The sequence below is a fragment of the Flavobacterium sp. UBA7680 genome (assembly GCF_002482975.1).
Taxonomy (GTDB): Bacteria; Bacteroidota; Bacteroidia; order Flavobacteriales; family Flavobacteriaceae; genus Flavobacterium.
Map to the genome: position 1 here is coordinate 173015 of NZ_DLHA01000028.1, position 57671 is coordinate 230685.

The following is a 57671-nucleotide window of genomic DNA, read 5'->3' on the forward strand; positions in this document are numbered from 1 at the left end:
TTGGATTTGTATTTTTATGTACAACCGGGGCCGAAGCTTTGTACTCAGATATGGGGCACTGCGGTAGAAAAAACATTAGAATCAGCTGGATTTTTGTAAAAACTACTTTAGTATTAAATTACTTTGGTCAGGCTGCTTACTTAATTCACCATGAAGGAAGTACATTACAGCAATTAGGAGGAGAAAACGGAAATCCGTTTTATTTAATTATGCCGCATTGGTTTTTACCATTCGGAATTGTGGTCGCAACTTTAGCTGCCGTAATTGCATCTCAGGCCCTTATCAGCGGATCGTTTACATTGATAAATGAAGCAATGCGTTTGAATTTCTGGCCAAAAGTAAAAATCAAATATCCTACCGAAGTTAAAGGACAATTATATATACCGTCAATTAACTGGTTATTGTTTTTTGGTTGTGTTGGAATTGTATTACACTTCGAAAAATCAGGAAATATGGAGCATGCATATGGTTTAGCGATCATTTTATGTATGATCATGACAACCATTTTACTGAACTATTATTTAATCATGAAACGTGTGAAACTATATTTTATGGTTCCGCTTATCACGATTTATTTATTGATCGAATTTAGTTTCCTGATTGCAAACATTACAAAATTTGCCGAGGGAGGTTATGTAACTTTAATCATTGCAACGCTTCTTATTTCGATAATGACGATTTGGTATTTAGCTAAGAAAATCAACAAAAGCTATACTAAAATCATCAAAATTGACGATTATAAAAAAGTATTAGTAGAATTAAGCCAAGACTTATCTATTCCTAAATACGCAACGCATCTGGTTTACATGACAAACGCGAACCGTGTTGACGAACTGGAGGAAAAAGTGATTTATTCAATTTTACAAAAACGTCCAAAAAGAGCCGATATTTACTGGTTTGTACACGTAAACATTTTGACTGAACCTTATAAAACGCAATATAAAGTTACCGAAATCGCGAAAGACGATATCTATAGAATCGATTTCAACTTAGGATTTAGAGAGCCGACGAAAATCAATTTAATGTTTAGAGAAGTTATTCGTGACATGGTAAAACGCGGAGAAGTGGATATTACAAGCCGTTACGAATCATTAAACAAAAACAATATTATTGGTGACTTTAAATTTGTATTGTCTGAGAAATTCTTATCCAATGACAATGACTTAAGATGGCACGAAAATATTATCATGAACTCTTATTTCTTTATTAAGAAACTGAGTTTATCTGAAGAAAGAGCTTTTGGTTTAGACAGCAGCTCCGTAAAAATAGAGAAATTCCCGATGGTGCTTCACGCTCCGGAAAATATCGGATTGACAAGAATAACGACAAAAGAATAATCTACTTGCAGAAATCTCTTCAGAAAAACACTCTTTTAAAACTTTATCAGAGTGTTTTTCTCTTTTAAAAGGAAAGCTAAATAACAATCATAATTAAAAATTTAACTTTCAATCAATTAATAGTACCTTTGCAACTCAAATAATTAAAATGAGATTACACAGAAATTTAGTTTATACTACCATCGATTCTTTGAACGCGATTTTCAATGAAGGCGAATATGCAGATAAAGTGGTAGCAAGAGCATTAAAAAAAGACAAACGTTGGGGAAGTTCTGACAGGAAATTTGTTGCTGAAACGATATATGAAATTGTTCGCTGGAAACGTTTATATGCAGAAATTGCAGAAGTAAAAGAACCTTTCGACAGAGACAATTTATGGAGAATGTTTGCGGTTTGGGCAGTTTTAAGAGGATATCCAATTCCAGATTGGAGACAATTAGAAGGAACTCCAGAAAGAAAAATAAAAGGTCGTTTTGACGAACTTTCAAAAGTTAGAGCATTAAAAGAATCTATCCCGGACTGGATGGACGAATTAGGTGTAAAAGAACTTGGCGAAAAAGTATGGGCAAAAGAAATTGCTGCTCAAAATCAGCCTGCTAAAGTTATTTTAAGAACTAACACACTTAAAGGAACTAAAGAAAACCTGAGAAATACGTTGATGGATTTAAATATTGAAACAGAATATTTAAAAGATCAGCCTGAGGCTTTAGTTTTAAAAGAAAGAGCAAATGTATTTTTAACAGATGCTTTTAAACAAGGACTTTTCGAGGTTCAGGATGCTAACTCACAATTAGTTGCCGGTTTCCTTGATGTTAAACCCGGAATGCGTGTTGTTGATACTTGTGCCGGAGCGGGAGGAAAAACATTGCACATTGCTTCTTTAATGGAAAATAAAGGACAATTAATTGCAATGGATTTGTACGAAAGTAAACTAAAACAATTGAAATTAAGAGCAAAAAGAAATGGTGCTTTTAATATTGAATACCGTATTATTGACACTACAAAAGTGATCAAAAAACTACATGAAAGAGCAGACCGTGTTTTAATTGATGCGCCATGCAGCGGTTTAGGTGTTTTAAAAAGAAATCCTGATGCTAAATGGAAATTACAGCCAGAATTTATCGATAACATTCGTAAAGTTCAGAGTGAAGTTTTAGAGAGCTATTCTAAAATTGTAAAACCAGGCGGGAAATTAGTTTACGCAACTTGTTCTGTTTTACCATCAGAAAATCAGGAACAAGTAGAGAAATTCTTAAAAACAGATATCGGAAAAGAATTTACGTTTATTCAGGATCGTAAAATACTGGCTTCAGAATCTGGTTTTGATGGGTTTTATATGGCATTATTAGAGCGTAAAACAAAATAAAAATTCAATATTTTAAATTCTAATATTTTAAATTCCAAATTCCAATTTTATAGTTGGGATTTGGAATTTTTATTTTTGAATATTTTTCTCCCATAATTTGTTTAGTCCCTACGGGACAACTTTATCGGTACTCACTTTTTTTCTACCGATATTAAATCTCTACGAGATATTCTTAAAAATCTATTTTTTAGCAAATTATTATTTCTTTAAACTCCATTAGGAGTTAAATATCGGTAACAAAAAATACCTACTCCCAATATCTCGTAGAGATTTAATATCGGTAAAAAACACAGAAGACGACATCAACATTTGTCCCGTAGGGACTTAACACTACGCATAAAAAAATCCAATCCTCCTTATTTGTCATTTCGACCGAAGGGAGAAATCGCACTAGTGGGTCGGCAAAGATTGGCGATTTCTGTGCGGAATTACTAGTGCGATTTCTCCCTTCGGTCGAAATGACAAGATTGCGAAAAATTGGGATTTGGGATTTAAAATATTGATTTTTTCTTATCTTAAACTCGACTTACGTAATAACTTCCCATTTTCGTTTTCCTTAAACTTCGGAACAAAAACAATTTCTTTAGGCTTTTCGAATTTCCCTAAAACATCAAAAAAGTCAGCAGAGAAATCATATTTCTCACCTTCAATTACTAAAATCAGTTTTTCACCTAAAACAGTATCGGGAACACCCGTTACAAAAAAGCGGTTACTAATTCTGCCAATTAACTTTGCTTCAATCTGCTCCGGAATCAGCTTTACTCCTCCACTATTAATGACATTATCGATTCTTCCTAAAAATACAAACTGATTTTCATTTACTAAATCAACTAAATCATTAGTAACAATTGGCTCATCAGAAATAGAAGAAACATAAATTACCAGACAGCCTCGATCGTCTTTTTCAATTTTTACATTTGGCAAAATTGTAAAAGCACTTTCTCCTACCCTTTTAGCCGCAATATGCGTTATCGTTTCGGTCATTCCGTACGTTTCGTAAATCTCTGTTTTAAAGGGTAAAAGTTTCTCTATAAGGTCGCTGTCTGTTTTTGCTCCGCCAATAATTAACTTTTTGATATTTGTTAATTTTCCAAGTGAATTCTGAACCTGTAAAGGAACCATCGCAGCAAAATCGTATTGTTTATTATTGTAGGCTAATGGTTCTGTACTCGGAACTACAACATCCAATTCTAAACCTAAAATCAAACTGCGAACCAACATCATTTTACCTGCAATAAATTGAGTTGGCAGACAAAGCAAAGCTTTATTCCCCGGTTCTAAACCAAAGAAATCTCCCGTCGCTAATGCAGACTGAATCATAGCTTGTTTTTCTAATCTAACTAATTTAGGAAGTCCAGTTGTTCCAGAAGTTGTCATTTCGATATAATCTTTGTGATCAAACCAATCAAGGAAAAATTCCCCAATAGCTCGCTCGTACAAATCACCTTCTTTAATAAAACTATATCCAATTCGGCACAAATCTGCAGCGTTTAAATGATAGCCATCAAGTTTAAAATAATTATGTACATTTTTATGTGTTAAGTTTGGCATGATCCTGTTAGTTTAAATTTAAAAATTCTGACACCTCATTATCTGATTCATCAATTTTACCCGTTAATTTCTCTTTCCAATTCGTCCATTTGTACTTTTTACTAAAAATAAAAAGCAAAATAGGGTAAACAATTACAACCGGTAAAATTACATCAGCACCGGCTGAAGGTTCTGACATATCTTTAAAAATAGAATGTGTTTGAAAAACCGACCAATCTGAAGTTACCAATAAAGCCCCAATAAGATTATTTGCCGCATGGAAGCCCAGAGCCAGTTCCATTCCGTCATCCATTAAAGTAATAATTCCGAGGAACAATCCTGTTCCTATATAATACACCATGATAATATATCCCATCTTAGTCACTTCGGGATTAAGAATATGCATGGAACCAAATATCAGTGAAGTCATAACTAACGGAAACCATCTGTTTTTGTCCAGATTAGCGAAACCCTGCATCAAATATCCTCTAAAAACATATTCTTCTGTACTGGTTTGAATGGGAATCAAAATTGTTCCTATAACTGCTAAAATCAAAAAAGGAACTAATTTAAAATTCCAGACAAATTTTTCCGGAGATTGAAAATAGAGTACAAAAAAACTGATTACCGAAAATAAAGCCCAAAGCACGAAAGAAAATAAAATTCTGTTCCAATCTACTTTTTTTCGTCCTGTTGTTACCGATAAAAGCGTTTGATGGTGCATATATTTTACCACAAAATATATTCCGGCAAAAGCAAAAACAAACGAAAGCATTACTAAAAATAAGGTAAGATTGGGCTGAAACATTTTTAAAGCCAAATCATTGTCAGTTGGGAAAACGGCATTTTCTTTAAAACTTTTATAAAGAACCGCAATAGAAAAAGGAATTTGACCTACAAATGAAGCTGTAATAATAAAAACAGATCCTAAAAGATATTTCCAAAAATGATTTTGAGGTTTAACTCCTTGCTCTAAAAACATATATTTAAAAATTTTAAAATGAGAATTCGATTTAAATAGGAAATCCTATTTTTGTTGTACTAAATAACGACTGTTTTTAGCAGATCTTATTCTAGCAGACTTTAAATATAAGAAAATGATACAAATTTACCATAATCCGCGCTGTGGAAAATCGAGAAGCTGTTTGGCATTTATTGAAGATACCAAACAAGAATATGAGATAATTCCTTATTTAACGGACACTCCGAGTTTTGAGGAGCTAAAAAAACTTCTTAAAGAATTAAATATTCAGCCAAATGAATTGGTTAGAACCAAAGAAAAAATCTGGATTGAAAATTACAAAGGAAAAGATTTGAACGATGACCAAACTATTCAGGCAATGGTAGATAATCCTATTTTAATAGAAAGACCTATTGTTGTAAAAGACGGTAAAGCAATTATTGGAAGAGATTTAGACAAAGTTGCCTCTTTTTTAGATTGATTATAAAATGATCAATTAACATTTTTTTGTGATCTTTCTCTTTAAACCAAAAGGTACATTTGCCGTCTAAGATGAAAAGAAACCAGAAAAAAATGAAACAAATCAATTTTGTTGTAATGCTCGTGATGCTTTTTACAGGCTTTTACAACTATGCACAACAAGGTCCACCAGCAAGAAATAAGGTTAAAGTTACCGGAAAAGTTTTCGAAAAAGTAAGCAAGCAGCCGCTTGAATATGCTACTATTTCGATCATGGCTCCAAATGACACAAAAGTTATTGCAGGCGGAATAACTAACCCGAAAGGTGAATTTGAAGTAGCTGTTGCTCCGGGAACTTATGATATAAAAGTAGAATTCATTTCGTTTAAATCGACTGAAATTAAACAAAAAAGCATTCAGGAAGACACCAATTTAGGTGTCGTAAATTTATCTGAAGATGCTGCACAATTAAATGAAGTTGTCGTTCGTGCCGAAAAATCATCTGTAGAAATTAAACTGGATAAAAAAGTTTACAATGTTGGTCAGGATATGATGGTAAAAGGTGGAACAGTAAGTGATGTTCTAGACAACGTACCATCTGTTTCTGTTGATACCGAAGGAAATGTAAGTTTAAGAGGAAGTGATAATATCCGAATTTTAATTGACGGAAGACCTTCAAACGCGATAAATGTTGCCGAAGCTTTGCGTCAGCTTCCGGCAGATGCCATTGACAAGGTTGAAGTTATTACCAATCCATCTGCTCGTTATGATGCCGAAGGTGGATCAGGAATTATCAATATCATTCTTAAAAAAGGAAAAAATCAAGGTTTAAACGGAACTTTTATTGCTTCGACAGGACTTCCTGAAACCTACGGTTTAAGCGGAAATTTAAATTATAAAACAGAGAAATTAAACTACTTCACAACTCTTGGCTACAACCGCAGAACAAGTGAAGGTGCAGGTTTAACTAATACATCCTATTTAAATGCTGACGGAACTCCAAAAGGATATCTTGACGAAGATCGTGATACTAAAAGAACTTCTGACGGATTTAACGGAAGAGCTGGTATAGAATGGACTGTTGCTCCAAATACGTTTTGGACAAATGCCATTAATTATCAAAAAAGTTCAGGTGACACAAGAGATTTCATCACGTATAGTAATTTTGGCGCAGCACATGATTTCACAGGTAATTCATACCGATTAAATGATGGTGTTACAGGAAGTGAAAGCGTAGAATATACGTCAAACTTAATTAAAAATTTCAACGATAAAGGGCACAAACTTACCGCTGATTTATCGATCTCAAGAAATTCAGACGATAGTAATAGTTTCATTACAGCATCACCAAATTTCAATAGTACATTGAACGATCAGGTTCAGAAACAAGTACAATTACAAGCAGATTATGTATTACCATTAGGTAAAGGAAGCCAGTTTGAAGCCGGATATAAAGGAAGTTTTGGTGATTTGAACAACGAATATGTAATAACCGACAATCAGGGTAACCCAGATCCAAAATTATCAAATACTTTAGAATACAAGGAAAACATAAATGCAATTTACACGCAATACGGTTTCAAAGTTAATAAGTTCTCTTATTTATTTGGATTACGTTGGGAAGACACTAATATTCAGGTAAATCTATTAGATAGTAACGATTTCAACACTAAAAAATACAACAACTTATTTCCAAGTGCTTTTATTAGTTACGAAATTTCAGATCAAAGTAACTTCACAGCAAGTTACAGTAAGCGTTTATCAAGACCTAGAGGACGTTTCATGAATCCTGCAACAAACTATTCTAGTAATGTTAATATTTTTCAAGGAAATCCGGACTTAGATCCATCTTTGACAGACAAATACGATATTGGATACATCAAACGTTGGAAAAAATTAACCTTTAATACCTCTGCATATTTCGAAAACACAAAAGACGTTTTCAGTTTCGTGAGAACTCCAACAGGTGACGTTGTAACTCCTGATGGTGATGTTGTAACTCCTACACCGGCTAATCCAGTTGATGGAATTCCTGTTATTTTAAGCCGTCCAATTAACTTAGGAAGAGAGCAAAAATTTGGTTTTGAGTTTACTCTTAATTATACACCTTTCAAAGTATGGAGAATTAACAGTAACTTCAACTTTTACAACGTAAAAACTACCGGAGAAAATACTTATATAGATACTAAAGGAAATACAGTTGTACAAGATCTGGATAATCAAGCTAATACATGGTTTGCCAGAATCAACTCAAAATTAACGTTACCATACAAAATAGACTGGCAGTTAAGTGCTGTTTACAATGGCGAACAAAAAACGGCTCAAGGTAAAAATTTAGGTCAATTTGGTATGAATACAGCGTTTAGTAAAGATGTTTTAAAAGACAAAGCAACAATTGCATTCAATATTAGCGATATTTTCAACTCACGTATCATGAAGTCCTACACCTATCTGGAAAATGATGTAACACATGAAAATCAAAAAGCTTACAGCGAAATGCAGTTCCGTAAACGTCAATTCAATTTATCATTTACGTATCGCTTTAACAAAGCAAAAAGTGATAGAGATAAAAACGCACAGCCTAAAAATGACGGCGGCGGAGAAGGTGGCGGAGATTTCCCGGGCTAACGTAAGTTAAATTCCAATATTAAAAAATCCCAAATTCCAATTTCACTGGATAAATTTCAATACTAAAAATCCCAAATTCCAATTGATTAACCCTCATTGGAATTTGGGATTTTTTATTGGAATTTATTTTTAGACATAAAAAAAAGGACTCGTTTTCACGAATCCTTTTATGAAATCAATTCAAATTAAATTGATTGTTCTTCTTGTCTTTTTTTAGCTCTCTTTTCTTTGAACATTTCCCAGCTAGCTCCCGTAACCCAATAAGATACGAAACCAACCAAGAAAAACATTAACCAAAACCCTATAGTTAGTATGGTTAAGAAAAGTAAAAAGCCTAAGTACTGTGAAAATTCAAACATGTTTTCCGGAATTTTTGAATGTTACCACAAATGTAGGCTATATATTTCTCCTCAGCAATAAAATCTAAATCAATTTTCGTGAAATAACATTTATCCGTATATTTATACTCATTTTAAATAAGCTTATTTTTTGATAAATTATTCAACTATCTAAATTAGAAGAACATGAGTATTTTCAGGAGCTATTTCCCGCTATCCGTTACAAACGAAGTTCACTGAACTCCGATTAAAATAAATGTTTAGTGAAGTAATCTTTTATGTTTTTAAAGAAAAAACATAAAAGATTACTTCACTCCTATCGGGGCTAGAATCCGTATTCAAAAGAAAATTTAAACACCAAAACATAAAATCCGTTTCAATCCGAGTCTTTACGAAGTAAATCAGCGTCATCCGCGTTCCTTTACCCAAGCAGAATACAACTAACATTTCACATTAACAAAATACATTTTTACAAACAACATATTTACACAAAATGAAATACAGAATAGAAAAAGACACCATGGGCGAAGTTCAAGTCCCTGCCGATAAGTATTGGGGTGCACAAACAGAACGTTCCAGAAATAATTTCAAAATTGGAAATGTAGCTTCGATGCCGCAGGAAATCATCGAAGGATTTGCTTACCTAAAAAAAGCCGCGGCTTATGCCAACTTTGATTTAGGAGTTTTACCAATTGAGAAAAGAGATGCAATTGCAGCTGTATGCGACGAAATTCTGGAAGGTAAATTAGACGATCAATTTCCATTAGTTATTTGGCAGACAGGTTCAGGTACGCAAAGTAACATGAACGTAAACGAAGTAATTGCTAACCGCGCTCAGGTTTTAAAAGGTTTTGAAATTGGCGAAGGCGAACAATTTATCAAAGCAAATGATGATGTAAATAAATCTCAGTCATCAAATGATACTTTCCCAACCGGAATGCACATTGCAGCTTACAAAATGGTGGTAGAAACTACAATTCCCGGAGTTGAGAAACTACACGCAACTTTAGTAAAAAAAGCAAATGAATTTAAAGACGTTGTAAAAATCGGGCGTACACATTTAATGGATGCAACGCCTTTAACGCTTGGACAGGAAATTTCAGGATATGCAGCGCAGCTAGCTTTCGGATTAAAAGCACTTAAAAATACTTTAGCCCATTTATCTGAAATCGCTTTAGGCGGAACCGCAGTTGGAACCGGATTAAATACACCAAAAGGTTACGACGTAAAAGTTGCCGAATATATCTCTCAGTTTACCAAACATCCTTTTATTACTGCCGAAAACAAATTTGAAGCTTTGGCTGCACACGACGCAATCGTGGAAACACACGGAGCATTAAAACAATTGGCTGTTTCCTTAAACAAAATTGCCAATGATGTTAGAATGTTAGCTTCTGGACCTCGTTCAGGAATTGGAGAAATTCATATTCCTGAAAACGAACCAGGATCTTCTATTATGCCTGGAAAAGTCAACCCAACACAATGTGAAGCACTAACAATGGTTTGCGCCCAAGTTATCGGAAATGATATGGCAATTGCAGTTGGCGGAATGCAGGGACATTATGAATTGAATGTTTTTAAACCAGTCATGGCAGCAAACTTTCTTCAATCGGCACGTTTGCTTGGAGACGCCTGTGTTTCATTTGACGAACATTGCGCACAAGGAATTGAACCAAACCATAAACGTATTAAAGAATTGGTAGATAATTCTTTAATGCTTGTAACCGCTTTAAACACAAAAATCGGTTATTACAAAGCTGCCGAAATTGCTCAAACCGCTCACAAAAACGGAACTACACTTAAAGAAGAAGCGGTTCGTTTAGGCTACGTTTCCCCTGAAGATTTTGACGCTTGGGTAAAACCGGAAGAAATGGTTTAGTTTAATGGTGAATTGTTAATGGTGAATTATTAATTTTTTCAACCTAATTATATTAAAAAGAGCTTTCTAAAATTTAGAAAGCTCTTTTTAATTAATTAACAATTTATAATTAACAATTCACAATTATTTACCGTCTACATAATCTTGTAAATAGCTGAATCTTTCTGTAAGTTTTCCGTTTTCGGTGATTTTGGCGCGTTTTAAAATTCCGTCTTTATCTCCGTTGAAAAAAGCTGGAATTACATGTTCCATAAATTGTTCTCCAAAACCTTCGCTGGCATCTTTTGGAATTTCGCATGGAAGATTATCAACCGCCATAACAACAACTGCAGCCGGATGAAAAATATCTACTTCTTTATCTTCTAAAGGAAAGTAACCATAAATAGGTTCTGCAATTGTCGAAGAACGAAGCGTACTTGCAATTGGTCCGTTTACGTCGCAGGAAATATCTGCCACAACTTTTAGTTTGCAGTCACTTGCGTTTAACATTTCTCTCGTCAAAATCATTGGAGCATTACTCGCATAAAAATGACCTGCAAAATAGATATCAGAAACTTTCGTGAATTTTTCAAAATCTGAAGTATAAGCTTCTGGGTTTTCAACAAAATCATTAAAATCTAAAACCTGACCATCAATACGTTTGTTGTATTCTAAAACATCTAACTGAACATAAACTGCCTGAGCATATTTTTTAGTCAGATAATTATCTACTGTGATTTCTTTTACTTTAATGGCATCCAAAATTTCCTTTGCTCCACTCCCAACCTTTCCTGTTCCGGTTATTACAAATTTTAAAGCTGGCATCGTAATACGCTTTAAATGCATAATCAAAGCCTCTTTTCCCGAAAGGGTTTCTGCTTTTGGAAGTTTAAATAATTCGAATTTAATTCCGAAGGCGCGGATTCCGTTATATACACCAACCATTCCGGCATATTTACCAAAACCAATTAATCGACGATCCAATGAATCAACAATAGTTTCATGATCGTATAAATCAATATTTTTTTCTAAAATCGCCTGAAGTAATTTCTTGTTATGCGGCTGTTTTTTTATCGTATGAGAAAAAAAGAAATACGCTTTGTTTGGAATTAAATTATCAACAGGAACTTCTTTTACACCAAAAAGAACATCACAATCCGAAACATCTTCTGTAACGGTTATTCCCATGTTTTTATATTCTGCATCAGAAAAAATTCTAATATCTGAACTTTCTACTTCAACTGAAGCGTCATGATAGACTTGTTTTAGTTTTGTCAGCTCATTTGGAGAAAAAACAACTCTTCTGTCTGGTGGGTTTTTTCTTTCTTTTATTATTCCAAATTTCATTTAAATAAATTTAAAGCATTTAATAATATAACTTTTTACATCGTATTTGTTTCAAATATAACAAATATTGTTAAATTTTTGTTTCTAATTTACTATTTAGAATGTTTAAAAACCGTTAGTAGCTGAAAAACAAAGAAATAAAAAAAACAGTTCTTAAAATTATGTTAAAAAGGCGTTTTTAAACCATCAAAAACTGAGAATACAACAAAATTGAATTCGATATATTTGTTTTTAAAGAACGATGCAAATGATTTTCCTTAAAAAAACAAAGATACCACAAATACTTTTCTCAGTATTAGTTTTAAGCTCTTGTGGTAATGACAATAAAACAAAAACAGCTACTACTCCAACAGTCGAAGATACTTTACCTAAAATGAAGCCGTTAGGTCCTGAAAAGAAAATTTCACAGGCTTATAAAAATTCGGTAATTGGCAGAATAAATCATTTTTATTATAAAAACTGGCCCAACAACAGCATGAACGGAAGCTTTTTAGTCGCCCGAAATGGTCAGATTATTTACGAAAAATACAATGGTTTTGCCAATAAAAATGAAGGAACTAAAATAACTGCTGAAACGCCTGTACAAATTGCTTCCGTAAGCAAAGTATTGACTGCAACAGCCGTTTTAAAATTGGTTAATGCTGGTAAAATTGATTTGGACCAAAAAGTAAATACAATTTTAAAAACGTTTCCCTACGAAGACTGCACGATTAGAATGCTTTTAAGTCATCGCACTGGAATGCGTAATTATGCTTATTTTACAGATCACGATAAATCAGTTTGGGACAGACATAATCAGCTGACCAATAAAGATATTTTAAATCTTTTGGCGACTAAAGATATTGGTTTAGAATCTAAAACAGGAACTCGTTTCAGCTATTGCAATACTAATTATGCAATGCTGGCGCTTATCATTGAAAAAATCACTGGTTTGACCTATAAAGAAGCAATGTCTCAAATGATTTTCAAACCTTTAGGAATGACGCATACGTATGTTTTTGATGATGACAAAGACAGAAAAACGATTGTTCCGTCATATAAAGGAAATGGTGCAGAAATTGGTTTTGATTATCTGGACAATGTTTACGGAGATAAAAATGTTTTTTCAACCGTAAGAGATCTTCTAAAGTTTGATCGTGCAAGACAATCACCTGATTTTTTAAAACCTGAATTATTAAAACAAGTTTATACGGGTTACAGCAACGAACGTAAAGGAACTAAAAATTACGGTTTAGGAATTAGAATGATTAATTGGGAAACCGGTCAAAACTATTATTTTCACAATGGCTGGTGGCATGGCAATACCTCATCTTACATTACTTTAATGAAAGAGAATGTTACCATTATTGCGTTGTCTAACAAAATGACAAGAAACACTTATGCCGTTCGCAAATTAGCTCCAATTTTTGGGGATTATCCTTTTAATTTTAAAGACGAGGAATAAAATAGTCATAAAGTCGAAAGTCAAAAGTCTTAAAGTCAAACACTTTAAAAACTTTACGCCTTTCGACTTTTGACTTTCGAATTTTTCTGAAATTTTTAATAGAAAGTAATTTCAAATACTCTAAATTTGCAGACTTAATTTTTGGGGTCGACTGGTTTTGACAGCAAGTCGAATTGAACAGTAAGCACGTCGAGCATTGAGACCTTGCTCGTAAATATAAGATCTCAAACTTTTACACGGCGAAAATAATTACGCTTTAGCTGCATAATCCGAATCATAGTAAGATTGCGCCACGTCTCTACAAGGTAGAGAAGCTGGATTCTCCTGGAAAGCCTTGGTTTGTGGCGTTCCGTCAAGGGGAACCGTAAAAATAAACCTAGATATCCATGAGCTTCGGGTGGGTTTCGAAACTAAAGAAGATAAGTGTTCGGTGGCTGTTTCTGGCCTAGCTTGACATCGAAAATCTAATCAGGAAATAAGCGTGTAGAAAGCTCTTTAGTTGCTTGTTTGGACCCGGGTTCGATTCCCGGCGACTCCACAAAAAAGCCTGTAAACTTTATTGTTTACAGGCTTTTTTTAATTTACTTAAATAATTGTTTTGCGTAATTCTGAATAAGAAGCAACGAGATCACTAAGTGTAAATCCACGATTTAGACCACTAGGGTTAGGCAGTATCCAAACTTTGGCTCCACAAAAATCTTCAGGTTGTAATCCCCACATAATTTGTTTTTTACCTGAAAAAGCTTTGTAGGCGGCTTTACCAAGAAAAGCAATATACTTAGGCTTGAATTGCTTGATCTTACCCTTAAAAATCTCAATTGCATCATCAAATTCCTCTTTTGATAGCTGATCTGCACGAGAAGTTGCTCTCGCTACAGCTGTAGTCAAACCAAATCCAAAGTCTAAAATATTAATATCGTTTATAGCTTCTATTTGATAGGGAGTAAAACCAGCCTGATGTAATACTTTCCAGAATCGATTGCTTCTTCCCGAAAAGTGATGTCCATCTGATGCAGATTTTAAGCCAGGATTAATTCCACAAAAAAGCACATTTAAATTTTCTTTGATAATATCAGTTAACATTATGAAATTCAAATTGATTAGTTATAAGTTTAAAAATATCAATTACTTTATACAGAATTTTGATAGTAACTAAGTTAAATAATTAAAGAGTAACTAAAAAACTACTGTATTTTAGTGACGAAAAACATCACAATATCTTACAATTAATTTCCTTTTGCAATAAAACCCGGAACGCCAGTTTTAACTACTCCATTAAATCTCTGTCTGGTCTTGATACTATTAATTTGCTCGAAAGCATCTTCTGGCAAAAGACTAATGTCAAAATTTTCATGAGCGCGCGTCAGGGTTTTAGGAGTAGTAAGTAAGGTTGTACCGCGTTGTACCGCCCAACTCAACAATACTTGTGCAGGTGTTTTTTTAATTTTTTCTGCAATCTCTAAAATAGTTTCATCTTCAATTGGTCCAGGTTTTATTCCATGTCCAAGTGGAGCAAAAGCTAAAAAAATAATACCTTTCTCTTTACAATACTCAAGAAGCTCTGTTTCGGGCAGATAAGGATGTGATTCAACCTGAATCGCTGCTGGTTTTATTCTCGCTGCTTCATAGATAGAAATAAGCTCTTTTAAACTAATATCAGATAAACCAATTGATCTGCATTTACCACTATCAACAAGATTTTCCATCGCTCTCCAGGTATCCAGCAAAGTTACTTCGTGATCATAAATTACATTACCGTTTTCATCTCTCGGATCTTGTTCTTCGCCTGCTTGAAAAGCAAATGGAGTATGAATAAGATAAAGATCCACATATTCAAGACCCAGTTTCTTTAAACTTTCATCAAATGCTGGTTTAACTCGATCCGGTCTATGATTGGTGTTCCACAATTTTGTAGTAACAAAAATCTCTTCACGGCTAATTCCTTCAATTGCCATTCCTTCTTTTAAGGCTTCCCCTACTTCTTTTTCATTGCGGTATCGTTCTGCACAATCAAAATGGCGAAAACCTGCTTTTAAGGCATCTTTAGTCGCGCTTATGGTTAATATTGGATCAGGAATAAGAGTCCCAAATCCAAGTGAAGGCATTTTTAAGTTGTTATGTGATATACTCATTTTAAAATATTTTTAGATTATTAATTTCCCCTTTTCATCAACAATTTGATGTTATTTCTTGAAGATTATTACACCTTCAAATCAGAGAATAAAGTTCCGGTAATAAACTCAGATGAATATGTGATCTACATCACATTTTACAGTAAAAATTGCCTGAATTTTTAGTTGTCGTTCAAAAGCTTTCGAAGCCGTGCAGTTTCATTAAGGAATTCTTAGGAGAGCTGGTTTCGAAAATTAAAAAGATAAGTATTCGGTGGCTGTTTCTGGCCTAGCTTAACATCGAAAATCTATTCTGGAATAAGCGTGTAGAAAGCTCTTTTGTTGCTTGTTTGGACCCGGGTTCGATTCCCGGCGACTCTACAAAAAAGCCTGTAAACTTTGTTGTTTACAGACTTTTTTATTATTTGATATAATTAAATACTTTTGTTAACCATTTTTTCTATTCAATAGAATAATATTTAATTATTTAAAATTTTGGAATTGTTTTTCAATATTTAAAGAGAAATCACCTGTTCTTCTCCAGCCAGCAGTTCCTTTTTTTTCTGTACAAAAACCTTTCTTGGAAGAAAAAATTCGGAAATTTTCCCCTTTAACATTTGAACCGTAAAAGACTCCATCTTCCTCTTTCCAATTAGTTAATCTCTTTTGTACTTTGTAAAGATCATTTAAAAATTCACTGGTGTTAGAATATCTAACTTTCAAATTAGGATTAGTTGCTTTTTTAATAATGTTTATAATATTTTTGTCTATATATGGAGGTAACGATTCATAACGAATTAATTTGTTTTTTAATATCAATCTAAAAATAATATTTTCTACAAAAATTGACATTTCATATGAACCAAATATTGACTTTAATTTCAATTGCTCTTTTGGGGTCAACCATTCAACATATGTATCAGGAAAAAAGCCTCCTAAGATTTGAAACATCGAAACTCCCAATTGATATATATCAGATTGAATGGTATAACTATCTCCTCTAATAATTTCAGGAGGCATATAGAGGTTAGTTGTTTTTGAACCTGTAATTTTACTAAAATTATCAAAATGTTTAATTGATCCAAAATCAGCTATTAATGGCTCACAACTATCCTCGTATACCAATATATTTTTGGGCTTAATATCTCTATGCAAAATTTGAATCTTCTCTTTATGAAGCTCACTTAATCCATTTAAAATCCCATGAATTATGTTAAGCGTCTTTTTTAAATCTAACTTTCCTGCTTTATAATATTTTTCTAAATCGCCACCATCAATTTCATCAGTCATAAAATAACTATGATACTTTCCTATTCTCTTTGCATCTCTTACTTTTAATATATTGGGATGATTAAGTTTAGAAAGAATTTTCGGTTCATTATGAGAACTATCTGTAGCATTACCATAATATATCTTAAGTGCAATTCTCCTATGAAATATTTTATGCTCACCGAAAAAAATATCACAATTTCCCCCTTCCTGTGAGACTCTATCAATTTTAAAATCCTTTTGCTCATTTAAAAAATTAACAATTTCATCATCCAGACCTAATTCGAGAATATCCATTTTTAAATTATTTATTTATAAAATAATATGCAATTTTTAAAGCTTCATTTTGATAACTGTAATCAGGTTCTAAAGAAACTTTATTCTTTTTGTAGTATGCTGCTAAAGTACTCGGGTTGACAAAACTTATATTGGCTTGTGTATATATTTGGATTAACCCTTCTATTTTAAATGAAATAGGAGAAGGAGCATGGACACCTTTCCCTTTTGGATTTCTATATTTAATAACAATTTCATCTGGAGCAAAATTGTCAAACACAGAAAATAGTGTATTTTTAAACAATACTACATTATTAGAAGTTTCGTCATCTTCTAGAGAAATAGGTTTATACTTTGCTGTATAATTAGTAATAATCTCATCTTTTTTCTCTAATGCAATAATTCTAACTTCTCTACCTGAAATTTCAATACCTAATACTTTCATAATACTTATATTTTGGGGTAAATAGTTATTAAACCCTTTGTTACCTCATTTTGGTTGTTATTAAATCTTAGTACAAATATTATTCTTTAATTAAAAATTTCTTTACGGAAATCCATAATTGTAAAATTAATTACTAAACTCAAAAATAGCAATTAAGCTTTGCTCAACTGCTAAGTGCATATGCGCTTGATTTAACTTTAAAATTTAGCACTCAACTGTCGAGCATCTTATTCGTTCTTCTATATTCTTTAATTTTAAAACATCATATCAAGAAAAAAAATTCAAAATAAAAAAGATAATTGATGTTTTAAATAACCATTTTAAAAGTATATATCTCTTGTTGTAATAAAAGCACTCTATGGCTTTTTCCATGCTTATCAATAAGCATCAATATAGATTTAATTGTTGAATTGTAATAGCATCAAGTCCACAAAAAAAGCCTGTAAATTTCATTGTTTACAGACTTTTTTTATTAAACACCAATACCTAGTTTTATTAGATAAAATTTTACTTAAATTATCTAACTCGCTTAAAAAGATTAGATAAAATGTAAAATTCTACGTTACAAGCCCTCGGAGATAATCTTCACTATGATCTATCAAAAGTTCAGTCCACATAGGAAGATGGTCAGACATCTGAAAAGTCTTCCATTCTTTATAATACTTCTTTAGTTTAGTCTTATTAATTATGGTATCCTGTAGTGAACTTAATTGTTCTTGATATTCTGTTCGTTTGTTACTGTCAGTTTCAGATTCTAAAAGCTTGTTTAAATCCACAATCTGTTTATTTATAGATAAAATCATAGCTTCTTCATATCTATCAAATTGCTGCTCAGTAAATACGTCTTTATAATAATCGTAGGCACCTGCACTTTGTGGTGTGTCACCTAATTTAAAATGTTTTCCTTTCGAACAAACCCCAATTTGATCGTAATGTTTGCTCCTTGAAATATTTGTTGCAGTCTCACTTTCAGGTTTACTTTTAAGTACAGCGGGAATTTCAAAACCATTTGCTTCCAATGCCTTCATTGTTTCATGTTTACGGTCAATAATATTAAAATCCCCAAGTACAATAAGGTTTTCCAAATCTGTTTCTGCTCTCTTTTCTAAAAATTTTGCTATAGCTTCGATTTCGTTTTTTCTTCTTTGTAGCTTCGCTCCTGTATCTGCACCATAGTAAATATGTACTGTACAAAGACTGAATTTGCTCCAACCTGCCTGAAAAGAAACTAAAAACGGAGATCGGGCAAATTGAACATCGCCTTGAATTTCTTTTGTTTTCGGTAAAACAATTTCACCTGCAATTTTTTTAAAACTGACCCTTCTGGTATCATAAATAAATGTCATTCTTTCTCCGTTTCCACTATGACCTTCAGTAACATCTGTACTTATATAATCCCATTCATCTCCAAGAACATACATTAACTGATTCAGTCCTGTAAGATTTTTATTCACTTCTTGAATAGCAATTAAATCAAAAGAAGATATAATTTGTGCTAAATAATAGAAGGACTCCTTCAATCGATAACCGTACCCAAATTTATTGGAATCAAAATCTCTTATATTCCAAGTTGCTATTAGAAGGTTTTTATCTGTTTTTTTCGGTGCCGTAATTGGTCCAATATTATTTTTAAGAGTTATAAGGTTTTCTACCACAAACCCTCTCCTTTCTAAAGGAATGTCTTTTTTAATAGAATAATATCTCATAATCAATAAGTTAAAATTAAACAAGAACAAGTATAGATAAAAATAAAATCCTACTTACAGGTATTTCTACCTGATTTTTATTCCTCGTTTAACATAAAGGCCTATTTATTATAGCGTTATATAACAATCAAAAATAAATCGATGAATATTAAAAACTTGGCTAAGGAACAGATTAAAAAGATCCGTCACAACACAATATTATGCTGCGCCTCAGCCAAAACCGGCAAATCAGTTTCTCCCAACATCTCCCTCAAATCAATCTCAATAATTTTAGATATTTGCGAAATAGGCACATCGTTCGCATTTCCTTCAAAAGGATTTTCGGTGCTTTCTCCTACTTGTCCAAGCGAAGTATACATCCACGAAATAATAACACTAAACGGAATCACCAGCCAAACCATATTTCCTTGTGCAATACCGGTAATCGTTTCGTTCATTTTATCAAATTCTTTTAGTAAACCAAAAGGCAGTAAAAAACAAAATAAATGCACTAATAAAGTATTTATAATCGCATATTGTCTCGGATAAGGCGAATCTTTTAACTGCTCGCTTCTGCCCTGTTGTGCGTAAAAATCTTTTATGGTTCTTTGAAAATCAACAAACTGAAGCAGGACAATTTCTTCATCATCAAACATCTTTTTTAATGTTTTGCTTTGAAGTGCCATAAGCTGTGTTGCTTTATTTTTAGTTTTTAGAATATATTCTAATTCTTCGGGAGGAAGAAATTTTGATAATTCATCCTCAAGACTTATTTCATTTTCGGGAATCACATAATAAAACTGCTGATATTCTGCATTGTGTTTTTTCTGGCTAGCTTCCCAAATACGGTACGAACGCATTTCGTATCGCAATGCCGCCAACCAAGCAAAATGACGATAAATAAGCTGTTTCGATTTCTCTGGATCGTTTATAAAATCCCGACTCATGATTCCCCATGAACGGCTGGTATTCAAAATAAAAGTCCAAATTTGCTGGGCTTCAACAGTTCTGTTATACGTCTGCGTATTTTTAAAACCTACAATAAAGGCTGTTGCCGTTCCTAATAAGGCGACAACAGTCCAGGAAATTCCGAGCCATTTTAAATCAAAAACTTCATATAAAACAGTAGGCACAATGCCCAAAATAAGCAGTACATAAATGCTTTTTCTGGTCCAGATAATAAACTCCGATAATTTATACGATTTACCTATATACATAATTGTTGTTTTATTTTTTATAATTGAAAAATAAGCATGTCTTTAAAGGGCGCAGACATGCTTGTTTTATTTTTAAGAAATAGAAGCATAATCTTCTTCTTCGTTCTCGTCAAATGGCTGATCCTGCATGTGTACGGTTTCATCCAGTAATTCACAGCCATCGGTTAAATCATGGTGATGCAGATTGAGTTCATTTTCGGGTTCGCTGCTATAAACAGGTGTTCTGGACAAACCCATTATTTTGAAAAGGTTGATAAGTTTCATGATTACAGTTTTTTAATGATTAATTCAATTTCTAAACCGGCTTGATTACTTTTAGGTTTTCACCTTTTCTTTCAATAAAGCCCATTTTTCCATTTTTAAAATTTTCTGTGGCATTTGCTAAAGCTTCTTCAGAATCCATTACCAAAGCGCCTTTAGAAAATAAAGGTTCATGCAGCGGTTTACCCGAAATAAAGAGTAATTCACTGTTTGTGATGGCAATAAATTTTATCGTTTCTTCAAAATCTGATTCTCCCATTGCGATTACCATTCCTTCCTCAAGTTCAGTTGTTGATTGGCTGGTTATAAAATCAAAATAACCTTCGACTGCCAAAACGGTTCCTGACCATTGCGCCGGAATTTGATGCGAAAACTCTTTTCCTGCTTCCAGAAAAATATGCAGCATTGTAAGTTCATCCGGAGTTTCTGTTTTATTTAAAGTTGTTCCGCTTCCGCCGCAAACCACTCTTACTCGCACACCTTCTTTTTTTATTTCCGGAATTTGCGATTTGTCAATGAAGATACTTTTAGGATCTTGCTGTTTTTGTGAGGCCGGAATATTGACGAACAATTGCAAACCTTCTACAGCGGCGCCATCGGGAACTGGAAATTCAGAATGAACGATTCCTTTTCCGGCGTATGTCCAAAGCAGACTCCCAGGCGTTATAATCAAATTGTTTCCGCGGGAATCTATGCTGTGATAGGGAGCCGATTTTTCGAAAACGTAACTTATAGCCGACATTCCTGCATGCGGATGAGGCCCGAAAATATCGTGTGTGAGTTCAAAATGATCGAACCCGATAATAGGATCCATCAATCCGTCAAAATCATTGTTTCTTGCTTTTCTCGCAAAAAACTGCTCATCTCCCTGTACTTCGGGCATGATCACTGCTGAGAGTTTTAACTTGTTCATACTATTTGTTTTTGGGTTAAAAAATGCGCCGCGCCCATTGATTTGCCGTGTTGTTGATCAGATTCCGTAAACTATTTTACGCTGACGTAGGGTGTAAGTGTACACGAACGGGTGGAAAGTGTACGCCCAATTACAACCGCCTCGACAAACTGCCTACCCGTCATCTTCGTTTCAACGGGCTTCGAAGCTTTTTATATTTTTAAGGTTTGATTAAGCTCTTTGAGGGCGGTTAGGAAACCATTCTTCAAAAGTTATAGCACCCAATTTTGCTGTTACAGCAGGAACAAGAGTCAATTCTTCAAGAGGTGCGCCAAAGTACAATGCTTTTTCATCTGAAATAACTTCCAGAGGATCATTTGTTTTGGTTAAATAATTTTGTAGAAGTTCTGAAAGTTTATAACGGTCCGGTCCTCCAATTTCTACAATATCATTTATTGGGTTTCCTAGTGAAAATTCTACTACTAAAGAAGCCACGTCTTCTGAAGCAATTGGCTGAATTTTAGCCGGAGAAATTACAACGCTTCCGCCATCGTGTGCCGATGCTGCAATTCCGCCAAGGAATTCCATAAATTGAGTGGAGTGAATAATAGTAAACGGAACGCCTGATTTTCTAATTAAATTTTCCTGAGCTTGTTTAGCTCTAAAATAACCACTTTCCTGTAAACGGTCTGTACCAACTACAGAAAGTGCAATATGATGTTTTACGCCAGCATTAATTTCTGCTGCTAAAAGATTTCTTCCTGAGGTTTCAAAAAATTCTAAAACTTCTTTGTCTGCAAATGATGAGGAATTTGCCAAATCGATTACGATATCTGTTCCGCTAACTGCTTCTGCAAGTCCTTCGCCTGTTATAGTGTTAATTCCTGTTGATGGTGCAGCCGCAATTACGTTATGCCCCTGATCGCGAAGTTTGTTTACTACTTTTGATCCAATTAATCCTGTTCCTCCGATTACTAAAATTTTCATGATACTAATTTTTAAATTGTTATAAATTGATTTTCATTTTCACTTAGTAATAGCCAAGATGCGTGCCATTCAATTAAACAACTAAAAATCAATAACTTACAACTAAATCATCTTTTAAAATTTCCCTCTACAAAGGGAATTCATTTTAGCATTCACTTTATATAGTGAAAAAAATAAAAATGCCCATTGCTTTTATTTCGCAATGGGCATTTTTTATAAAGTAATAATACGTTTAAAAATAATCAGCTTTGGTAATCTGTAATTTTTTCATTTTAGAATGAAGTGTATTTCCCGGAATATCTAAAACTTCGGCTGCACCGCCCGCACCGGAGATTTTTCCTTTGCATCTTTTTAAAGCACTGATTATAAAAAGACGTTCCATTTCTTCCAATGATTTACTGAAAATGTTTTCTTCTTCACTTGTTTTCTCTGTTTTTCTCGGAATATAAACTTCCCTCAAAACATTATCTTCAGCCATTAAAACACTGCGTTCTATAAGATGTTCCAATTCTCGCACATTTCCGGGCCACAAATAACTTTGAAGCTGCTGAATGGCTTTTGGTGCAATTCTATTGATATTCTTCCGATTGTTTTTATTGTATTTGGCAACGAAAAAATTAGCAAGATGTTCTACATCTTCCATTCTTTCGCGAAGTGCGGGCAGATAAATTGGAAACACATTTAATCTATAAAAAAGATCAGAACGAAAACGTCCGGCTGCCACTTCTTCTTCTAAATTTCGGTTTGTCGCCGCAATGATTCTCACATCCACTTTGATAGTATCTTTTCCTCCAACTCGCTCCAGTTCCCGTTCCTGAATAACTCGGAGTAATTTCACTTGCGCTTCAAGTGGCATTTCTCCTATTTCATCCAAAAATAAAGTACTGTTATTGGCAAGTTCAAATTTTCCTATTCGTCGTTCTGTTGCTCCGGTAAAAGCACCTTTTTCATGACCAAACAATTCGCTTTCGATCAAACTGGCTGGCATTGCAGCGCAGTTTACTTTAATCATTAATTTGCCTTTTCTCGGAGAAGCATTATGAATAGCGCGGGCGATTAATTCTTTTCCAGTTCCGGTTTCTCCAAGAATTAAAACAGTAGAATTAGAATCGGCAACCAAAGACATTAAATGGTAGACTTTCTGCATTTGTTCACCGCTCCCAATAATCTCCGAAAAATTATAAATATTCTTGATTTGTTCTTTCAAATAAACATTTTCATGTTCTAACTGCTGTTTGTAAAGTAGTAATTTTTCGTTGGCCTGTATATTGGCAATCGCTACCGAAATCTGAGAACAGATTCCTTTTAAAATGGAAGGATTCAGTTGATCTGCCAGCAGCCACAATGTTCCGACTTTTAAAGAACCTACTTTTAGTAAAGCACCATAAGCATTTTCAAATCCAACTTTTTTCCACAATTGAGCAAAACCAGAATTGGTTGTTTTGAGTTCTTCTTCAACATTAAAAGCAATCGCGCTTTCACTTTTTATAACCTGAGCTGTGTAAGGTTCTTTTATATCGAGCTTTATCGAAACCATTTTATCAAAATCAATTTCGGCTTTTACAAATACCGATGGATCATACATATAAGAAGTCAAACCAAATCCGTCGTCATCAAAAATATTAAGCATGGCGAGTTTAGTATCCAGAAGATCACGAAGTACCTTAATTATGGCATGTTCTAAATCGTCTTTGGTACGAACTCCGGCAATTTCATTGCTAAACTGCAACAGAACAGCTTGTTCGTTGTTTTTACTTTCCAGTAATTCATTGGCAATAATATTAGACATTGCAGTCGAAATTTGCGAACAAATCCCCTGTAGCAGCGAAATATTGATTTCTTCAATCGCCAGCCATAACATTCCCAATACAATATCGCCGTTGCGAAGTGCAATCCCAACCATTCTTTTAAAGCCTAAACTTTTCCAAAACAAAAGATAAGATGAAGTAATGCCGCGGTCAATTTCAATATCAACATTAAAAAGTAACGGAATATAGCTGTCCAAAACTCTATTTTGCAGTCCGTCGTTTACCGGAAATTTAGACTGCAGTAATTCTTTTAAAACAGGATCATCATCGTTTGTAATGCTTTTGTCGTAGATATAAGTACTTAAAGAATTTCCGTCGCTGTTTAATTTTCGGATGACATAACCACGAAGCGGATTTATCCTTTTTAATGCGGTACGAACCGCCGCTTCAAGCTCGTCTTTAGTTCTTACTTCTGAAATATCATTGCTAAAATCCAGCAGAAATGATTTTTCCTGTTCTTTTTTCTGCAGTTCTTCATTTTTGATAATATTCGAAACCGCAACAGAAAGCTGTGGCGCAATACCTTTTATAATATTCCGAAACTGCGGTGTAAAACTTCCCGGTTTATCGGTATAAATATGAATAAATCCTAAAGGTTCATCAGCATTCCAAAGCGTTGTCATCAATAATTCCCGAATGCCGGCATCATAATTCACCTGTAAAAAATGCGGACTTTGTGGTTTGTCTTTCACTTCTGCAACCATAAAAGAAATTGGATCTTCGGCAGCGAGAACTTCTGTTATAAAAGGTCCATTGAGGGTGAAATGTGTTTTTTGCAGTTTTGCATACGATTCTTTCTCAAGAATAGCATCGGCATCTTTATCTAACAAAAAACCTGCATACGTTTTATCCTTATGATCTATAAGTGTAATGGTAATATGAGTAAAATAAAAAAGGCTTTTGATTCTTTTTGAAAAAAGCAAAATCAAATCTTTCTTTTCTCTTACTTTGGTAATATCTTTTCCAAGATCCAGCAAAATAGCACTTACTTCAAAAATGTTATCGTTAGATTGTAATGCATAAGGCTTTTGATCATTACTCACTTTCCTGGTATTTTGTTTTCTTTCCATTTAAAGGTTATTCAAAAAATTGATTAAAAAATAAATCAAGTTTTGGGTGCTATAAATGTACTTAATATTTTTTGCATCGAAAAAGTCTAAAACTCAAAATAAGTTTAATTTCAACACTTAAAAAAGTATCACAATATACCCTAAAAGTGAACTATTTTACTCTTATTGTTTCAGCATTTTTCTCTAACTTAGCAGTCTACATTTTAAAATGTAAGATTAAAATAAACTTTGTTATTTTGCAAAACATTGATTGAAAAAGAATTACCATACTTTCTCTTACTTTTTGCTGCAAAAACATACTTCTAATAATTTAGTTAATTAAAAACTATGAGCAAATTTGATTTTGGAATTGTAGGACTCGGCGTAATGGGTCGTAACCTACTTTTAAATATTGCAAGCCATAACTTTGCGGCTGCAGGTTTAGACTTAGACACCGAAAAAGTCAACTCACTTCAACAAGAAGCCGATTCTGATCATACAATTGAAGCAACTACAGACGTGAAACATTTTGTAGAGCTTATTCAACAGCCAAGAGCGATTATGTTATTGGTTCCTGCGGGAAAACCGGTTGACAGCGCAATTGCAAGTTTATTACCGCATTTAGATAAAGGAGATATTATAATCGATGGCGGAAATACTTTTTTTACGGATACGGACAGAAGATTTTTAGAATTATCTGAAAAAGGGATTCATTTCTTTGGAATGGGAATTTCTGGCGGTGAAAAAGGAGCTCGTTTCGGTCCTGCAATGATGCCGGGAGGTGATCAAAAAGCATACGAAAGACTTCGTCCTATTTTTGAAGCGATTGCAGCAAAAGTAGATGGTGAACCTTGTGTAGAATATTTAGGAAACGGTTCTGCGGGTAACTATGTAAAAATGGTTCATAACGGAATTGAATACGGAATCATGCAGTTGATCTCTGAGATTTATGACTTAATGAAAAGAGGTTATAATCTGGATGATGAAACGATTCAGAAAACTTTTGAAGAGTGGAATCAAACAGATGATCTTAGATCGTATTTGATCGAAATTACCGGAAAGATTTTAAAACAACAAGATGAAGACGGAAGTCTTTTAATCAATAAAATTTCAGATTGGGCAAAATCTAAAGGAACAGGAAAATGGACTTCGCAAAATGCAATGGATTTGCAGGTTCCGGTTCCAACTATCGACGCTGCGGTTAACATGCGCGATATGTCTAAAACCAAACCTGAAAGAATTGAAGCTGCCAAAAAATTAGTTTGGAACGCTGCTGAAAGTAATGTAAATACAAGCGAAGCAATTGCTGCCTTAAAATCGGCATTATACCTTTCTATTGTTGTGACTTATGCACAAGGATTGGCTCAGCTTCATACGGCTTCTAAAGAATATAATTACGGATTAAACTTAGAAACTGTTGCTAAAATTTGGCGCGGCGGCTGTATTATTCGTGCGACTATTTTAGAAGATTTCAGAAAAGCATTTGTTGCAAAATCAGATTTGCCAAATATACTTTTGGATGCTGGAATCGCTTCAAAATTATCAGAGAATCAGGCAGGAATGAGAACTGCTATTCAGTTTGCAGTTCAAAAAGGATTACCTGTTGCAGGATTAATGAATTCATTAGCTTATTTTGATGCTTACAGATCTGCAAATCTGCCAACAAATTTAATTCAGGCGCAGCGTGATTTCTTCGGGGCGCATACTTACGAACGTATCGACAAAGAAGGAGTTTTCCATACACAATGGTCTGAATAAGCAACTTAAAGCAACACAACTACACACAATGACTAAAAATAAACTTAAGAATCCAACAATCATCGTGATTTTTGGAGGAACCGGAGATTTAGCAAAGAGAAAGCTCTTTCCCGCTTTTCAAAATCTGTACCTTGACGGACGTATGTCTGAAAAGTTTCAGATTATTGCTCTTGGTAGAGCAGAAAAAACCAATGAAGATTTTCGCAGTTATGTCCTAGAAAACCTAAATACTTTTTCAAGAAGAAAAGGAATTTCTGATCCTGAAACTGAAAAATTTCTTTCACACATTACCTATCACAGTCTTGATATTGATAAGGAAGAATCTTATATCGGATTAAACGAAAAAATCAACAATTTTGATCAGGCTTTTGGCGAACGTGCCAATCGTCTTTTCTATCTTTCGATTACGCCTTCTTTCATTTCGACAATTTCAAGCAATATCAAAAAGATTGGACTTGCGGCAAATCCGAAACAAGATCGTATTATTATCGAAAAACCTTTTGGTTACGATAAAGCTTCTGCGATTGAATTGAACGAAATGCTTTCTGAGACTTTCAAAGAAGAACAGATTTACAGAATTGATCATTATTTAGGTAAAGAAACGGTTCAGAATATTTTGGCCTTCCGTTTTGGAAATTCAATGTTTGAACCTTTATGGAGCCGTAATTTTATTGATTTTGTCCAAATTACCGTTGCAGAAGAAGTGGGCGTTGAAGAACGAGGCGGATTCTACGAAGGCGTTGGTGCATTAAAAGATATGATTCAGAACCATTTGCTTCAAATTTTATGTATGACGGCTATGGAAGCGCCTGCTTCACTAAATGCCGATGATATACGTAATCGTAAAGCGGATGTTTTGAAATCAATTCGCCGAATCAAACCTGAAGAAGTAGATCATTATATTGTAAGAGGTCAATATGGTGCAGGAGAAATAAAAGGAGTTCCGGTTCCGGGATATCGTGAGGATAAAGGGATTGCACCAGATTCTAACACAGAAACTTATGTGGCAATGAAAATTTATCTGGACAACTGGAGATGGCAGGGAATTCCGTTTTATTTACGTTCCGGAAAAAGAATGGAAGAAAAACAATCTTCAATCATTATCCAGTTCAAACCAGTGCCACATTCTGCGTTTTCTTATGGTAAAGAAGGAATGACACCAAACCGATTGATTATTAATATTCAGCCTGCAATGGACATCAAATTGCAGTTTATGACCAAAAAACCAGGACTTTCGCTTTCTTTAAGACCAGCAGAAATGGTATTTGACTATTTCTCTTGTTCTACAATGTCGCCGGAAGCTTATGAAACATTAATTGCTGATGCATTGTTAGGAGATCCTACCCTATTTATGCGTTGGGATCAGGTTGAGGAAGCTTGGGACGCTATTGATACGATTCAACAGGAATGGAAAACTATTGCACCAACCAATTTCCCTAATTACAAAGCAGGAAGCTGGGGCCCTGAAGAAGCTGACGAATTGTTAGCTCGTCAAGGACACAAATGGATTCCGAATACACAAACAAAAGAAGAAGTTTTAAATGATACAGATTTATAATACGACAGAAGAAATTAATATTAAAGCTGCGGATCTTTTTGCTGAATCAGCTCAGAAAGCAATTGCTGAAAAAGGCAAATTTACGGCTGTTCTTACCGGAGGTTCTTCTCCTGCAGGAATTTACAAGTTATTAGCTTCTGATGCTTACAAAAATAAAATAGACTGGAGCAAAGTTTATATTTTTTGGGGAGATGAACGTTGGGTTCCGTTAAATGATGATTTGAGTAATGCGAAAATGTCTTACGCAACCTTATTAAGCCACGTTCCTATTCCGGCAGAAAACATTTTTGAAATGTACAAAGATGGTGTTACGCCAGAAGATTTTGCGGTTACTTACGAGCAGTCTGTTAGAACTGTTTTAGGTAATGAAGGAAAGTTTAACCTTATCTTATTAGGAATGGGAGACGACGGACATACGGCTTCTCTTTTCCCGGGCGAAGCGGTATTAAACGAACAAACAAAATGGGTTGATGCTTATTATTTAGCGCCTCAAAAAATGTTTCGCATTACGCTTACTGCACCGCTAATCAATAAAGCGGAAAAAATCGTCGTAGTAGCTTTTGGAGAGAAAAAAATCAATGCTTTAAAAGAAGTTACAACTGGAGCATATAATCCAACACTTTATCCAATTCAATTGATTAAACCAGTTTCTGGAGAATTATTATTTCTTGTAGATAAAATTGCTGCCGGAACGAATTAAGGAATTTGTTTTAAAACATATTATTAAGCCTGTAAACGTAATATTTACAGGCTTTTATTTTTATATATTTCTTTGTTCCGTAGGAACATTTCATTGGTAGAAAAAATTATATTGTTAGCATCGTTGACGTTCCGTAAGAACGTTTGATTTTTACGTCGTTTTTAACAATCTGGCATATCAAACGTTCCTACGGAACGTAAATGTGGCAAATCTCTATTTTTTGCTACCAACGAAACATTCCTATGGAATGATAACGGGATATCAAAAAATAACAAGTTATATCTCTTTGTTCCGTAGGAACATCTCGTCGGTAGATAAATTATATTGTTATCATCGTTTACGTTCCGTATGAACGTTTGATTTTGAAATCGTTTTTAAATAATCCGGCATTTCAAACGTTTCTACGGAACGTAAATGTGGCTGACCTATATTTTATCTACCAACGAAACATTCCTATGGAATGCCATTGTTTTTAAAATCATTAAAACAGTATTTCCAAAATCCGTAAAAAGAATACAAATTGCCCGAATTAGTATTATTCGTAACCATGCTTCTGGTTAGACCTTTACACCATTAATTTAATAGCTAAAAAAATGGACAAAACAATTTTAATTACAGGAGCAAGCAGCGGAATTGGAAAAGAAACTGCAAAATTATTTCAGGCAAAAGGATGGAACGTTATCGCGACAATGCGTAATCCTGAAAACGAAACAGAATTAAAAGCATTGCAGAATGTTTTTGTTACTAACCTTGATGTATTGAACTTAGAATCTATCGAAAATGCGGTAAAAGCCGGAATCTCTAAATTTGGTAAAATTGATGTATTATTAAACAATGCCGGATATGGTGCTTATGGTACTTATGGTACTTTAGAATCTTTTTCAAGAGAAAAAATTGTACGCCAGTTTGATACGAATGTTATTGGAATTCTTGATGTTACTAAAGCATTATTGCCTCACTTTCGTGAAAATAAAAATGGAATTATTATCAATATTTCTTCGATTGGAGGTAAAATGACTTTTCCTTTGGGCGCTTTGTATCACGGAACTAAATTTGCTGTTGAAGGTATTTCTGAATCTTTAAGTTTTGAGGTAGAACAATTTGGCGGAAAAGTCAAAATTATTGAACCTGGCGCAATTGCAACTGATTTTGCCGGACGTTCGTTTGACTTTAGCAACGACGAAACTTTTACAGAATATCAAAGTATGGTTGGAAAAGTAATGGAAGCGCTGCCAGCTTTATTTGATACTGCTTCACCTGCAAGTTTAGTGGCTGAAGTAATTTATGAAGCGGCTACAGACGGTACAAATAAACTAAGATATCATGCCGGAGAAGATGCAAAGGTTATTATCGAAAACCGTAAACAATTTGATGATGAAACTTTTATTGGCGGAATGAAAGCGCAATTCGGACTATAATTTTTAAACTGATAAACCTATGAGAATCATCAGAATGTAATTCTCATAGGTCTTTTAAAAATTGGTATATTTACATTAATCATTCTGTTATGAGCGCATTTATACATCTACAAACGATTTCAGATTTGTTCCGTTTTTTTCATCTGGAAACTCCTATTCTGCATCCTCTTATTGCCGTGGTAGATTTTAGTCAGGTAAAAGAGCAGATTACGGAAGATACCAAAATTTCGCCTGATTTTTACGGATTGATATTCAAAAACTACAATAGAAACAATATCAAATACGGGCGAAAAATCATTGATTTTCAAGATGGAAGTTTGATTTGTGTGGCTCCAAACCAAGTTCTCGAAATGGACGAGGATATTGAAGTTTCACCAACTATGATGGGCTGGGGATTATTTTTTCATCCAGACCTCATCAGGGCAACTTCTTTAAATAATAAATTAAAAGATTATAGTTTCTTTTCATACGATATGTCAGAAGCGCTTCATATGTCAGAGAAAGAAAAGCAGATTTTATACGATTGTGTACTTAAGATTGAAGGAGAATTAAAAGAAAACATCGATATACACAGTCAGGACATTATTGTTTCTACAATCGAACTGCTTTTGAATTATTGTTCCCGTTTTTACGGAAGACAGTTTATTACCAGAAAAAGTTCGAATAACTCTGTAGTTACTGAAATCGAGAAAATACTAACCGGATATTTTAATGCAAAAAACAGTACCGAAAAAGGACTCCCAACTGTAAAATTTCTAGCAGAACAAGTACATCTTTCATCAAGTTATTTAAGTGATCTACTCAAAAAGGAAACGGGCAAAAATGCTCAGGATCATATTCATTTCTATTTAATTGAAGAAGCCAAAAATATTTTATTAAACAGTGATAAATCGGTCAGCGAAATCGCTTATTCATTAGGATTTGAATATCCGCAATATTTCAATAAACTCTTCAAACAAAAAACCGGAAAAACGCCAATAGAATTTAGAAACATGAATTAAAGAAGAAAATAAAAAGCCCCTTTATCAAATTGATAAAGGGGCTTTTTAAAGTATATAAAAATTAATTCTCAATAAATTTCTGTACGTAACTAGCTTTGTCAGTTACAATATTTATAACGTATAATCCTTTTACAAAAGAACTTACATTAATTTGTTTATCATTATCCTACACCATTTTTTTCGGGTTCTATCTTTGCGCCAGATTTTGGTGTAAAATTAAGTTTATAAAAAAATAAAGTAGTTTTTTCGGCAGGTAAACTAAATTTAATCAGCACCGCCGTCGACGCTGTCAAAAGTTTCTCTTTCTTTAGGTTTTATGCTGTATTTTACGGAAACCATTGGACCGTAATACACATCAAATTGATTTCCGTTGGCACGCAGCTGCATCTGACCAATAATTCCCGCCAAAAAATGGATATTGGGTGTTATACCGGCAGTGTAATAAACTGATAATCTGAAGAGATCGAAATGCTCTTCGGCATAATCTTTTGAAGCAAACTTTAGCATCAATTCTGTATAATAGCCAATGTTTGGTGCCAAAAATAAAGGCTTTTCTTTGGTTTGACGCAGAAAGTGATTCACACCAAATCTTGCTCTTAATCGTGGAATTGTCTGCGGAACTCCGTTTCTGTCGTCAAAAAATTTGGTTTCAAAACGCACTTGTTCAAAAATGGATCCTTTTGGCATATCCTGAGAAAAAGTTCCCATTACAATAAGCCTGTTTTCTAAGGTTTCATAATTTCCGGCTTCTTCTACAGCATATTTTTGATTGTGTGCATAACCCAGCCACAATTTTATATTTTTAAATCCGGAATAAATAAGCCACGGCCTAACTACAACACGCTGCGTATAAGCAAAAGGATTTCCATTTGTATAAGCACCTTGTGTAACCAATTGAAAATCTGCCTGTCCGCTCAAATGCCATTTTTCATAAATCGGGAAAGCAATATCTCCTTCTTCAATTGATGCAGGAATAAAACCAATGGAATACGGAGCATCTTGTGCTTTTACAATTTGTATCGCAATGAGACAAAAGAATATGATAAAACTTTTTTTAATTGTGCTCATAAATCTCAGTTTACCTGTTTATAAAGAAAAAGTTTCTAAACCAGCAGTATAACAAAGATAAAAGCTCAATATATTATGTTTAAAAATTTAAGGTTGCAGATTATAATATGAAACCAATTTTTTCAGAAGGTTTTTATTTCTTTTTTGAAAAAGTGAGTTTTTCAATTTCTCTCAAAAATTCTGAATCAAATTCAGAATAGGCACGCAAAGTATATTTTTCGTCCCGTTCGTGCATGACCAAACGAATTTTTTGAACCATCAACCAAATAGGTTCGTAGCGTTTATGGCCTAATAAATATTGCAGTTGTAAAATGGAGAATTTCTTTTTAGAAAGTGTCATTAATTCGATACAAATCATCCAGTATCTAAAGGGCAAATTGGAGTTTTCCATCACGGTTCCAGACCGAAGACTGATTCTGTTTTTGCATTTTTTACATTGAAATTTTAAATCGACTGTTCGAAAAGAATGTGAATTATGTCCGCACTTTTTACAAACCAAACCATTTTCCAGTCGTTTGTTTTTGAATTCCTCAATGCAGGTTTCCTCGTCATTGTATTTTTCGAAATATTGCCGTAATTCCATTATAAAAATCTCTTTTCAGAAACTAAATATAAAATAAATCTTTGCTTGCAAAAAACGATTTTCAATAAAAAAGAGGAAATTCAAATTAGAAAATCCTCTTTTAAAATTATAAAAAAATGCAGTTACAGTTTGTGCGCTATTTCTTTTTTATACTTATTCAAAATAGATTTTGTCATACCTAAATTGGCTTTGGTCGAATCTACTGCTAAATAAATAAAATACTCTCCGTTATCAGAAACGTCAATAATATGAATTTGAGAAGTAAGTGTAATCATAACGTTGTCAACAACCTGACCTTGTAATTTTAAAGCTCTTATGGCATTCATTTCTGCTTTGACGACTTCAAGATTATAGGCAGATGCTAATTCCGGATCAAAATCGCTAAAAGCTGATTGTGAATAATAAGACATTCCGCTTTTGATTTCTGCTACAGAAACTGCGATAAAACCAGGTACGTTCTTTTTAAGATCTTCTCCGAATTGTTTTAAAAAATCAGACATATGTTTTGGGTTTAATAGGATTCTAAAATGTTATTTCTTGTGGTACTTGACACAAATTTATAGATCTGATTTTATTTAATTATCCGCAATACATACCTTTTTTTATTTTTTTTCTTACTTTTTTACAATAGAAAAATGATACAAAAAAGGGGAAAGATATCGAATACCTTTCCCCTTTTAATAACTAACCTTTGTATTTAAAAAGTAACAAATTTTGCACCTAAACTGAACCATCTTGCCGGCAAAGGAAATGCTCCAATTTCATAATAAGTAGTATTGAAAATGTTTTGTGCATCAATAAAAATGGTAAACTTTTTAATGGACTGACTAACTCTAACGTCGTTAATCCAGTAAGAAGCTCCGGTAACTCTTTCGTTAAAACGAGTTGCCAGTAAAACGGAGAAATCTTTATGCTGGAAATCTATCGTATTGGTTACCTGATGTTTTAAAGACGAAATCAGATATTTAGAATACGGTTCTTCGCGGGTATCTTTAAATTTAGAATATAAGTAAGAATAACCTAAAGTGAAATTTAATTTTGAAGCATCAGAAAGATCAAATCTGTACGATCCGCGCATATTGATTCCGTTTGTAATTAAATCACCATAGTTTTGACTTTGCCACGGCACCGTTGTTACCATTCTTGTCCAATCAATGTAATTGCTTATTTCTCTGTAGAAATAATTCACATTTAAGTTTAAAGATTTTCTGTTGAATTTAAACCCAAATTCACTTTGAAAAGCATTTTCTGATTCCAAATCAGGATTTCCAATATTTCCCGGACGCTGATTCAAGTACAAGTCTGTAAACGAAGGAATCCTTTGACTAGTCCCCACATTAGCAATAACCTTAAACTCGTCTGTCAACTCGTAACTTGCATCAAGCCCTGGATAAATCTGCCATTTATAATCTGAATTATAATTTAAATAAGTTCCTAAATTCACGTTCAGTTTTTCAAACAAATATGTTTTGTATTCTGCATAAATCCCCACATTTTCACGATCGTGATCCCCTATATTTGAAGAATGAATATCTTCGTTTCTGAATTCGGCACCAAAACCAATTTCACCTTTTTCCGTTTTGATAGAAGAGTTTAATTCTGCCGCAATAGAATTAGTATAATGCTGACTTCTTCCAACATTCAGGTTATTATTCCCTAAATATCGATAATCGTCATAATTGTATCTGTATGTTACTCTTGGCATAATTTTCCAGTTTTCCGTAATAGAATGTTTCGACTGAATATTAGCAAAAGTTGTCTGTACCACTTCCGTAGAATTTTTATCGCCTGGTGCAGCATAAAATCCGTTGGCTCCAAATCCGTTGTTTACATAACCAAACGAACCTAAAATTTCGTTCGAATCGTTAACCTGAACATTTCCCTGATACAAGATTTTATTGTTTTCAAAACCTGTATTATAGCGGTATCCGTTGCTTTTATCGTGTGATGCAAAAATAGAATGCTGGTGTTTTTCTTTTCCTAAAACAGCTCCAACCTGAACTCCGGTTCCAAAAAATGTATCTCCAGAATCATCAGAATCTTTCTCAAAATTAGAACCTGCATAAGTACTTAATAAAACTCCTGATTTTGTTGGCTTTTTAGTAATAATATTGATCGCTCCTGTTAAACTGTTGATTCCGAAGATTCTTGCCGCCGGACCACGCAAAATTTCGATTCTTTCAATTGCTTCAACCGGAAGGGGCAGATTAAGCATATTGTGAGCCGTTTGAGAGTCAATTATTTTCGCACCATTTAACAAAACAACAGTCTGCTCAAAACTTCCTCCGTCTACACTTATATCAGCCTGTCCTCCAAAAGGTCCTCTTTGTCTAATATCAACTCCGTTTGCATATTGCAAAACTTCCTGAAGCGTCCTTCCCGGTAATTTCTTAATCGTTTCGTTACTAATAACATAAACGTTTCTGTTTTGTTTTGAAATTGGCGTGCTTAATCGGTTTTCATGAATAATTACCTCATCAATTTCTATAATCGAATCCTTTTTTGTCTGGGCATAAAAGTTGGTACATATTAATGCTGTAACAGCAAAATAGATTTTTTTCATTCTGGTTTTAATTTTTTTGCAAAAGTAGTACCTTGCCGTACTAATCAAGTATACCAGTTTTGTAATTATGAGTGGTCCGGTTCAAATTCCTTTTAAAAGTTTTATTCGGCTAAAGCCAGAAGAAAGCACGGCAATTTACCTGCAAATCGTTTTTGAATTTATAAAAGCGATACAAACGGGATTTCTTCCAGAAGGAACAAAACTTCCGGGAACACGCATTTTATGTAAACTTTTAGCCGTAAATAGAAACACTTTAATAAAGGCTTTTCAGGATTTAGAATCTCAGGGCTGGATTGAAACGCTTCCAAATAAAGGAACTTTTATCCTTTCTCAGCACAAAGAAAAAAGTAACGCCGAATTTATAGTTCCAAAGGAAAATAAAACGCAGGAAATCAATATTGGTTTTGAATTCAAACGTTCTACCATTCTTGAAAATCCTACCGAAACCAGTAATCTTCCGTATCAGTTTAATGACGGAATGCCCGATTTAAGGCTGGTTCAAAATGATATTTTGGCAAGACTTTATGTTTCAAAATTAAAAAGACAGAAAACATCCAAAACATACGAACAAATTCAAATTAGGTCACATTTGAATTTTAAAACGCATTTCTCTAATTACCTGAATCTTACGCGTGGTTTGCGAATTTCTACCGCAGATTTATTGACGACAAGCAGCCATGAAATTAGTTTGTATCTGGTTACAAAAGTATTGATTTCTCCGGGCGATAAAGTCGTTGTCGCTTCTCCGGGATATTATATTTCGAATATGACTTTGACGAATACCGGAGCTCAGATTATTACGATTCCCGTTGATCAGGACGGAATTGATACCATTCGTTTAAAAGAAATTTGCGAAGAAACCAAAATCAGGGTTTTATATCTGACTTCCAATTATAATTATCCAACGACAATTTCTTTAAGTGCCAAAAGAAGAAAGGAATTATTGGAACTTGCCAATCAATACGGATTTGTGATTCTGGAAGACGATTACGATTTTGATTTTCATTACGATAATAATCCTATTTTGCCTTTAGCCGCTTTTGATTCCAATCAAAAAGTGGTTTATATTGGGTCATTTGGAAGATCGCTTCCGTCTGGATTTAGTTATGGTTTTGTGGCCGCTCCGCCCGAATTTATTTCTGAATTAGAAAAACACCAAAACATTCTGGAACCCGGAATTGATGTTTTAAAAGAACAGGTTTTAACCGAATGGATTAACGAAGGCGAAGTGCATCGTCTTTCGAAGAAAAATAAAAAAATCTATAAAGAACGCCGTGATTATTTTGTTTCCTTATTGAATGAAAAACTGAAAGGCAAAATTAAATTTAAAGTTCCTGCACGAGGTTTGGCGGTTTGGATTGAATGGCTTGACAAATTCAATTTGATTACACTGCAAAAAGAATGTGTTAAAAATGATTTATTTCTGCCTAAAACTATTTTATACCAAACCAAAGATGTAACCGCCACAAGATTAGGTTTTGGACATTTAGAAAAAGAAGAAATGGAAAAAGCGGTTTCTATTTTATGCCTGTCAATTGAAGCGATTGGAACACAAAAGTCCTGAATTTGAACACTTTTTAAAGTTATTCTTTTTTGAATTTTGCTTTATAATTAAACACAAAAATTATGAGCAGTCAAAAAGTATGGTTTATAACCGGAGCTTCAAAAGGAATGGGACTTGAAGCTGTAAATGCAGTTTTAAAAAATGGCGATAAAGTAGCCGCAACTTCCCGAAATTTAAAAGAATTAATCGATCAAATTGGAAATCAAAACGAAAACTTTCTTCCGCTTCAGCTTGATATTACCAATGATGGAGAAGTAAAAAACGTGATTCAAACTACAATTGATACTTTCGGAAAAATTGATGTTGTCCTGAATAATGCGGGTTATTATTTAGTGGGAAGTATGGAAGAAATAAGCAACGAAGAATTCCGTAAAACAATCGATGTCAATTTATTCGGAACCGTAAATGTGATTCGAAATGTGATGCCGTTTCTGCGTCAGCAAAAATCAGGACATATTTTAAATATTGCTTCTAATATGGGCTATATTGGTTACGCGAATACGGGAAGTTATAATGCTGCAAAATTTGCCGTTATCGGACTTTCTGAAGCTTTGGCGCAAGAAGCAAAACAATTCAACATCAAAATTACTGCGGTTGCCCCGGGAATGTTTAGAACGAGTTTTATGAGCGACAGCACTTTGGCGCAGGCCAAAAATAAAATTGACGTTTATAATGTAGAGCAACACGTAAATATGCTGAAAAGTTTTGACGGAAACCAGCCCGGCGACCCAAAGAAACTGGTTAAAATATTAATTGATATTACGAATTTAGAAAATCCGCCCGTACATCTTCCTTTAGGGAATGACAGCTATAATTCGATTATCGAGCATCGAAAAACCGAAGCCGAAGAAATGGAATTATGGAAACATCTTTCATTCGCGACTAATTTCGATTAATTTGTAAATTTGTTTAGATGAAAAAATCGGTTCCACATAAAATCAAAAGTATTTCAGAACTGCATCAGTTATTTGCACTCTCTAAACCAGATCATCCTTTGGTCAGCGTCATTGATTTTGCTTTACTGAGTTATAAACACAGCGATATCTGGGAACATTTTTCGAATGATTTTTACTGTATTACTTTGAAAAAAGGCGTTAACGGAAAATTTAAATACGGCCAGCGTGATTATGATTTTGATGAAGGAATGATAACGCTCACAAAACCAGATCAGATATTTTCGGTTACACAGACGAATGATAATCCTGTTACGGGTTTTATGCTGGTTTTTAAAGCTGATTTAATTCGAAATTATCCTTTAGGAAAAACGATTAACAATTACGGATTTTTTTCCTACTCCATTGCAGAGGCATTACATCTTTCTGATAAGGAAGATGTAATTATTTCAGGCCTTTTAAAACAAATGCAGGACGAATTGAAAAACAATATTGATCATTACAGCCAGGATTTGATTGTGGCGCATCTTGACTTGATTCTTAATTATATTAACCGATTTTACGGCAGACAGTTTATTACCCGAAAAACTGCTGCCCACGATTTATTAAGCAAATTAGAGGGCTTATTATTTGATTATTTTGAGAAAGAAAATCCTGTTGTAAAAGGACTTCCAACGGTGCAGTACTTATCGCAGGAATTAAATATTTCTGCCAGTTATTTAACCGATTTACTTCGAAATATTACGGGGTTAAATACGCAGCAATACATTCAAAATCATATTATTGAAAAATCAAAACAATTGCTTTCGACAACCAGTTTAAGTGTCAATGAAATTGCCTTTTCATTAGGTTTCGAATATTCGCAGTCGTTTAGCAAACTCTTTAAAAAGAAAACCAATTTAACACCGCTTCAGTTCAAAAAATCTCTTAACTGATTTTAAAAAATCAATCAAAATTTTGAATCCAACTTATTTTTTACATAATTTTGTACCGATCATTACAAAATAAATCTGCGATGCGAGGAAGACCGACAATTTACGAAGATGCTAATATTATAAAGAAAGCTCAGGAAGTTTTTTGGCAAAAAGGATACAGCGCTACTTCATTGAGCGACTTGCAAAAAGCGACCGGAGCCGGAGCCGGAAGTTTTTATAATACGTTTAAAGGCGGTAAAAAAGAGGTTTTTCAAAAAGCTATTGAAGAACGCAGACTTGCTTTTGACGCTTTTAAAAGTGAATTAAGCAAAAGCGATTCGCCTTTAAAATTAATTAAAGATTTTTTTAGAAGTATCGCTTCCGCGGATGAAAACGAGCATCTTAAAGGCTGTATCATTGCTAATACGGTTGTTGAAATGACTTTTATTGATGAAAAACTGGAAGCCAATGCCGTGCAGATTTTAAAAGAAGTCGAAGAAATGTTCACGCAGGCAATAAAAGAGGAACAGGCAAACGGAACTTTGAAAACAAAAACGGCTCCCGAAATATTAGGGAAATATTTGATCACTTTTTGGTGCGGATTGAATACACTTCGCCGAATGTATCCCGACAAAAATGTCTTAAAAAATCAAATCGAAATGCAATTAGCTGTTCTCAGCTAATTTTTTTGACTATTTATGTATCAATCATTACAAAATTAAAACAATAAAAATGAATTTAAAATTAGAAGGAAAAAAGGCTTTTATAAGCGGTTCGACTCAGGGAATTGGTTTTGCAATTGCACAGCAGTTATTAAATGAAAAAGCAGAAGTTATCATTAACGGAAGAAATGAAGAAAAGACGAACCTTGCCGTTCAAAAATTAAAAACCGAATTTCCTGATGCAATTATTTCTGGAATAATAGCTGATTTTAGCAATAAAGAAGAAGTTGCAGATTTATTGAGCAAATTAGACAATATCGATATCTTAATTAATAATGTCGGCGTTTTTGAATTAAAAGCTTTTGAAGATATTGAAGAGGAAGATTGGTACCGAATTTTTGATATTAATGTAATGAGCTGTATTCTTCTTTCTCAAAAACTTTTACCTCAAATGCTGAAGAAAAATTCAGGGCGAATTATTTTTATCAGCAGTGAATCTGGAGTGAATATTCCCGGAAATATGATTCATTACGGAATGACAAAAGCGGCTATGATGGCTGTAAGCAATGGCCTTTCTAAATTAACAAAAGGAACAGAAGTTACAGTAAATACGATTTTAGGCGGTCCGACATATTCTGACGGCGTTGCGGCTACCATTGAACATATTGCTTCTTTGCAAAATATAGAAGTCGAGCAAATGAAAAGTGCTATTATTCAGCAGACAAATCCGGATTCTTTACTACAGCGTTTTATTAATCCAGACGAAATTGCTTCTCTTGCGGCTTATCTTTCAAGTCCGCTTTCTATCGCAACAAATGGTTCTTGTTTACGCGCTGATGGCGGGGTTTTAAAAACTGTTTAATTGAAATATTCTAAAGCCTTGACTATTAAAATCAAGGCTTTAGTTTTTAATTTATTTAAGATGTTTTTCTATAATTTAAAACGGCGGCAATATTCAAAACAATAGCAAAACCTATAATGACTAAAATATGTTTTTGTACATCTTTAAAACCGCTTCCTTTTATAACAACCATTCGCATTACATCAATAAAATAACTTATGGGGTTGAATTTTGAAACGGTTTTTGCCCAATCCGGCATACTGTCAATTGGCGTAAATAAACCGCCCATTAAAACAAAAATCATGACAAAAAAGAACATAATAAGCATCGCTTGCTGCTGCGTGTCGCAGATTGTGGAAACCAATAATCCGAAACCTAAAATAGCCAATAAATAAACGGCGATAAAAGCGTATAAAACCAACAGATTTCCGACTGGAATTATTCCGTAAAAAATCCAGCCGACTAATAATCCCAATGTAAAAACTACATTGCCGAGAATCCAGAACGGAATTAATTTCCCTAAAATAAAATGATATTTTTTGACCGGAGAAACATTAATCTGTTCGATTGTTCCGGCTTCTTTTTCTTTTACAATATTTAATGCCGAAAGAAAACCGCCAACAAGAGTAACCAAAATAGCCAGAATTCCCGGAACCATGTACAATTGGTAATTTAAATGCGGATTGTACCAGTTTGATGATGTAATTTCGATTACGGGCATTGCATTAAAACTTGTTGGAACATTCATTTTTTTTCGCAATCCGTTATTGTATTCTCTAATAATATCGCTGATATAACCGGCACCTAATCCGGCTTTTGTTCCGTTAATGGCGTTTACTCCAATAAAAAGCTGCTGTTTATTTTCTTTAATAAGATCTTGTTCAAAACCGTGGGGAATTTCCAGAATTAAATCGGCATTATCTTCTTCTAATTGAGCGAATGCTTGTTTATAAGAATCGTTATAAGTTCTCAATTTGAAATAACCGGAAGCAATAACCTGATTGATTAAATCTCTCGAATAATCAGATCGATCGTTATCAACCACCGCCAGATTAATATTTTTGATTTCATAATTGGCGGCAAGCGGCAAAATAATAAGCTGCATAACAGGCATTACCATAATTACGGCTAAAATGGCACGATTACGAAATATTTGTTTGAACTCTTTGATGAGTAAAAATTTGATGATTCTCATGACAAACGTATTTTAAAGCTTTTAAGGCTTATGATCAATAAGAAAATAGTGATTCCGAAGAGGATTAAAGTTTCTTTCCAGACATAGGAAAATCCTAATCCTTTTATCATAATTCCTTTTACGATAATGTAATACCATTTTGAAGGCACAACATTTGAAAACCATTGCAAAGGCAAAGGCATATTTTCGATAGGAAACATAAATCCGCTGAAAAGTAAGGTTGGCAAAAGCATTCCTAATAATGAAATCAACATTGCGGTTTGCTGTGAATCTGTTTTCACCGAAATAAATATTCCTAACGTCAAACAAGTTATGATAAACAAGGTGCTTTCTGCAAAAAGTAAAAGTATGTTTCCGGCAATTGGCAAATCGAGCACAAATACGCTCAATAATAAAATGGAAACTACATTTACCATTGAAAGTAAAAGATACGGAACTGCTTTTGAAAGTATTACCATTAAAGGTTTAAACGGCGAAACCAAAAGAATTTCCATGGTTCCGGTTTCTTTTTCTTTTACAATCGCAATTGTCGTCATCATCACGCAGACTAACATTAAAACCAAAGCCATAACACCGGGAACAAAGTTTGGCGCGCCTTTTAACTGCGGATTGTATAACATTTTTACTTCAGGTTTTATCTGCAACGGCACTGCATTTTCCTGATTTAAATCTGCCTGATAATCGTTTATAATCGATGTAACATAATTCGTCAAAGTTGTCGCATTATTTGGATCTGATGCATCTGCCAAAACCTGAATCTGTGCTTTATTTTGATGTAAAAGCTGGTTATTAAATCCTTCCGGAAATATTACTGCCATTTTTATTTCGCCGGTTTTAAATGCGGCTTCCAGTTCTTTGCTTCCGGCAAGGGTTTTCCTGATTTCAAAATAACGGCTTGCTTCTATTTTAGTAATGATTTCTTGTGAGGCAATATCTTTGGCATAATCAACGACCACTATTTGGGTGTTTTTTACTTCATTGGTTAAAGCAAAACCAAAAATAAGAATCTGCACTACTGGCATCCCAAAGAGAATGAGCAGTGTTTTTTTGTCACGCAGTACGTGCAAAAATTCTTTTTTTACGAATGTTAGAAATTGTTTCATATTCGGATTTTTTTTATCCTGCAAGGTTTTTAAAACCTTGTAGGTCTGATAATTATTTTCAACGCTTTAAAGTTAGACCTACAGGGTTTTGAAAAACCTTGCAGGACGAATACTATTCTCCGCGTTTTGCTTCTCTGGCAAGATGATAAAATACTTCATCCATTGTGGTTACGCTAAATTGTTTTTTTAGGTTTGTTGGCGTATCGAGCGCTTCTACTTTTCCATCAACCATAATAGAAACTCTATTACAATATTCGGCTTCATCCATATAATGTGTGGTTACAAAAATGGTAATTCCGTTTCCGGATGCTTCATAAATCAAATCCCAAAATTGTCTGCGCGTTACGGGATCGACGCCGCCTGTTGGTTCATCCAGAAATACAATCTCTGGTTTATGAATAATCGCGGTTGAAAAAGCCAGTTTTTGTTTCCATCCTAACGGAAGTGAACTTACTCTTTTGTCTGCCTGATCTTCCATTCCTAATTGTTTCAAAAGTGCAGCGCTGTTTTCTTTGATGGCTTTATCGCTTAAACCATAAATTCCGGCAAAAAAGGTGATATTTTCCTGAACCGTCAAATCATCGTACAACGAGAATTTCTGACTCATATATCCTATACTTTTCTTTATTTTTTCGGTTTCTTTATAAATATCAAAACCTGCAATTTTTGCTTCTCCGGATGTTGGGTTCGATAAACCGCAAAGCATTCTCATTGCGGTTGTTTTACCTGCGCCGTTTGCGCCGAGAAATCCAAAAATTTCTCCTTTTTCCACTTCAAAAGTGATGGCATCTACGGCGGTAAAATCTCCAAATCGTTTGGTTAATGCTTTGCACGAAATTACTTTCTCGTTCATAAAAATTGGTTTTAAACCGTTGGTATAAACTTTGTCAAAGTTTGAAACTTTGACAAAGTTCTAAGCCTGGCAATATTTTAACTTAAGAGCTTAATAAAGCTGTCTTCAATCGTTACGGCAGCTTCTTTTATCTCTATATTTTTAATTCCTTTTGTTTCCAAAAACTGTAATAAATCTGCTTTGTTTGGATTTTCCTTGAAAGAAAAATGAGCAAATTCTCCAAAAGCATAACTCATTAACCGATTTGGATATAATGCCAAAGCTTTTAAAAGTGAATACATATTATCTGCTTTTATGGCAAAAAGTGTATCAGGATAATTCTTGATTATATTTTTTGGACTGTCAATTGAAAGAATTTTTCCGTCCTGAATCAATGCAATTCGATCACAAAGATTGGCTTCGTCCATATAAGGAGTCGAAACAATAATGGTAATATCCTGTTTTTTCAGTTTTTGGAGCATTTCCCAAAATTCCTTTCTGGAAACAGGATCAACTCCGGTTGTAGGTTCGTCCAGAAACAAAACATTTGGTTTATGGATTAAGGCACAGCATAAAGCCAGTTTTTGTTTCATTCCGCCTGATAATTTTCCTGCTCTTCGGGTTTTAAAAGGTTCAATCTGAACATAAATATCTTTGATCAAATTGTAATTTTCCTCAATCGTAGTTCCGAATAATGTGGCGAAAAAATTCAGGTTTTCTTCAACCGTTAAATCCTGATACAAAGAGAATTTACCTGGCATGTAACCAATTGTATTTCTGATGGATTTAAATTCTTTTACCACATCCAGTCCGTCAATTGAAGCCGAACCGCTATCTGCTAATAAAACCGTAGTCAGAATTCTGAAAATACTGGTTTTTCCTGCGCCGTCCGGACCGATTAATCCAAAAAGTTCGCCTTTGTTTACCGAAAATGAAACATCATTTACAGCGACCTTTTTTTCCTTTCCGTAGGTTTTGATAATATTTTTTACAACAACGGATTCCATTATTTTGAAAGTTTGAGTTTGATTTCGCCATACATTCCAATTTTCAAATAACCATCATTTTTAACTCTCACTTTAACGGCGTAAACCAAATTGGCACGTTCGTCTTTTGTTTGAATTGTTTTTGGTGTAAACTCTGCTTTATCGCTAATCCATTCTACAACACCGCTGTATTCTTTATAAGTTTTGTTTGTGTCGTCTACAAAAACTTTTACATTGTCGTTTAATTTTACGCCCGGCAATTGATCTCCGGTAATATAAACTCTTAAATTTATTGTTGATAAATCGGCGATTTTATAAAGCGGTTTACCAATTGTCGCCATCTCTCCTACTTCAGCATATTTTGTCAAAACGGTTCCGTTCGTTTTATTGACAATTTTCGATTTAGCCAGCTGATCCTGAATTTGACTTATCTGAACTTTTAAGGTTTGGGTTTCATCGTCGATTCCGGTTGTACTAATATTAAGCTGGGTTTGTAAAGCGGTAATTTGTTTTTGAATAACCGAAACTTTTGTCGTTGCATCATCTAGTTGTTTTCTCGTTGCGGCATCGGCTTTTACCAGATTCTGCATACGCTGCTGATCTAATTTTGCTTGTTTCAGTTCTTCTCTGTAAACATCTAACTGCGAATTGATATCGGGCTTTTTACTTTGCGTTGCTTTAATTTGTGCCAAAAGCTGATCTTGTTTCAGCGAAAGCTGTATCGTATCAATATAACCTACGACTTGGTTTTCTTTTAAAATATTCCCTTCTTCAACTTTTAACTCTTTGATTATACCGCCTGCTTCTGCCGGAATAATGGTTTCTACTGCTTCAAAAGTTCCTGTTGCATCAAATTCGTTCTTATTATCAGAACATGATATTGCTGTTGCTGCTATTATTATAAATGCTATTTTTTTCATCTTATGCTTAATTACCGGTTATTAATTTTTGTCTGTATTTTGCCAAAAGCAAATCTGTTTCATGAATAATTTTGTTTTGTGTTGCTGCGTTTTCTTCGTTTACTTCTCGCAGATAATCGCTGGAATCAATTACGCCATTGTCTAATTGTGCCAAAGCTGCTTTTTTAACATTGTTTCTAAGTGTTATAATTTCATTGTCAGAAACCAGATATTCTTCGAGTTTTGTTATTTCTGCACTTTGTTGTTTTATGGATTGATTGGTATTGAAAAGAAAAACTTCTTTGTCGACTTCGAGCTGCTGTTTATTAATGTCGATAATTTGTTTTTGTTTTTTATCTGTATAAAGTCCCGTTAAAGACCAGTTTAGCCGTACTCCGCCAATGTAATAGGATTTCCACCCAACTTCGAGCATATTCAGTCCCGGATTTCCGTAACCGCCCTGCACGAAGAAATTGAACTTTGGAAGATTAGCAATATCAACTGCTTTTTTACCTAATTCCAGACTTTCATTTCTGTAGCTGAAAAGTGCTAATTCAGGACGATTTATTTCAATTGAATTTACAATATTTTCAGGCGTTTCTAATTTTGTGTTTGGAGATAATTCTGAATTGATGAAAAGCCCCAGCATATCTAAATAGGCTTTTTTGTAATTGCGAATTCCAATTGCGGTTTGATCAGCTTTTAGATATTCTGCTTTTAGCAAATCTAAACTGCTTCTGTATGCGGTTCCGTTATTTAATTGTGCCTGAACGGTTTTGATTCCGATATTGATGTCGTTTTTAAGTAAATCATTTTGGTGCAGCTGCTCATCAAAAACTAAAATTCCAAAATAAAGTTCCGTAACTTTTTGTTTTACTGCATATAAATCAACCCGAAGCTGTTGTTCTGAAACTTTGGTTTGTTTTTCTACAACTTCTTTCTGTTGTTTTAAATTTCCTCCGTCATAAAGCAGCTGATTTACTTCTGCGTAAGCGCGATATTGATCTTTATTTAAAATGGGAACCTCAACACCTGGAAGACTTATTGGCATTTTGGTAACATCAGATTGATATGTTGCCTGACCAAAAATGTCAAATTTAGGATAATATCCTTTGGCAATATTATCAATCGTGAATTCGCCGCTTTTGGCAATTAAATCTCGTTTTTTAGATAACGGATAATTTTCTTCTGCTAATGTGTAACAATCCTGCAGTCGTAACAACTTGTCGTTTTGCTGTGCATAAAAATGAAATACGGGTATAAAAACCAATATAACTACTAATAACCTTTTCATATTCAACTTTTTAATTTTTAATAATTCGTTTTAATCATTTGATTAAATCTAGTCCAAAAAAATAGCTAAGAGTTCATCATAGCTTTAAACCATTGTATAATCAATGTTTTTCTTTCTTCTGCAAAATCATTCATTTGACTTGGTGTCATAACTCCGGCTGATTCTAAAACCGGTTTTGCTATAAAAGGAAAAATACACATTGATAATAAATTGATTATAAAATGAAGCGGATTAATATCCGGTTTTCTTTCTTTCAATTGTTTTACAAAAATAGATTCTGTCAATAATTTTCCGGCTTGTACTTTGTTCCCAAAATGTTCGGGATTATTTCTTATTTCGCTTAAAACAAATAATGGCAAACCCGGATTTTGGAGTAACATCGTGATATAATTATCGGCTATCAACGTTACTTTTTCTTCTATGGAAGTTGTATCACCATTCACTATGGGTGCAATTACACCAAATAATTTTGCCACTTTCTCTGACATTACCAATTCAAAAAGTTTTTCTTTGCTTCTGAAATAATAATTTAAGAGTGCCAGATTAATTCCTGCTTCTTCGGCAATATCACGAGTACGCGTGGCAGAATATCCTTTTTGTGTAAATACTATTCTTGCTGCTTCTTTTATTTTTTCTTCGGTACTTGCGTCTTTGCTTTTTGGGGTCATAATTTTGTAAATCTTCGGCAAAGATATAAATGATTTTTAATTAAACAAGAGATTTAATCAAATGATTAAAAAATATTTTTAAACTAATACTAAGATTTTGAAGCATTTATACAAGAAATGCCTGTAAATTCGGGATTTACAGGCATTTTAGATAACTAACAAATATTAACAATAAAAACTAAATGCTTACTAAAAAGTATTGTAGTTTATTTCGAAAATTCAACTGTATTTAATTTTTTCCAGCTTCCGCGGGTAAAGTCCGGGATTTCTACAGGAGCTGAATTATGATCTAAAGAGATTTCGGTTAACGGACTTAAACAAGACCATTCAGCTAAATCGTAAACATCCATATCAAGCGGAAGTCCTTTTTGCAGACAATAAAACATTCTGTAATCCATAATAAAATCCATTCCGCCATGACCGCCGACTTTTTTAGCCAGTTCTTCGATATCTTTTACGATTGGGTTTTTATATTTTTCCATTAAAATCTTTTTTACATCTTCCGAAACATATTCTTCTGCATTTAGATTTTGATAGTTTTTAGAAATTTCTGCTCCAACTTCTTTGGCATCAATTGCATAACCTTCTACCGGATATTTATTAGCAAATCCTTTTGTTCCAGATAATTGATACATTCTGCTGTAAGGTCTTGGACTTGTAACATCATGCTGAATCTGGATTGTTTTTCCCATTTCGGTACGAATCATCGTCATGGTGTGATCTCCATTTCTAAAATCGGTTACGACTTCGCCTGTTTTTTCTTTTATAAAGGCAGGATTTCCAACTGCTTTTGTATCCATCGAAACCAGAAAATTCATTTTATCACCTCTATGAATATTTAATGCTAGACAAGCCGGGCCCATTCCGTGTGTTGGGTAAATATCTCCTCTGTGTTTACGGTTGTAATCCATTCTCCAGTTGTTCCAGTAATTTCCCCAATATGGCTGAAGTCCGTGAATATAAGAACCTTCTGCGTGAAGAATTTCTCCGAATACGCCTTGTTGTGCCATGTTTAATGTAGTCAATTCGAAGAAATCATACACACAGTTTTCCAGCATCATGCAGTGTTTACGTGTTTTTTCTGAAGTATCGATTATATCCCAGATTTCGTTCATGGTTAAAGCTCCCGGAACTTCTACCGCTACGTGTTTTCCGTCTTTCATGGCTTGCACCGCAATATTAGCGTGGTGTTTCCAGTCGGTTACAATATAAACCAAATCAACGTTGTCTAATTTTGTTACTTTTTTCCAGGCATCTTCTCCAAAAAATTCCTGTGCTTTTGGGGCTCCAAGTTTAGCTAAAGTATCATTTGCTGCTTTTGTTCTTTCTTCGAGCATATCGCATAAGGCTACAATTTCTACTCCGGGAACATGCGGAATACGTCCTACGGCGCCCGTACCGCGCATTCCCAGACCAATAACTGCTACACGAACGTGCGGAATTGCCGGTGTTGCCAAGCGCAAAACATCGGTTTGTCCTTTGTCTCTTTTTGGTGCTTTTGTTTTAATAAGCTGCGCCGATGTGTCGCAGACTTTGAATAGCAAAAGTGCTATTAGTAAAAATCTTAAACTTTTCATTTTTTTTATTTTAGTGATATTTTTGTTTGAACGTTTTTATTTGTAACAATTTGTTTTATTACACTTTTATATAGGTTTTGTTTTTGTGCATGTACCAAAGTATGAAATAAAGAATTCCGAATCCGGCTAAGTCGCAAAATGCGTCATAATAAGCTCCTGTAAATTGCTCAAAACCAAAGAAAATTTGTTTGGCTATTAAGGAGAAATTAAAAACATGTGAGCCAACATAAGCGGCGATTGCATTTAAACCGATTATTCGAAACGGATAAGCCCATTTTGTATAACCCTGAACGTCGACAAGCCAATAGAATAAAGCTAATAAAACAAAGCTGATTCCTGATGAAAAAATTACAAATGAACTTGTCCATATTTTTTTAATAATGGGATGCCAGATACCTATTATCAATGACAGCATAATTGCGGTTACTCCAATTAAGAAAAGATATTGTGCTATTTTTTTTCTTGAAAGTGAAGATAAGAGCAATTCTCCTGCAAACAATCCTGATAATGTTGTGGCTGTAAATCCTAAGCCTGTTAAAAGCCAAGAATACTGTGTTTGATCGTAAAACGGTCCAAAAACCTGCTGATCAATAAATATGGGAAGATTTTTTTCTGGTAATAATTCGAAAGTGTGACCAAAGTAACTCGGAATTGATAATAATACGGCATACAGAACGAGACAAATTACAAAGAAGATGTATCTTCCTTTTCTTGACAAATTCAGATATGCAATACAGGAAAATAAATATCCAACGGCAATGGCCTGAAGTGTATTACTGAAAATGTGAAACTTTGAAATATTCAATTCGAGAAGATTTCCCTGCACGATCCAGCCTAATATAAACAGTACTATAAATCGCTTTAGAATGTGTCTGTATAGTTTAAAATCTGAATACGTTTCTTTACTTCTTTTTCCTAATGAAAACGGAATTACAACGCCTACAACAAATAAGAATAAGGGCATTATGACATCATACAAATGAAAACCAATCCATTCCGGATGTTCGAACTGGTCGGCCAGCGTTTTTGTTAAACTGGTATTTGCCGCTGTATTCAAATTATAGAAAAATCGGTCTGCTACTATAATCATCAAAAGATCAAATCCTCGCAGTACGTCTACAGACATTAATCGGTTATTGGCAATTGTTTTAGTCATTTACTTCTTTTTAAAAATTATTTTAACACATAGGAACATAGGCTTTTTTTTAATGGGAAAGGCGTTTCACTTGTTTAAACAAACATAGACTATGCGAAAAATCCTGATTTTATTTAGATCTCTGGTCAAGCCTTAAAATCTATGCTTCTATGTGTTAAAAAAATTGTGCTCAACAGAGCTAATTTATATTTACTCGATAGCTTATGCCATTTGGCTTAAAAATTAATCTCCAAAAAACTCTTCGCCAAATGGCACATTTTGACCGGCTATCGATGACAAACTACAATTGTAATGTAGAGAACTTAGGCGCTTCCGGGAAGTTGGCAACTAATCCCCATCCTCCATTCATTTCTGTAATTGCAATACCTATTGAACTTCCTAATGTTCCTAACTGTGTTTTCGGAATACTGAATTCGATCGCATTTGTGGTGTCGTTTAAACTCACAATTGATGATGCTTTTAAATTTGCACCAGAACCTGCAATTCCTGCCCAGCCCCAGCCTCCGTTTGGATCGGTGTGGTTATAAAATTGTCCCCAGCCGTTGGTTACTACCGGACCTTCGAATAAAAATTCGGCTCCAGAACCTTGTGCCCAATTGCTGTGTAAAAATCCTGTTTGGGTATTTCCATCGGTATTGATGTACATGTCAACCAATTCCATCAGCATTTTTTTGTTTCCTTCTAAATACACATTTACATTTGGACCTCCTGCCCAGATTTTAATTTTCTGGATTGAACCATTTCCTAATGTATTTTGATCTGTTACGGCAACATCATCCCAATCTGTAAATTTTCCGTCGATTTTGATATCTATGATTATAATTCTTGGGGCAGTTATGGTTTTAGTGATAAAAGCTTCTTCGCCGTTTTCATTAGTTACGGTTAATGAAACTCTGATTTCACCTCCAATTTTATAGGTGTAAACTGGATCTTTTTCGCCAGATGTATAATATAAATCTCCAAAATCCCATCTGTACTTTGTACCGTTTGTGGAAAGATTGGTAAAGGTAAACGTGCTTCCGTCATTTGTAAATGAGAAATCTGCGGTTGGTTTTGTTGCCGAATCGTCTGATGAAGCATTATCGCTCGAACAAGCCGTTAGCAATAACAAAGCGACAAGCAATGTTATGTATTTGGTTAGTTTTATTTTTTTCATGGTTTTTAATTTAAATGTTTTAATAACTATTTAATGATAACCGTTTGTGATAATTTATTGAATCCAGTTGCGGCTTCCCATACTCCTGTATTCGCAAAACGAATACAATAATCTGGTCTGTCAACTAGTTTTGTTGAACTGTCTTCTATCTTTAATAACAATTCATAAGTTCCTGCCGGAATTCCGGATAAGCTCACCGATTCTTTTAAATCGTACGTTACTCTTGGCACTACTTTTCTAACATCGAAGTTTAATTTTTTCTTATAAACCGTTCCGCCAGAAGCTGCTCTTAAAATTAAATAAGCATTTTTTGGATTGTAAACTGGGGCAAAACCACCATTATTCAATAATGCTTGAAACTCTAAAGTTCCATTTACTGCTGCTTCTTTTTTTAGACTTGAAGATGCTAATGAAAGTCTGTAACCCAGTTTTCTTTCAAAATCTGTAAAGCAGTTATTGTTTCTCCATTCCTGTAAAACCGGACCGTAATAATCTAGGTTTAAATACGTCCATTTTAACATTGTCATTTCTTTTTCGGCAATGCTGCAACTTGCGATTGGCACATCTACGGGCGGACAAGTTTCTCCTCCTGTTGGGACATAAAGGGCTTCGTTGCTTATGTATGTTTTTTCAGAAGTGATATCTATGTATGTTCCGTAATCATCAACACTTGCCATAAAACAATCATTATGAAAACCTAAACGAGCTGTATTTGAAGTTCCGTAACCAACGTTCGCGTCCATTGCAATTGTAGTTGCAACATAGTCTTGTTTGATTTTTGGAGTTCTTAACTGAATTTTTACTTCTTTTGGAAAAGAGGCTAAAAGTTTGTCTATAATCAGTTTTTTGTTTGCCGGCGTTGTAAGCTGGTTTGTAGTATAATACCATTCTCCCCAAGCTCCAACAAATCCTGCCTGAACAAAAGCAATTACATCTTTGTTTTCTTCCAAAATTGGTTTCAACTGATCTAAATGTCCAGAGATTACGGCTACAGAAGCATCTGAACCATCTTGTGCATCTGTATACGCAAAACGCAAAACACATTTTAAACCTGATTCTCTTAAACGTGTAAAATCGGTTTTGATAAGATCTAATTGTGTCTGGCTTAAAGCCGAAGTTTTAAACTTTTCCAAATAATACAAACGCAGAATAAGGCTTACATTTTCTTTTTTCAGATTATTTAAAGAGGCTGCTGTCATTGCTGCGCCTTCTGAATTTACCTGCCACGTATGCATAAATCCACGCTCCGGATTTGTGAACACTTCGTTAGAAGCGGTGTAAGTTACTTTTTCAACTCCGTTTACTTGTTCGCCTCCTTCATTTTTGTCACCTCCATCGCTTTGACAGCTTGATGCGACATTAAGAAAAAGGCAGATTAACATTAGTAAATTTTTCATTTTTTGTATAATTAAATTATCTGATTTATTTTATTCCTTCACCAATTGTGATATCCGTCTTCTAATTAATTATATCCAGGATTCTGAATAAATTTACCTTTCCCTTCACTTATTCTGTCTAAAGAAAATGGGAACAACGCTTTGTATGGAGCACTTTGACTTGCTGCACCATTTAAGTCAAGAGCATGTTCTGTATATTTTCCGTGTCTGATTAAGTCCGAACGATATTGTCCGTTTTCACACCAGTATTCGTGTGATCTTTCTAAAAGAATCATATCATTGAATTTGGCAAGTGTGTTGTAATTAACTAATTGAATTTCACTGATTTTAGCTCTTTTTCTCACGATGTTTACCAAGTCAATTGCTTCTTGTGTTGGCGTTCCGGTTTTGTTAACCAATGCTTCTGCTTTTGATAATATTACATCTGCATAACGATATACCACAATATCTACTGTTGTTAAAGCTGTTGTTCTGGCGGCATCTGGATGAATTTTTAACGGAATTGGCCCTAACTGCATGTAATTAGCAGGATTTGCTCTGTTGTACGTTACACCATCTGTTCCTGTAAACTCGGCAATAAGTGCCGTTTTACGAATATCTGTTGCTTCAAAAGAATCATAAAATTTCCATGAACTTTGAATAGTTCCATAACCTCCGCGTTCAGGGTAATTAGCAGGCAATACCATTAACTGCCATTGGTTTTCACTTGTTCCTGCATAATCTGCCGGAACTGCCCAAATTACTTCTTTGCTGTTTACAGGAGGTTTAACATCCCATAATCCAACATAATCTGCGTCTAATCCGTAGTAGTTCATTGTCATGATTGCATTAGCTTGTTCTTCAACATCTGCCCATCTTTTTTCATGCAGATATAATCTTATTAAGACCATTCTTGCCATTCCGTTGCTGAATCTTCCGTATGGTGTGTCGCCCGGAGCTTTTAAATCTGCTGCGGCTTCTTTAAGGTCTTTTTCAATAAAGCTTACCATTTCTGCATTTGAAAGTCTGGCCAAAGGCACTTCGTTCAAAGGGCTTTTAAGAATCTCAAGAGGTGCTACAACAAGCGGTCCGTATAAATCAAAAAGCTCATAGGCTAATAATCCTCTTGCACATTTAATTTCGGCAATAGCATTTTTCTTAACCAGTTCGTTTACATTGGCATTTTGTATTCTGTCAATGCTCAAAGTCATACTGCTTATTTTGTTGTAGAACACATCATAAAATCTTGTAAAAGAAGTAGAACTTGTTTTGTAGCTGTGTAATGATGCTTCTTGCTGTACGCCGTAAGGTCCCTGAAGAATTTCTGTCGTGGCATCAAGTATAAACATTAATCCGTTTTCTGAAGTAGAATGAATACCGTTTCCGTAAGAACCTCTTAGCGGATAGTAGGCAGAAGCTACTATTGCCTGAACATCAGCCTCCGATTTAGGAAATATACTCGGATTAATCTCATCGTAATTGATAGACTCAATATCTTCATTACATCCTGAGAAAACTAGTAATAGTAAAACTATTGTATAATTTTTTAAATTTTTCATGTCTTTTTGATTAAAACTTAAGATCAATTCCTACTGTGTATGTTTTTACATTTGGATATGCTGCTGCATAACCATCTGTTTCAGGATCTATACCATCATATTTTGTAATAGTAAAAAGGTTTTGTCCATCAAGTCTAATGGCAGCTCCCTGCATGTATTTACCAAACCATCTTTGCGGAAAATTATAGCTTAGCGATACGCTTTGTAAACGAACAAACGAAGCATTCTGCATAAAGAAATCACCTGAACCATATTGTGTATATCCAAAGTGTGAACCCGGACGTGTGTTTGTTGGATTATCCGGTGTCCATCTGTCGTAAACACTTCTTAATGCATTTCTTCCATTTTGTGCTACTCCTACTGCAGTTACACCATAAGTAAAATCGGTTTGATCTACAATTTTTCGTCCAAACATTCCATTAAAAACAAAATTCAATTGAAAGTTTTTCCAGATAATTGTATTGCTTAAACCCGCAGAAAAATCAGGATCTGCCGAGCCAAGTAAAACAGTATCAGCTTCGTCAATTTTTCCGTCTGGTGCTCCTGTTCTTAAAAACACTCCTTTTTCATCTGTAACCGGATTTCCTGATGCATCTCTAACGAAACCGTTAAGATCTTTTATTTTAATTTGTCCCGGATATAAATCTGGCTGTGCCGGAACTACTTCTCCAATCTGCATAATACCATCTGCAATTTGGCTGTATTGTGCGCGTACCGGATCGTTGTAACTCATATATACTGAAGGTTTCCAGTCTGGAGCTCTTTCTTTCCAATTCGTTTTATATTGTGAATATGTAAAAGTTGTATTCCATTTAAAATCCTGAGTATCGATATTTTTTGAAGTTAAGGTAACCTCAACACCTTTAGTTTGTGTACTTCCTATATTTGCCCAAACGGTATTGATTTCATGATAACTATTAATAGGTTTTTCCATTAATAAATCAGAAACTACTCTTTCATATACCTCTACCGAACCTGAAATTCTTCTGTTTAATAATTCAAAATCAACACCAAAATTCTTTTCTGTAGTTGTTTCCCATTTCAAATCAGGATTTTCTAATCTGCTGGCAAATACTCCAGTCCAAATTGATTCATCTGAGTTTAAATAAGCTGGCTGTGCATAAAATGCCCCTTTAGAAAGACCGGCAGAATTACCCACAGAACCATAACCAAATCGCAGTTTAAGTTGTGATACATAATCTGTAATACCTTTCATGAATGATTCTTGCGACACATCCCAACCCACCGAAATTGATGGAAACAAAGCATATTTTTTATTTGCTGCAAAGAAACTTACTCCGTCACGACGTATGGTAGAAGTTAACAGATATTTGTCTTTATAAGAGTAGTTTACTCTTGAAAAATACGAACGATAACTGTCTTCATTTTTTGATGATGTCGTTAATTTCGTTCCTGCTCCCGCATTCATGTTATGCCATAAAAAAGCATCTGTAATAAAATTACTGTTTCCTAATGATGCTCTTTCATTTCTGTAGGTTGACTGAGAATAACCTGCCATAAAAGTAAAAGAGTTGTCGTCTCCAATTTTTGTATTATAGGTTAATATAACATCTAATAAATCATCATTCTTTTTTTGTGTATTGAAAGTTGCTTTACCATTTTCTAATTGCCCATACAGTGTCGTTCTTGGCAAATAATTACCTCTGCTTGTTTCTCCCTGATCAAAACCTGCCTGAACTCTTGCAGTAAGACCTTTTAATGGTTTAATTTCTGCATAAAAATTGGTCAATGTTCTGTCTATTACTCCTTCGTCTGTAATAGTTAACAATGAGTATGGATTTGGTTCTAAAGCATTATCCGGGTTAATTGGATAATTACCAAATTCATCAATTGCTGCAATATTGGGACTTTGCTGTATAGCAGATCTTATAATTCCTGAATTTTCAAATTGATCGCCCCCTAATTGTGAGTTTTGATTTTTGATTCGGCTTTTAGTCATGTTCATTCCAAAAGTGACATAATCTGTTAATTTTTGATCAATGCTAAAATGAACCGTACTTCTTTTTAATCCTGAATTTTTAACAATTCCTTCCTGATTGAATAAGTTTCCTGATAAAAAATATTTAGTCGATTTTGTTCCGCCTCGTATAGAAAGGTTATTTTGCTGAACCATTCCATCTCTTGTCACTAGTCCAAGCCAGTCTGTTCCTTTTCCGGCATTTCTAATCTGCTCGTCAGAGTAGAATCTTTTAAACGGAATTCCATTTACTGGTGCAGCATTTGCTTCTTCCAATGTTTTTGGAGAATATGGATATACTTTATTAATAAATTCCCAGTTCTCTCTGGCAGCGTCATTTCGTAACTGCATCCATTCCTGCAAATCCAGCACCTCATAACTATCATTGTATTTTTGATACGAATAAGAACCAGAATAATCAACTCTTACATCTCCTTCTTTTCCTTTTTTAGTCGTAATCATAATAACACCATTTGCAGCTCTTGCACCATAAATTGCAGAAGCACTGGCATCTTTTAAAACCTCTATAGATTCGATATCATTTGGGTTAAATGAGTTTAGAATACTCTGCGTACCGCCATCATAGCGGTTTCCTGTTCCCGGCTGCTGTAAATTTGTAACCGGAAATCCATCAATAACAACTAAAGGATCATTGCTTGCATTAATAGAACCCGCACCACGAATCTGGATATTAAATCCACCACCTGGTTGGGCGCTGTTTTGTACAATTTGCAAACCCGCCACTTTTCCCTGAAGTGCTGTTAAAACTGATGGTGCTGAAGATAAAGTAAGTGTTTCTCCTTTTACAGAAGACATTGCTCCTAATACATTTTTCTTCTTTTGAGTTCCGTAACCTACAATAATAACCTCATTTAAACTTTTTGACGATGGTACTAATGAGACTTTAATTGTGGTTTGTCCGGCAATTGCCACTTCTTTCGTTTCGTAACCTACATACGAAAACAAAAGCGCTTCTGTAGCGGCAGGAACTACTATTGTATAACTTCCGTCAAAATCAGTGGTTGTTCCTCTTGATGATCCTTTCGGCAAAATGGTAACACCAATCATTGGCTGTCCTAATTCATCTAAAACAGTACCTTT

At 34.2% G+C, this 57671-nt stretch carries 47 protein-coding genes, 1 other RNA gene and 1 pseudogene (2 of these 49 running past the window's edge); 17 read left to right on the forward strand and 32 right to left on the reverse strand.

Features of this window, described 5'->3' with window-relative positions:
* Together B3C18_RS11320 and B3C18_RS11325 are read left to right on the forward strand one after the other, a co-directional pair.
* Positions 1–1337, forward strand: the 3' portion of a protein-coding gene (locus B3C18_RS11320; RefSeq protein WP_291146706.1) for a KUP/HAK/KT family potassium transporter. 643 nt of this gene lie to the left of the window's left edge; only the last 1337 of its 1980 coding nucleotides appear in the window; its start codon lies off the left edge, out of view; it ends in the stop codon at positions 1335–1337.
* 148 nt (positions 1338–1485) lie between these two features.
* Positions 1486–2703: an RsmB/NOP family class I SAM-dependent RNA methyltransferase gene (locus B3C18_RS11325; protein ID WP_291146708.1), complete on the forward strand. Its 1218-nt coding sequence runs from the start codon at positions 1486–1488 to the stop codon at positions 2701–2703.
* Between the two features lie 510 nt (positions 2704–3213).
* Here B3C18_RS11325 and B3C18_RS11330 read toward each other — a convergent pair.
* Positions 3214–4254 (reverse strand): AMP-binding protein, encoded by a 1041-nt coding sequence (locus B3C18_RS11330; RefSeq protein ID WP_291146710.1) that lies wholly within the window; start codon positions 4252–4254, stop codon positions 3214–3216.
* A gap of 7 nt (positions 4255–4261) precedes the next feature.
* A complete protein-coding gene (locus B3C18_RS11335) occupies positions 4262–5215 on the reverse strand; it encodes a CPBP family intramembrane glutamic endopeptidase (protein ID WP_291146712.1) in 954 nt (317 codons plus the stop codon).
* A gap of 115 nt (positions 5216–5330) precedes the next feature.
* Between B3C18_RS11335 and arsC the strand changes: the two genes are divergently transcribed.
* Both arsC and B3C18_RS11345 read left to right on the forward strand, forming a co-directional pair.
* The gene (gene arsC, locus B3C18_RS11340) at positions 5331–5675 is read left to right on the forward strand and encodes an arsenate reductase (glutaredoxin) (RefSeq protein ID WP_291146714.1); all 345 of its coding nucleotides are present in this window, start codon (positions 5331–5333) and stop codon (positions 5673–5675) included.
* Between the two features lie 92 nt (positions 5676–5767).
* Positions 5768–8281: a TonB-dependent receptor domain-containing protein gene (locus tag B3C18_RS11345; protein ID WP_291146716.1), complete on the forward strand. Its 2514-nt coding sequence runs from the start codon at positions 5768–5770 to the stop codon at positions 8279–8281.
* A gap of 185 nt (positions 8282–8466) precedes the next feature.
* On the opposite strand, the gene B3C18_RS11350 is transcribed toward B3C18_RS11345, so the two are convergent.
* Positions 8467–8640, reverse strand: coding sequence for a hypothetical protein (locus tag B3C18_RS11350; RefSeq protein ID WP_026984685.1), 174 nt, complete (start codon positions 8638–8640; stop codon positions 8467–8469).
* 472 nt (positions 8641–9112) lie between these two features.
* Here B3C18_RS11350 and fumC point away from each other — a divergent pair, with 472 nt between their 5' ends.
* Positions 9113–10498, forward strand: a complete 1386-nt coding sequence (gene fumC, locus B3C18_RS11355) for a class II fumarate hydratase (protein WP_291146722.1) — start codon at positions 9113–9115, stop codon at positions 10496–10498.
* A 123-nt stretch (positions 10499–10621) separates the two neighbouring features.
* On the opposite strand, the gene B3C18_RS11360 is transcribed toward fumC, so the two are convergent.
* On the reverse strand, positions 10622–11824 hold the full coding sequence (locus B3C18_RS11360) for an NAD(P)-dependent oxidoreductase (protein WP_291146724.1): 1203 nt from the start codon (positions 11822–11824) through the stop codon (positions 10622–10624).
* Between the two features lie 241 nt (positions 11825–12065).
* Here B3C18_RS11360 and B3C18_RS11365 point away from each other — a divergent pair, with 241 nt between their 5' ends.
* Positions 12066–13268, forward strand: coding sequence for a serine hydrolase domain-containing protein (locus tag B3C18_RS11365; protein ID WP_291146726.1), 1203 nt, complete (start codon positions 12066–12068; stop codon positions 13266–13268).
* A gap of 143 nt (positions 13269–13411) precedes the next feature.
* Positions 13412–13809: a transfer-messenger RNA gene (gene ssrA / locus B3C18_RS11370) on the forward strand.
* Between the two features lie 44 nt (positions 13810–13853).
* Here the strand turns inward: ssrA and mug are convergent.
* The 10 genes from mug to B3C18_RS11420 form a co-directional block, all read right to left on the reverse strand.
* Positions 13854–14351, reverse strand: coding sequence for a G/U mismatch-specific DNA glycosylase (gene mug, locus B3C18_RS11375; RefSeq protein WP_291146728.1), 498 nt, complete (start codon positions 14349–14351; stop codon positions 13854–13856).
* A 143-nt stretch (positions 14352–14494) separates the two neighbouring features.
* Positions 14495–15400 carry an aldo/keto reductase gene (locus B3C18_RS11380; protein ID WP_291146730.1) on the reverse strand — a complete coding sequence of 302 codons (906 nt, stop codon included), beginning with the start codon at positions 15398–15400 and terminating at the stop codon, positions 14495–14497.
* A 462-nt stretch (positions 15401–15862) separates the two neighbouring features.
* Complete coding sequence (locus tag B3C18_RS11385) at positions 15863–16945, reverse strand: protein kinase domain-containing protein (protein WP_291146732.1); 1083 nt, start codon at positions 16943–16945, stop codon at positions 15863–15865.
* Between the two features lie 7 nt (positions 16946–16952).
* Entirely contained in the window at positions 16953–17369 is a 417-nt protein-coding gene (locus B3C18_RS11390) for a DUF3010 family protein (RefSeq protein WP_291146734.1), read from the reverse strand.
* Positions 17370–17926: 557 nt separating this feature from the next.
* Positions 17927–19075 carry an endonuclease/exonuclease/phosphatase family protein gene (locus B3C18_RS11395; RefSeq protein ID WP_291146736.1) on the reverse strand — a complete coding sequence of 383 codons (1149 nt, stop codon included), beginning with the start codon at positions 19073–19075 and terminating at the stop codon, positions 17927–17929.
* 185 nt (positions 19076–19260) lie between these two features.
* A complete protein-coding gene (locus B3C18_RS11400; protein ID WP_291146738.1) occupies positions 19261–20271 on the reverse strand; it encodes a bestrophin family protein in 1011 nt (336 codons plus the stop codon).
* Between the two features lie 72 nt (positions 20272–20343).
* Positions 20344–20535 carry a hypothetical protein gene (locus B3C18_RS11405; protein WP_291146740.1) on the reverse strand — a complete coding sequence of 64 codons (192 nt, stop codon included), beginning with the start codon at positions 20533–20535 and terminating at the stop codon, positions 20344–20346.
* Positions 20536–20566: 31 nt separating this feature from the next.
* Positions 20567–21445, reverse strand: coding sequence for a pirin family protein (locus tag B3C18_RS11410; protein WP_291146742.1), 879 nt, complete (start codon positions 21443–21445; stop codon positions 20567–20569).
* A 210-nt stretch (positions 21446–21655) separates the two neighbouring features.
* Entirely contained in the window at positions 21656–22411 is a 756-nt protein-coding gene (locus B3C18_RS11415) for an SDR family oxidoreductase (protein ID WP_291146744.1), read from the reverse strand.
* Between the two features lie 232 nt (positions 22412–22643).
* Complete coding sequence (locus tag B3C18_RS11420) at positions 22644–25289, reverse strand: sigma 54-interacting transcriptional regulator (RefSeq protein WP_291146747.1); 2646 nt, start codon at positions 25287–25289, stop codon at positions 22644–22646.
* Positions 25290–25616: 327 nt separating this feature from the next.
* On the opposite strand from B3C18_RS11420, the gene gndA reads away from it, so the two are divergent.
* The 5 genes from gndA (at position 25617) to B3C18_RS11445 (ending at position 31703) form a co-directional block, all read left to right on the forward strand.
* Positions 25617–27026, forward strand: a complete 1410-nt coding sequence (gndA, locus tag B3C18_RS11425) for an NADP-dependent phosphogluconate dehydrogenase (RefSeq protein WP_291146749.1) — start codon at positions 25617–25619, stop codon at positions 27024–27026.
* Positions 27027–27054: 28 nt separating this feature from the next.
* Entirely contained in the window at positions 27055–28584 is a 1530-nt protein-coding gene (gene zwf, locus B3C18_RS11430) for a glucose-6-phosphate dehydrogenase (RefSeq protein ID WP_073484699.1), read from the forward strand.
* On the forward strand, positions 28568–29284 hold the full coding sequence (pgl, locus tag B3C18_RS11435; RefSeq protein ID WP_291146752.1) for a 6-phosphogluconolactonase: 717 nt from the start codon (positions 28568–28570) through the stop codon (positions 29282–29284). The genes zwf and pgl overlap by 17 nt, the downstream gene beginning before the upstream one ends.
* Before the next feature lie 593 nt (positions 29285–29877).
* Positions 29878–30702 (forward strand): SDR family oxidoreductase, encoded by an 825-nt coding sequence (locus B3C18_RS11440; protein ID WP_291146754.1) that lies wholly within the window; start codon positions 29878–29880, stop codon positions 30700–30702.
* A gap of 89 nt (positions 30703–30791) precedes the next feature.
* Complete coding sequence (locus B3C18_RS11445; protein WP_291146756.1) at positions 30792–31703, forward strand: helix-turn-helix domain-containing protein; 912 nt, start codon at positions 30792–30794, stop codon at positions 31701–31703.
* A 61-nt stretch (positions 31704–31764) separates the two neighbouring features.
* Here B3C18_RS11445 and B3C18_RS26030 read toward each other — a convergent pair whose 3' ends face one another.
* From B3C18_RS26030 to B3C18_RS11465, 5 genes and pseudogenes are all read right to left on the reverse strand, one after another.
* The gene (locus B3C18_RS26030; protein ID WP_414655348.1) at positions 31765–31854 is read right to left on the reverse strand and encodes a hypothetical protein; all 90 of its coding nucleotides are present in this window, start codon (positions 31852–31854) and stop codon (positions 31765–31767) included.
* Between the two features lie 113 nt (positions 31855–31967).
* The gene (locus B3C18_RS11450; protein WP_291146758.1) at positions 31968–32771 is read right to left on the reverse strand and encodes a DUF2490 domain-containing protein; all 804 of its coding nucleotides are present in this window, start codon (positions 32769–32771) and stop codon (positions 31968–31970) included.
* A 136-nt stretch (positions 32772–32907) separates the two neighbouring features.
* Positions 32908–33354, reverse strand: a pseudogene (locus tag B3C18_RS11455) (transposase); the annotation flags it as partial.
* Between the two features lie 122 nt (positions 33355–33476).
* Positions 33477–33854, reverse strand: a complete 378-nt coding sequence (locus tag B3C18_RS11460) for a hypothetical protein (RefSeq protein WP_053474230.1) — start codon at positions 33852–33854, stop codon at positions 33477–33479.
* A 197-nt stretch (positions 33855–34051) separates the two neighbouring features.
* On the reverse strand, positions 34052–35917 hold the full coding sequence (locus B3C18_RS11465) for a TonB-dependent receptor plug domain-containing protein (RefSeq protein WP_291146761.1): 1866 nt from the start codon (positions 35915–35917) through the stop codon (positions 34052–34054).
* Positions 35918–35984: 67 nt separating this feature from the next.
* Here B3C18_RS11465 and B3C18_RS11470 point away from each other — a divergent pair, with 67 nt between their 5' ends.
* The 5 genes from B3C18_RS11470 to B3C18_RS11490 all read left to right on the forward strand — a co-directional run bounded on the left by B3C18_RS11470 (position 35985) and on the right by B3C18_RS11490 (position 40812).
* A complete protein-coding gene (locus B3C18_RS11470) occupies positions 35985–37481 on the forward strand; it encodes a PLP-dependent aminotransferase family protein (protein ID WP_291146763.1) in 1497 nt (498 codons plus the stop codon).
* 62 nt (positions 37482–37543) lie between these two features.
* Entirely contained in the window at positions 37544–38377 is an 834-nt protein-coding gene (locus tag B3C18_RS11475) for an SDR family NAD(P)-dependent oxidoreductase (protein ID WP_291146765.1), read from the forward strand.
* A 17-nt stretch (positions 38378–38394) separates the two neighbouring features.
* Positions 38395–39309, forward strand: coding sequence for an AraC family transcriptional regulator (locus B3C18_RS11480; RefSeq protein WP_291146767.1), 915 nt, complete (start codon positions 38395–38397; stop codon positions 39307–39309).
* Positions 39310–39389: 80 nt separating this feature from the next.
* A complete protein-coding gene (locus B3C18_RS11485) occupies positions 39390–39971 on the forward strand; it encodes a TetR/AcrR family transcriptional regulator (RefSeq protein WP_291146769.1) in 582 nt (193 codons plus the stop codon).
* Between the two features lie 49 nt (positions 39972–40020).
* On the forward strand, positions 40021–40812 hold the full coding sequence (locus tag B3C18_RS11490) for an SDR family NAD(P)-dependent oxidoreductase (RefSeq protein ID WP_291146771.1): 792 nt from the start codon (positions 40021–40023) through the stop codon (positions 40810–40812).
* Positions 40813–40867: 55 nt separating this feature from the next.
* On the opposite strand, the gene B3C18_RS11495 is transcribed toward B3C18_RS11490, so the two are convergent.
* From B3C18_RS11495 to B3C18_RS11555, 13 genes are all read right to left on the reverse strand, one after another.
* Entirely contained in the window at positions 40868–41986 is a 1119-nt protein-coding gene (locus B3C18_RS11495) for an ABC transporter permease (RefSeq protein WP_291146773.1), read from the reverse strand.
* Entirely contained in the window at positions 41983–43089 is a 1107-nt protein-coding gene (locus tag B3C18_RS11500; RefSeq protein WP_291146775.1) for an ABC transporter permease, read from the reverse strand. Before B3C18_RS11500 ends, B3C18_RS11495 begins: the two co-directional genes overlap by 4 nt.
* A 112-nt stretch (positions 43090–43201) precedes the next feature.
* Positions 43202–43942 carry an ABC transporter ATP-binding protein gene (locus tag B3C18_RS11505; RefSeq protein WP_180858153.1) on the reverse strand — a complete coding sequence of 247 codons (741 nt, stop codon included), beginning with the start codon at positions 43940–43942 and terminating at the stop codon, positions 43202–43204.
* A gap of 77 nt (positions 43943–44019) precedes the next feature.
* Positions 44020–44928 carry an ABC transporter ATP-binding protein gene (locus B3C18_RS11510; RefSeq protein ID WP_291146778.1) on the reverse strand — a complete coding sequence of 303 codons (909 nt, stop codon included), beginning with the start codon at positions 44926–44928 and terminating at the stop codon, positions 44020–44022.
* Positions 44928–45827 (reverse strand): HlyD family secretion protein, encoded by a 900-nt coding sequence (locus B3C18_RS11515; RefSeq protein WP_291146781.1) that lies wholly within the window; start codon positions 45825–45827, stop codon positions 44928–44930. The genes B3C18_RS11510 and B3C18_RS11515 overlap by 1 nt, the downstream gene beginning before the upstream one ends.
* Positions 45828–45834: 7 nt before the next feature.
* Entirely contained in the window at positions 45835–47100 is a 1266-nt protein-coding gene (locus B3C18_RS11520; RefSeq protein ID WP_291146783.1) for a TolC family protein, read from the reverse strand.
* A gap of 65 nt (positions 47101–47165) precedes the next feature.
* The gene (locus B3C18_RS11525; RefSeq protein WP_291146785.1) at positions 47166–47768 is read right to left on the reverse strand and encodes a TetR/AcrR family transcriptional regulator; all 603 of its coding nucleotides are present in this window, start codon (positions 47766–47768) and stop codon (positions 47166–47168) included.
* A gap of 206 nt (positions 47769–47974) precedes the next feature.
* Positions 47975–49345 carry a Gfo/Idh/MocA family protein gene (locus tag B3C18_RS11530; RefSeq protein WP_256635652.1) on the reverse strand — a complete coding sequence of 457 codons (1371 nt, stop codon included), beginning with the start codon at positions 49343–49345 and terminating at the stop codon, positions 47975–47977.
* A gap of 58 nt (positions 49346–49403) precedes the next feature.
* The gene (locus B3C18_RS11535) at positions 49404–50501 is read right to left on the reverse strand and encodes an acyltransferase family protein (protein WP_291146788.1); all 1098 of its coding nucleotides are present in this window, start codon (positions 50499–50501) and stop codon (positions 49404–49406) included.
* A gap of 280 nt (positions 50502–50781) precedes the next feature.
* Positions 50782–51657: a PKD domain-containing protein gene (locus B3C18_RS11540; protein WP_291146790.1), complete on the reverse strand. Its 876-nt coding sequence runs from the start codon at positions 51655–51657 to the stop codon at positions 50782–50784.
* A 26-nt stretch (positions 51658–51683) separates the two neighbouring features.
* The gene (locus B3C18_RS11545; protein ID WP_291146792.1) at positions 51684–53054 is read right to left on the reverse strand and encodes a DUF4832 domain-containing protein; all 1371 of its coding nucleotides are present in this window, start codon (positions 53052–53054) and stop codon (positions 51684–51686) included.
* 65 nt (positions 53055–53119) lie between these two features.
* A complete protein-coding gene (locus B3C18_RS11550; RefSeq protein WP_291146794.1) occupies positions 53120–54592 on the reverse strand; it encodes a RagB/SusD family nutrient uptake outer membrane protein in 1473 nt (490 codons plus the stop codon).
* 10 nt (positions 54593–54602) lie between these two features.
* A protein-coding gene (locus B3C18_RS11555) for a SusC/RagA family TonB-linked outer membrane protein (RefSeq protein WP_291146796.1) crosses the window boundary here: on the reverse strand, positions 54603–57671 show its 3' portion. It continues 180 nt past the right edge of the window; the window shows 3069 of its 3249 coding nt (coding positions 181–3249); the start codon falls outside the window, past its right edge; the stop codon is at positions 54603–54605.

Coding starts and splice junctions, on each gene's coding strand:
- B3C18_RS11325 (WP_291146708.1), top strand. CDS start 1,486: ATGAGATTACACAGAAATTTAGTTTATACTACCATCGATTCTTTGAAC.
- B3C18_RS11330 (WP_291146710.1), bottom strand. CDS start 4,254: ATGCCAAACTTAACACATAAAAATGTACATAATTATTTTAAACTTGAT.
- B3C18_RS11335 (WP_291146712.1), bottom strand. CDS start 5,215: ATGTTTTTAGAGCAAGGAGTTAAACCTCAAAATCATTTTTGGAAATAT.
- arsC (WP_291146714.1), top strand. CDS start 5,331: ATGATACAAATTTACCATAATCCGCGCTGTGGAAAATCGAGAAGCTGT.
- B3C18_RS11345 (WP_291146716.1), top strand. CDS start 5,768: ATGAAACAAATCAATTTTGTTGTAATGCTCGTGATGCTTTTTACAGGC.
- B3C18_RS11350 (WP_026984685.1), bottom strand. CDS start 8,640: ATGTTTGAATTTTCACAGTACTTAGGCTTTTTACTTTTCTTAACCATA.
- fumC (WP_291146722.1), top strand. CDS start 9,113: ATGAAATACAGAATAGAAAAAGACACCATGGGCGAAGTTCAAGTCCCT.
- B3C18_RS11360 (WP_291146724.1), bottom strand. CDS start 11,824: ATGAAATTTGGAATAATAAAAGAAAGAAAAAACCCACCAGACAGAAGA.
- B3C18_RS11365 (WP_291146726.1), top strand. CDS start 12,066: ATGCAAATGATTTTCCTTAAAAAAACAAAGATACCACAAATACTTTTC.
- mug (WP_291146728.1), bottom strand. CDS start 14,351: ATGTTAACTGATATTATCAAAGAAAATTTAAATGTGCTTTTTTGTGGA.
- B3C18_RS11380 (WP_291146730.1), bottom strand. CDS start 15,400: ATGAGTATATCACATAACAACTTAAAAATGCCTTCACTTGGATTTGGG.
- B3C18_RS11385 (WP_291146732.1), bottom strand. CDS start 16,945: ATGGATATTCTCGAATTAGGTCTGGATGATGAAATTGTTAATTTTTTA.
- B3C18_RS11390 (WP_291146734.1), bottom strand. CDS start 17,369: ATGAAAGTATTAGGTATTGAAATTTCAGGTAGAGAAGTTAGAATTATT.
- B3C18_RS11395 (WP_291146736.1), bottom strand. CDS start 19,075: ATGAGATATTATTCTATTAAAAAAGACATTCCTTTAGAAAGGAGAGGG.
- B3C18_RS11400 (WP_291146738.1), bottom strand. CDS start 20,271: ATGTATATAGGTAAATCGTATAAATTATCGGAGTTTATTATCTGGACC.
- B3C18_RS11405 (WP_291146740.1), bottom strand. CDS start 20,535: ATGAAACTTATCAACCTTTTCAAAATAATGGGTTTGTCCAGAACACCT.
- B3C18_RS11410 (WP_291146742.1), bottom strand. CDS start 21,445: ATGAACAAGTTAAAACTCTCAGCAGTGATCATGCCCGAAGTACAGGGA.
- B3C18_RS11415 (WP_291146744.1), bottom strand. CDS start 22,411: ATGAAAATTTTAGTAATCGGAGGAACAGGATTAATTGGATCAAAAGTA.
- B3C18_RS11420 (WP_291146747.1), bottom strand. CDS start 25,289: ATGGAAAGAAAACAAAATACCAGGAAAGTGAGTAATGATCAAAAGCCT.
- gndA (WP_291146749.1), top strand. CDS start 25,617: ATGAGCAAATTTGATTTTGGAATTGTAGGACTCGGCGTAATGGGTCGT.
- zwf (WP_073484699.1), top strand. CDS start 27,055: ATGACTAAAAATAAACTTAAGAATCCAACAATCATCGTGATTTTTGGA.
- pgl (WP_291146752.1), top strand. CDS start 28,568: ATGATACAGATTTATAATACGACAGAAGAAATTAATATTAAAGCTGCG.
- B3C18_RS11440 (WP_291146754.1), top strand. CDS start 29,878: ATGGACAAAACAATTTTAATTACAGGAGCAAGCAGCGGAATTGGAAAA.
- B3C18_RS11445 (WP_291146756.1), top strand. CDS start 30,792: ATGAGCGCATTTATACATCTACAAACGATTTCAGATTTGTTCCGTTTT.
- B3C18_RS11450 (WP_291146758.1), bottom strand. CDS start 32,771: ATGAGCACAATTAAAAAAAGTTTTATCATATTCTTTTGTCTCATTGCG.
- B3C18_RS11460 (WP_053474230.1), bottom strand. CDS start 33,854: ATGTCTGATTTTTTAAAACAATTCGGAGAAGATCTTAAAAAGAACGTA.
- B3C18_RS11465 (WP_291146761.1), bottom strand. CDS start 35,917: ATGAAAAAAATCTATTTTGCTGTTACAGCATTAATATGTACCAACTTT.
- B3C18_RS11470 (WP_291146763.1), top strand. CDS start 35,985: ATGAGTGGTCCGGTTCAAATTCCTTTTAAAAGTTTTATTCGGCTAAAG.
- B3C18_RS11475 (WP_291146765.1), top strand. CDS start 37,544: ATGAGCAGTCAAAAAGTATGGTTTATAACCGGAGCTTCAAAAGGAATG.
- B3C18_RS11480 (WP_291146767.1), top strand. CDS start 38,395: ATGAAAAAATCGGTTCCACATAAAATCAAAAGTATTTCAGAACTGCAT.
- B3C18_RS11485 (WP_291146769.1), top strand. CDS start 39,390: ATGCGAGGAAGACCGACAATTTACGAAGATGCTAATATTATAAAGAAA.
- B3C18_RS11490 (WP_291146771.1), top strand. CDS start 40,021: ATGAATTTAAAATTAGAAGGAAAAAAGGCTTTTATAAGCGGTTCGACT.
- B3C18_RS11495 (WP_291146773.1), bottom strand. CDS start 41,986: ATGAGAATCATCAAATTTTTACTCATCAAAGAGTTCAAACAAATATTT.
- B3C18_RS11500 (WP_291146775.1), bottom strand. CDS start 43,089: ATGAAACAATTTCTAACATTCGTAAAAAAAGAATTTTTGCACGTACTG.
- B3C18_RS11505 (WP_180858153.1), bottom strand. CDS start 43,942: ATGAACGAGAAAGTAATTTCGTGCAAAGCATTAACCAAACGATTTGGA.
- B3C18_RS11510 (WP_291146778.1), bottom strand. CDS start 44,928: ATGGAATCCGTTGTTGTAAAAAATATTATCAAAACCTACGGAAAGGAA.
- B3C18_RS11515 (WP_291146781.1), bottom strand. CDS start 45,827: ATGAAAAAAATAGCATTTATAATAATAGCAGCAACAGCAATATCATGT.
- B3C18_RS11520 (WP_291146783.1), bottom strand. CDS start 47,100: ATGAAAAGGTTATTAGTAGTTATATTGGTTTTTATACCCGTATTTCAT.
- B3C18_RS11525 (WP_291146785.1), bottom strand. CDS start 47,768: ATGACCCCAAAAAGCAAAGACGCAAGTACCGAAGAAAAAATAAAAGAA.
- B3C18_RS11530 (WP_256635652.1), bottom strand. CDS start 49,345: ATGAAAAGTTTAAGATTTTTACTAATAGCACTTTTGCTATTCAAAGTC.
- B3C18_RS11535 (WP_291146788.1), bottom strand. CDS start 50,501: ATGACTAAAACAATTGCCAATAACCGATTAATGTCTGTAGACGTACTG.
- B3C18_RS11540 (WP_291146790.1), bottom strand. CDS start 51,657: ATGAAAAAAATAAAACTAACCAAATACATAACATTGCTTGTCGCTTTG.
- B3C18_RS11545 (WP_291146792.1), bottom strand. CDS start 53,054: ATGAAAAATTTACTAATGTTAATCTGCCTTTTTCTTAATGTCGCATCA.
- B3C18_RS11550 (WP_291146794.1), bottom strand. CDS start 54,592: ATGAAAAATTTAAAAAATTATACAATAGTTTTACTATTACTAGTTTTC.